This window comes from Enterococcus mundtii (assembly GCF_002947535.1).
Lineage (GTDB): Bacteria > Bacillota > Bacilli > Lactobacillales > Enterococcaceae > Enterococcus_B > Enterococcus_B mundtii_B.
The window spans coordinates 1-57,671 of record NZ_PUAP01000018.1 but is presented as its reverse complement, the minus strand read 5'-3'; the positions used below and the strand labels follow the sequence as shown (position 1 = coordinate 57,671).

The window sequence follows — 57,671 nt, the reverse complement described above, 5'->3', positions numbered from 1 at the left end:
AACACTTGCAGAGAAAATTGCAGCGAGCGCACAAGAGCTCGGAGCAGAAGCCTTAGATGCGCCTGTCTCAGGAGGCGATCTAGGTGCAAAAAACGGGACTTTAACGATCATGGTTGGTGGAAAAGAGCATGTTTACGAGCAAGTATTACCACTATTTCGTGAGTTTGGAACAACGTTTACCTTACATGGATCAGCTGGAAAAGGGCAACACACAAAAATGGCAAACCAGATCATGATTGCCGGTACAATGACTGGCATGACAGAGATGATCGTTTATGCACAGAAAGCTGATTTAGACTTGGAAAAAGTGATTGCGACGCTTTCAGGTGGCAGTGCGGCGAATTGGTCATTGAGTAACTATGCACCACGTATTTTACAAGAGAATTATACACCCGGTTTTTTTGTCAAACATTTCATCAAAGATTTAAAGATTGCTTTGGCAGAAGCAGACAAAGTAGGATTGAACTTACCAGCGACAAAAGAAGCACGAAAGCTATATGAACAGCTAGCAGAAAAGGGTTTTGAGAACGATGGAACGCAAGCATTGATCAAGCTTTGGTGGGAAGATGGCAGACAGCCGAAAAAAAAATCCTAAAAAACTAGTTTTTTTGGAGAAAATCAATGCAAGTCGACGATGCTTTTGATACAATATAACAGAACTAAGAAAAGGAGGACCTCCGATGGCACATTCACAATTAGTCGCAATCATTAAACGACTGGAGGCTATGGTCGAATCAGCAGACAATGAGCTGCAAGTTCGTCGCTTTGAAAAAGAGGGCGTAGAAAAATGTACCGTAACTTATGATAAAGCGACAGAAACATTTGAACTAACTGAAACAGACACACATCAACAATACGAATTCGACAATATCGATATCGTTGCGATGGAGATCTATGATTTGATTCAATAAGATTTCGAGCTAGCTAAAAGAGCCTGGGATTCAACCAATTGGTTGGATTCCAGACTCTTTTTTTGATTGTTGTTCGTCTTTTACCAGTTTACGTTGGTAGCTGATCAAGATTTGAACAGGATCGATTTCTTCCTGAGACAGTTGTCGCTTGAGTGACAACCTGTTGTCTTTTTCATAATAGAAATGAGGCGCTTGTCCAGGCTCTGTAATCGTTGTGTCAGCTACTTGACCGTAGGAAACCAAGAAATGTTTGATCTTGTTCTCATCGCTAGCTAACGGCATGCTCAATGTGATTCTCGGTGTTCGCAAAAATCTTTTTTGTTCTTGTATTCGATGAGTAAAATACGTTACCAATTCAATATCCCTTTGAAGAATAGCTGCCTTTTCAAAATTAAGCTGCTCAATAAAATGCAACTGACGTTTTTTTAAATAGCCTAATAATTTCTTATTTCTTCCCTGTAATAAGCCTTGGATCTCTTTTTTCTTTTGTTCAAAAGTCCAATCTTTTATTTCTGGAAGTTGGGCTTGTAATGCTAAATGACTGATTTCAGATAACCATGGCATTTGATAGTTTTCTTCAATAATGCGAAGAATACTTGGCATTTTTTTATAAAGACGAAAAGGTCCATAAGTTCTTGCAGTAGGGATATTCGTGAGAAAAAGACCATCGGATTGAATATGTAAATAGTTATAGTTGTCAAAATAGTTCATCCGACGATTGTAGATCGGGCGATAGTGTTGGATCAGTTGACACTCTAATAATAAAGCATCTAATTCTGTATCAACGACAACGACCTCAAAATCAGCAATCGAACGAACCAAGCGCAAGACTTTTTTCGAGTGTTGTTTATTTTGATAAAAATACGTACTTACGCGATTTTTTAGATTTTTAGCTTTACCTACATAAATGATTTTACCTTCGCTATTTTTCATCAAATAAACACCAGGTAACAAAGGTAGGTTTTTTACTTTCTCTTTTAAGTGCATATGCGCTCCCCTAATTGAAATTGAATTAAAAAGATTATAACAGATTTCCGAAAATGAACAATAAAAGCTATCATATTTTATAAATAAATTATGGAGATACTTTGATAATCAAAATATTTTTTTTATATCTATATTTTAATTTTCAGTAAATAAAACGTTGATATATAAGCATTTTTCTTAAAATGAAAAATTAAAAAAAATTAATAATGCAAAAAAATTTAGTTAAAAGGTTGCATTTTGAAAAAAGTTAAGATATAGTTTGAACATCAAAAGATTTGATAATCAAACTAATTTTAGTGGATGGTGGAACATGGAACCTGATTTTAATACAGTAAATGATTATCTCGTTAGTGTCTTCAATGATATTTTGACGATCGAAGAATCCGAATTAAAAAAGTCACAATTCAAAGATCTGTCGATTACAGAGATGCATACGATCGAGGCAATCGGTATGTACAAGAAAAAGACAACTTCAGAAGTAGCCAAAGAACTGTCGATTACTGTTGGGACCTTGACCACTGCTATCAACAAGTTAGTTAGGAAAGGCTACGTTGAGCGTATCCGTAGTGAAGACGACCGACGAGTGGTGAAGCTGGGGTTGACCAAAAAAGGTAAGTTACTTTACCGTGTGCATCAGCATTTCCATCGTGAAATGGTCAAAAACATCATGGACGGTATGGCTACCGACGAACAACAAGCTTTGCTGTCTGCATTGAAAAACTTGCATGATTTCTTGCGAGATTACAAGTGAGGAAGTTTAATGGAACAATTTGGAACGATCACAGCAACGGCAAGTATCTTACCGAAAAAAATCATCACAAACGATGATCTCTCAAAAATGATGGACACTTCGGATGAATGGATTTCATCCCGTACAGGAATCAAAGAGAGACATTGTGTAACCGACCAGGAAACTTCCGATTTGTGTTACCTCGTTGCCGAAAAATTACTAAAGAAAAGAGCACTTGATCCAAATGAACTCGATTTTATTCTCGTTGCTACGATGTCGCCTGATTATACATCGCCTTCTGTAGCAACTTTAGTTCAAGGAAGGATCGGTGCAACTAAAGCAATCGCATTTGATATCAGCGCAGCATGTTCAGGCTTTGTTTATGCTTTAAGTGTAGCAGAGAAACTGATTCGTTGTGGCTCAATGAAAGGCTTAGTAATTGGTGGCGAAACATTATCTAAACTGATCGATTGGACAGATCGTTCAACCGCTGTCTTGTTTGGTGATGGAGCTGGTGGCATCTTGTTAGAAGCTGGATCAGATCAAAAATTATTGAGAGAATCGCTAGCGGCAGATGGTTCGCGTGCGCAATCCCTTACTTCTGGTTATCTACAAAATCGCTCGCCTTTGTACACGAAAGATTCAGAAGGTTCTTACTATTTAAAAATGGTTGGACGGGATATTTTTGACTTTGCTGTTAGAGACGTCGCGATGAACATCAAGGAAATCATTCAAGACACACCTGTTGATTATCTGCTTTTGCATCAAGCAAACTTACGAATCATCGAAAAGATTGCTCGCAAGGTGAAAATCCCCCAGGAGCAGTTTCTGACGAACATGGATAAATATGGCAATACTTCCGCAGCAAGCATCCCGATTCTTTTAGATGAAGCGATAGAGAGCGGAAAAATAACTTTAGGTCAAAAACAAAAAGTGGTATTTACAGGTTATGGTGGAGGATTGACATGGGGAAGTATCCTCATGGAACTATAAACTGATAAAAAAAATATAAAAAAGAAACAATATCGGAGGAATTATCATATGGTATTCGAAAAAATTCAAGAAATCATTGCAGAAGAATTAGGGAAAGACGCAGAAGAAATCAAATTAACGACAAACATCCAAGAAGATCTTGAAGCAGATAGCTTGGATTTATTCCAAATCATCAACGAGATCGAAGATGAATTTGATGTGAAAATCGAAACAGAAGACGGCATCAAAACAGTTCAAGATTTAGTCACTTATGTTGAAAAACAAACTGCATAATCATCAAGATTAGGTTGGGGGCTGGGACATTTTCCGAAAAAGGAATGTCTTAGCCTTTTTTTAAATGAAACAAAAAAGCTAACTATCCTAAATATAAATTGGAGACTATGATGAAAACAGCATTTTTATTTAGCGGACAAGGCGCACAATACCAAGGAATGGGTCAAGACCTCTACCATGAACCCATCGTGAAACAGACCTTTGATGAAGCAAGTCAGATCTTAGGCTATGATATGGCGGAACTTTGTTTTTCAACAAATGATCGTTTAGATCAAACGATCTATACGCAACCAGCTATTTTGACTGTCAGCATTGCGTTCTATCGTTTGCTAAAAGAACGTGGGATCACTCCTCAAGCCGTTTTAGGCCTAAGTTTAGGTGAGTATTCTGCTTTAGTAGCCAGTGGTGCGCTCTCCTTTAGTGAAGCAGTCGCATTGGTCGAAAAAAGAGGCACGTTTATGACAGACGCTGCCCCTACCGGTAGTGGGAAAATGGTAGCTGTGATGAATGCACCGGTAGATGTCATCGAGAGCTGTTGTAAGCAGGCGGAAGAAGTGGGGATCGTTTCCCCCGCAAATTACAATACCCCTCAGCAAATCGTCATCGGAGGCGAAGAAAAAGCAGTGGATCAAGCGGTGGCACTATTACAAGAACAAGGGATCAAACGAATGATCCCACTAAATGTAAGTGGCCCTTTCCATACAGCAATCTTAGAGCCTGCTGCTAAACAGTTAGCAGAAGAACTTAGCAAGATAGAGTTTTCAGAACCTGAGATACCAGTGATCAGTAATACGACGACAGAGGTCATGACGAAAGAAAGAATCCCAGTTTTACTTGAACAACAAGTGATGAAACCTGTTCGTTTTTACGAAAGTATTGAAAAGCTTAAAGATTTAGGGGTCGAACGAGTGGTCGAAGTCGGGCCCGGTAAAGTACTAAGTGGCTTTATGAAAAAAATCGACAAGTCGCTCACTGTCGCACGTGTGGAAAATCAACAAACATTTGAAGAAACAATCAATCAATTGTCATAGGAGGCAAGTTATGGACGTAACTGGAAAAAATGTATTTATTACAGGCAGTACACGAGGAATTGGTGAAGCGATCGCTTTAGCATTTGCCAAAGCAGGGGCAAACATCTTCTTAAATGGTCGTGGAGAGATCCCAGCCGAAAAAATCAATGCAATCAAAGCGCATGGGGTTGAATGCGTAGGGATCTCAGGTGACATCTCCGATTATGATAAAGCAGGAGAGATGATCAAAGAAGCAGAACAGCAGTTGGGCTCTGTCGATATCTTGGTCAATAATGCAGGAGTTACGAATGATAAACTTGTCTTACGTATGGATGCAGATGATTTCAAAAAATGTTTGGATATCAATTTAACAGGAACTTTCAACATGACACAGCATGTGTTGAAAAAAATGATGAAAAAAAGAGAAGGCGCGATCATCAATCTTTCAAGTGTTTCAGGATTGATCGGTAACTTGGGTCAAGCCAATTATGCAGCAAGTAAAGCAGGAGTTGTCGGTTTTACTAAATCTGTGGCAAGAGAAGTTGCTACACGAGGAATCACATGTAATGTGATTGCTCCGGGATTTGTCACTACAGATATGACAGATGTTTTATCCGAAAAAGTAAGAGAACAAGCAGAAAAACAAATTCCAATGCAACGTTTTGGCCAAGTGGAAGATATTGCGGAAGCCGCATTGTTCTTAGCGAAAAGTTCGTATATCACAGGTCAAGTCATCAATGTTGACGGCGGATTGGTCATGCACGGATAGGGAGGAAAATTTATGAATCGAGTAGTAATTACAGGTTATGGAGTCACTTCACCGATCGGTAACGATGCAGATAGTTTTTTAGCTAGTTTAAAAGCTGGGACAAATGGCATTGCACCGATCACAAAATTTGATGCAACAGACACAGGGATCACTTTAGCAGGTGAAGTAAAAGACTTCCCTTTTGATAAATACTTTGTAAAAAAAGATAGTAAACGTATGGATATGTTTTCAATCTACGGCATTTATGCTGCAATGGAAGCATTGACGATGAGTGGGATCGAAAAAGAAGCGATCAACCAAGACCGTTTTGGCGTTATCGTTGGCTCGGGGATCGGTGGTTTACCAACCATCGAAAGTCAAGTCATCCGTATGCACGACAAAGGAGCAAATCGTGTATCACCAATGTTCGTTCCAATGTCGATCGCTAACATGGCAGCTGGTAATATTGCGTTGCGTGTAGGTGCAAAAGGCATTTGTACGTCGATCGTGACCGCTTGTGCTAGTGGAACGAATGCCATTGGGGAAGCATTCCGCAACATTAAACATGGTTATTCCGATATCATCCTTGCAGGTGGAACAGAAGCAACGATCTGTGAGATGGGGATCGCCGGATTTGCGGCACTGACTGCTTTATCAACATCAACAGACCCTGAACGTGGTTCGATGCCATTTGATGAAGGCCGTAATGGTTTTGTCATGGGAGAAGGGGCAGGAGTATTAGTCCTTGAATCACTGGAACATGCACAAGCTCGTGGCGCAAAAATTTATGGTGAAGTCGTGGGTTACGGCTCAAATTGTGATGCTTACCATATGACAGCTCCAACACCAGATGGTTCTGGTGCGTCAAAAGCAATGAAATTGGCGATGGAAGAAGCCGGGATCGATGCAAAAGAAGTGGGCTATATCAACGCACACGGAACAAGTACACCAGCAAACGACCAAGCAGAAGCTAAAGCGATCCAAATCGCTTTAGGAGACTCTTTCAAAGAAACCTATGTCAGCAGTACGAAATCAATGACTGGACACTTATTAGGTGCTGCAGGTGGGATTGAGGCGCTTGCCACTTTGATGGCGTTAGAGCATCAGTTTATCCCACCAAACATCAATGTTGAAAAACAAGATCCTGAAATCGATCTAAACGTTGTGATCAATGAAAGTAAACCAGCTGAACTGTCTTATGCCATGAGTAATTCACTAGGATTTGGTGGACATAATGCTGTACTATGTATGAAACGCTGGGAGGAATAATGTTGAAGATCAATGAAATCAAAGAATTAGTCAGTCAATTTGATCAGTCAACTTTAACAGAATTTGACTTGAAAGACGGACAATTTGAATTATATATGAATAAAAATGAAATGAGTCGGGGAATGGGACAAACAGTACCAACAACGAGTGCTTCTGAACCACAACCTCAACAAGTTGTACCGGCTTTACCAAAAGAAGAAAGCCATGCTGTTCAACCAGAAGCAGTTGCGCCGACAATTGATGGGACTGAAGTGAAATCACCAATCGTTGGAATCGTTTATCTACAACCGTCTCCTGACAAGCCAGCATTCAAAAAAGTAGGAGACAAAGTCGCTAAGGGTGAAGTGATCTGTATCATTGAAGCAATGAAATTGATGAACGAAGTAACTAGTGATGTCGATGGTGAGATCGTTGCGATCTTGATCGACAATGAAGAAGTCGTAGAATACGGACAACCACTCTTTATCATCCAACCAAATTAAGCCAAGGAGAACCAGACCTATGAATATACAAGAAATCAAAGAAATCATCCCTCATCGCTATCCGCTGTTGCTGATTGATCGAGTGGAAGAAATCGTCGAAGGCGAACGGATCGTTGCTAAAAAAAATGTGACGATCAATGAACCTTTTTTCCAAGGACATTTTCCAGAAGAACCTGTGATGCCGGGGGTATTGATCGTAGAAGCGATGGCCCAAGCAGGAGCAGTGGCCCTATTATCATTGGAACAGTTCAAAGGAAAAACGGCTTACTTTGGCGGATTAGATAAAGCGAAGTTTCGTAAAAAAGTGACTCCTGGAGATACGTTGATATTAGAAGTGGAAATCACTAAAATCAAGTCTTCTGCAGGAATAGGCAAAGGAATTGCAAAAGTGGACGGCAAAAAAGTTGCTGAAGCTGAATTAACCTTTATGATTGGATAGGTGAGTTATGTTTTCAAAAGTCTTGATAGCAAATCGCGGCGAAATAGCCGTACGGATCATTCGTGCCTGCCGTGAGCTTGGAATCCAAACCGTTGCGGTCTATTCTGAAGCGGATGCGGAGGCATTACACACACAATTAGCAGACGAAGCCGTCTGCATCGGTCCTGCAAGAGCAACAGATTCCTATTTGAATGTACAAGCAGTTCTAAGTGCAGCCATCGTTACAAAAGCAGAAGCAATCCATCCTGGATTTGGATTCTTATCTGAGAACAGTCGATTTGCTTCGATGTGTGAAGAATGTAATATCGTCTTTATTGGACCTAAAAGCAAAACGATTGATGATATGGGGAATAAAATCAACGCACGTCAGTTGATGCAACAAGCAGATGTTCCTGTGATCCCAGGTAGTGATGGTGTGCTATCGACTGTTGAAGAAGCACTGGAAGTGGCAGAGAAAATCGGCTATCCAGTGATGCTCAAAGCCGCTGCTGGTGGTGGTGGTAAAGGAATCCGCAAAGTTTTGTCAAAAGAAGAATTACCACAACATTTTTCATCCGCCCAACAAGAGGCAGCAGCTGCTTTTGGTAACGATGATATGTATTTGGAAAAAATCATTTATCCCGCAAGACATATTGAAGTGCAAATTTTAGGTGATCAATTTGGTCATGTTCTGCATCTAGGTGAACGTGATTGTTCTTTACAACGGAATAATCAAAAAGTCTTAGAAGAATCACCATCTGTTGTGATCTCTGAGGAAAAACGAAATCACTTAGGTGCAGCAGCTGTCAGAGCAGCAAAGGCAGTGAACTATGAAAATGCAGGAACGATCGAATTTTTAATGGATGAATCCGGTGATTTTTATTTTATGGAAATGAACACCCGCATCCAAGTCGAGCATCCAGTAACTGAAATGGTCACAAATATCGATTTAGTAAAAAAACAAATCGAGGTTGCGGCTGGACGACCATTAGAGATCCAACAAGAAGAGATCATTTTCCAAGGTCATGCGATCGAATGCCGGATCAATGCAGAAAATCCAGCATTTCATTTCGCTCCTTCGCCAGGTAAAATCAAGAATTTGTTGCTGCCAGCTGGTGGTATGGGATTAAGGGTCGACAGTGCGGTTTATTCAGGTTACACGATTCCGCCTTATTATGATTCAATGATTGCTAAGGTCATCGTACATGGCGATACACGTTTCGATGCGTTGATGAAAATGCAACGAGCATTGAGCGAGATCGTGACAGATGGCGTGATCACGAATGCTGAATTCCAAATGGATCTGATCAGTCACCCTGCAGTGATTGCTGGTGATTACAGTACCGCATTCTTACAAGAAGAGTTTTTACCAAATTGGATTCCCGAGACGGAGATAGGAGACGAATAAGATGGCTTTATTCAAAAAGAAAAAATACATTCGAATCAATCCTAATCGAGAAATCAAGCCAACGAATGCACCATCGGTCCCTGACAATATGTGGGCGAAATGCCCAAATTGTAAACATATCATCTACACAAAAGATATCGGGGAAGAAAAAGTATGTCCACACTGTAGTTATAACTTTAGGATCGGCGCATGGCAGCGATTAGCGTTGATCATTGATGAGAAAAGTTTAGAGGAATGGGATACGGATCTAGTTACAAAAGATCCCCTTGATTTTCCTGATTATCAAGAAAAGATCGGCAAGATGCAAGAAAAGACTGGCTTACATGAAGCAGTTCTAACTGGTCAAGCGACTATTAAAGGCATTCCTTTTGCTATCGGTGTCATGGACCCTAATTTTATCATGGGAAGTATGGGCACGATCGTAGGGGAAAAGATCACACGCTTGTTTGAACGTGCGGCGAGTAAAAAATTACCCGTCGTATTGTTCACTGCTTCAGGAGGAGCTCGGATGCAAGAAGGGATTTTTTCTCTCATGCAAATGGCTAAGATCTCCGCAGCGGTCAAACGTCATAGCAATAAACAGCTATTTTATTTGACGGTCTTAACAGATCCAACGACAGGTGGCGTTACCGCCAGCTTTGCGATGGAAGGGGATATCATCTTAGCTGAACCACAAAGTTTGATCGGCTTTGCTGGCCGCCGAGTGATCGAACAAACGATCAAACAAGAACTACCAGAAGATTTCCAAAAAGCAGAATTTTTACTGGAACATGGCTTTGTGGATCAAATCGTTCCAAGAAAAGAACTCAAGGACACGATCCATCAATTATTAGAATTGCATACGCAGAAAGGATGGATCAACCATGAATAAAACTGCTCATGATATCGTCCAACTGGCGCGGGCAAAAGATCGTTGGACAAGTCTTGATTTTTTTGAAACGATTTTTGAAGGCTTCCAAGAGTTTCATGGTGATCGCTTATTTGGTGATGATGAAGCGATTGTCGGAGGTGTGGCAAAACTAGCCGGAAAACCTGTGACCGTCATTGGCATCCAAAAAGGCCGCGACTTGCAAGAAAATATTCGCCGGAATTTTGGTTCACCTCATCCAGAAGGTTACCGTAAAGCACTGCGTTTAATGAAACAAGCAGAAAAATTCAATCGTCCGGTCATCACGTTGATCAACACTGCAGGTGCCTATTGTGGGATCGGTGCAGAAGAACGTGGCGAAGGGGAAGCGATTGCCCGTAATCTATTGGAAATGTCTGATTTGAAGGTACCGATCATCAGTATCATTATTGGTGAAGGCGGTAGTGGCGGGGCATTAGCCTTGGCATTAGCCGATGAAGTCTGGATGTTGGAACAAACGATCTATGCTGTTTTATCACCAGAAGGCTTTGCTTCGATTCTTTGGAAAGACGGCAGCCGAGCAGCCGAAGCCGCTGAATTGATGAAAGTTGCCGCTGGTGAATTATTAGAGTTAGACGTCATCGATCGAGTGATCCCCGAAACATTCAATGGAGAGCCTTTAGGCAAAGAAAAAGTTGCGCGTATGATGCAAAAAGCATTGATCGAAAAACTGACCGAACTCTGTCAGAAACCAACCGAAGAATTGATTGAACAACGCTACCAACGTTTTCGTAAATATTAAAAAGATTTTTGATTTAAACTGTAGAGAATTGCCTCTACAGTTTTTTCTGATTTATCCTATAAAGGGATAAATATTGGTTTATGATTTATATATTTAACGTGTTCATTTGGGTGGTTTACTAGTTAAAATGAAAAATAAATTAGGATAAAAGTATTTTTTTAGGTAAATAACTTGTTTTTATACTTAAATTACGAGTTAAATGGTAAAATAATTAGTTGTAAGGGAGGTTAGAGGATGTATTCTAATTTAGATGACTTTTTAGAAAATGATAAAAGTGTTGAAGAAAAAAAATATAAGGTTAATGAGATGATCAATAGTCTAGATTTTGATCAGTTATCACAAGCTATTGAGTTTTTAAGTGAACCTTTTTTTACTAATAAATTAAAAGATTATTTACTAGATTCTAGGTTACCAGATATAGAATCGAAGGAATTTTTATTCCTTATTCAAGCCAAAAAATATAATGGTAACATAGTGAGAAAAATAATGAATAGAGCAGATATTAGTAACTATTATTTAAATAAATTTATTCATAAGTATGATTTACAAGAAATATCCAGCGGGATTTATATTTTTCCTCATAAAAGCCTAGACGCACCGTTCTTATTTCAATCTCAATATTCTAAAGCGGTTATTTCACATGAATCGGCTTTGTATATGCTAGATTTGAGTGATGTGATTCCGAAAAAAACCATTATTAGTTTGCCAAAGGATTACAAACTCTCTCAATTAGAAAAAAATTCAAATCAATACATTAAGATTGATAAAGGAGTATACAATAATAATAAAGCTCTTGTTCTGAGTTATTATGAAAATGATCCCATATTCGTAACGAAAAATAATCCAATAGAAAGTACCCAGATCGTTTTAAAAAAAACAATGAAGAATAATCTTGTTAGAGTCACATCTGCAGAGAGAACTATAGCAGATATATTGACTCCTAAATCTAATATTGAAGAAGAGGTTAAAAATGAAGCTCTTAGAAGATATTATGATTTATATTCTCGAGATAGTAACAGATTAAGAAGAATAGCGTACAAACAAGGTGTATTGAAGGAGCTAGACAAGTATTTGTGGGAGTTGCAATTATAATAAGAAGGGTGTACTGACTGATGAATTCAAACAGACTAAAAGATATCATAAAGACTAAAAATTTAGGAATAAGTTTTGAAGAATACAGAATAAGATACGCAACTGAACGATTTTTATCTAGATTGCAAGAAAGTAAGTATAAGGATAACTTTATCATTAAGGGTGGCTTTTTATTGGGAGCTATTTTTAAAGTAGAGCAAAGAACAACAAGAGATTTGGATACGTTAATAAAAGAAATATCAGTAGATAAAATGAATATAACTAGAGTACTCGAAAATATTGTTAGTATTGATCTAGATGATGGAGTACAATTTAAGTTGATCAGTTTGATGGCTTCCCAGCAACAGCGTAAATATGAAGGTTTTCGAGCCAAATTCAAGATGAACTTTTTAGAAGAAAAATCAATCGTTCAGTTTGATCTAGACTTAGGTGTTGGTGACACTATAACTCCTAAAGCAGAAGTTATAGATATACCACTACTTTTCAATGAGAAAAAGGGAGAACGTAAATCAATTACTTTGCAGGCTTATCCAATTGAGACTATTCTTGCTGAAAAAACAGAAATAATATTGGATTTAGGAACAAAAAACTCCAGAATGAAAGATTTTTACGATATACATTTAATCTTAAATTATCAATATAAACCGAGTGTTACTAAATGTTATGAGGCTTTTGAGAATACATGGCTGTTTCGTCATAAGGAACTGCCTATTGATAAAGAACGGTTTGAGGATTGGCTTTTTATAGTTGACGAAATAATTGTAAATGAAAAAATGAATGATATTTATTGGAAGAATTACATTAAAGACAGAGAGTATGCTAAACACCTAAAATTTAAAACAATTCTCAGGCAATTCAAAGAGTATTTAGAAAAATTACATAAAGTGTACTTAAAATGATAGGGTATAGAATAAAAACAAAAGCTACTAGGTTATTACATAATCAAATATACCATTTAAAAGAAAGCTACTGTGGTTCTACGTGTTTTAATTTATCCTAACGTCAAATAGCTAATTAACAATACGTTAAAAAAAGTAATACCCAAAAAATAACTTTTTTGTATTACGCCTTCCCTTTTTTATTTTTTACAATCTCATTATAGTCAGTTCTGTATTAATAACCGAAATACAAAATATTTTATGTTATTTTTAATAAATATGATATCCTTGTTAAAAAGGAGTTGATCTTGTGTTTAATAAGTTGTTAAATGTTCTTTTTTATGGATTGTTGCTTTCGGTAATGCTATTTTTGGTTGGTTGCTCTAAAACGGCTGAATCTCAATTAAAAAACGCCGAGATCGTTCAAGTGACGAATGCTGGGACGCTACAAAACAGAGGAAGTTATACTCTTAAAGAGGGAAATTTAGAAATCATGAAAGAAATCCAACTGGCACAAAACCTTGATCAAGATCCCGCAGGTTTAAAACTATCAAGCAGTGAAGAACAAGAAATCAAAAGTTTGCTGACACCAGATTTTACATCCGCAGAACAAGACCTAAAAACGAATGAACTTTTTCAAACATTTGTTAAAGAAATCGAACATGTAACAGTCGAAGTCAATCAGGAGAAGAAAACGACAACATTAGTCGGAAAGGATTATCGAAAAGAATTTTCTTGGATAGATGAAACGGGGAATCGTTTAGCTGACATAGATAAGATTGAATATAGTTTTGTGTCAGGGGATGAGGAATAGTTGATTAAAGGAGTAGCCTAAAAAAATTCCTCTTCTTGCAAAATGATTTTTGAAGAAGAGGAATTTCAGAATAATTTGAACAGAAAGAAGGGGGCACCATCTTTTCCCTGTTCTTTTAATTGATTAAAAATATTTTTCTGTACCGAATCAGGATTCTTGATTTGAAATTTTAACGTAATTAGGCAGAAGTCGCCCTTCCTCTATAGGTGGGTGATGAATGCCGTTCGGTATGAGGATTGCCGTTGGCAACTCGAAAACCGACATGTAAGGCGCATTGTCCTTCTATTTTATTCTACGTTATAATCAATCTATATGAGGATATAACAATGGAATTAAACACTAATAATCATTCATTATTTCTTCTCTATTATCACCTTGTGTTGGTAACAAAATACCGTAGACAAGTGATTGATGATGAAATATCTGAATTTGCTAAAACAACTTTTGAACGAATATCAGCATCCTATCACAGCACTCTAGTTGAGTGGAATCATGAGAAAGACCATGTTCATATTATGTTCAAAGCGAAGAATTACCAAAAACAAAAACGGTTAGTCGCTCGATTACACGAAAAAGTGATGAATCAACGGAATGATTTTCTAAATCAATTGAGTATAGAAATGATCAAAAATCACGAGATTATCTGTATTGAAAACTTGAATACCAAAGATATGTTGCGTAACAATAAATTAGCAAAAAGCATTTCTGATGTGTCATGGTCTAGCTTTGTGACGAAACTACAGAATAAAGCTGACTGGTATGGTCGTGAAATTATCAAAATTGACAAATGGTTTCCTTCCAGCCAAATCTGTTCAGCATGTGGTCATAAAGATGGAAAGAAGGTCCTTGAAATCCGAGAATGGACGTGTCCGGTTTGTCATACGCATCACGATAGAGATATCAATGCGAGTATCAATATTCTGAACGAAGGACTGCAAATACAATCATTCGCGTAGGTTATAACTATACTCAATAACCGTAGGAACTACGGAGATAACTTGGTAAACAAGAGAAACCGCTGTGAGTAAAGAAATACGCTTACAAGTATGCTCTATTCCCAAGAAGCTCCCACATCAAGTGTTAAGAACCGTTAGGGTTTAGCTAAGTGGTGAGTAGTTCACAAGCTGTTGAAACCATAGGCATTTCTTTTTAGTGCTTGGATATTGGCACTTAACTATTCAAGCAGACCCTTTAAATAGTTATAGTGTAAGGCGTTCTTGGTGTGTGCATAAACATGTTAACGTATCTTATCGTCTTGGTATAGCTTTCAGGAAGTTATATTGTCCAGACATTCGTGAAACATTCATTACACACAGTAATCTCCCATTTCTTTTCCGCATAAAGAATGCCTTGTTACAATTACACTATTATGATAAGTTTAATGTAGTGTATTTGTAACGTAAGTGAGGGGATTAGATGCAAGCTAAGTTGAAAGAGTTGTTGCGTATTCGCGATGGAAATTTATCTATGAAGGAAGCTAGAAAATTAGGAATTTCAGCAACTACTGTACAAAGATTGGTGAATCAAGGAATGTTGATGAAAGTTGATCGTGGGTATTATGTAGAGACTGGTCATGGAATCGATGATTTATTTTGTCTTCAGCAACGATTTTCCAGAGGAATATTTTCTCATGAAACGACATTAGATATATATCAACTTTCTACAAACATGCCGAACTTCATTCATTTGACTTTTCCACATGGCTATAATGTGGATCGTTCAATTACAAAAGAGCAACAGTTACAATTTCATTTTGTGAAGAAGGAAGTATACGAGCTAGGGAAAGTAGAGGGAACTTCCTTTCAAGGAAATCCTATTACTATATACGATAAGGAACGTACCCTTTGTGATATTTGGAATCCGAGATATGAAATTGAATACGAAATGAAATTAGAAGCTTTAAAAGAGTACATGAGAGATCCTATGAGAGACCCAAGTAAATTAAGAGATTATATGACAAAACTACATGTAGAAAAAGAAATGAAATATCATATGCAGAGTTTGTATTGATGGAGAGAAAATATGACCCCTACACAATTTACAGCAAAAACAAGAAATCTTGCAAAAAGTATAGGATTAAATGCACAGTTAGTTCAAAGGCATTTTATGATGGATCGCTTAGTTGAACAAATCTCTGAATCGAAGTATAAAAATGACTTTATTTTAAAAGGTGGCTTTCTATTGGGTTCAAAATATGGAATCGATAGAAGAACAACAATTGATATTGATACGACATTTAGAAATAGCAAATTAACTAAAGAAAAATTGAAGAACATCTTTAATGAGCTAACTAGTAAACCTACGAAAGAGGGGATTGTTTTCTCTATTCAAGAGATTAAAGAAACAAGGGAAATTGATTTTATCCTGGGTTTCAAATTAAATTGATTGCTCATTTAGAAAAAATACGTGTCCCATTTAAATTGGATGTAACAACAGGAGATTCTATTTATCCTGAAGTAGATATACATTATCATCAATTGATGTTTGAAGATAAAAAAGTGGAGATTCCAGCTTATCCAACAGAACAGATTATTGCAGAAAAGCTGAGTGCTACATTTAGCTTTGGGACAGATAATTCGAGATTGAAAGATTACTACGACCTATTTGCCATCCCAAAACTAGAAAATATTGATATGAAAGAGCTATATAAAAGTGTCCGAAATACATTTACAAAACGTGGAGACAATAAACTGTTATCTTTTTATTATGAAAGGGAAATGGAAAAGATCAAAGAGAGCGATTATTTGGAAAAACTATGGGATAAATATCGCTCGGTAAATTCTTTTGTGAATTCTATTTCATTTGCAGATACAGTTAACGGAGTTGCTTATTTAATGCAAAATGTAATCAAAATTGAAAATCAAGAAAGAAAACAATAGTTTACAAGAATTGAACAAATCAAGATGGCAAACGATATTAATTGTGTGATTTAGCGTAAATCAGCGGAACCAATGAGCTTGGTACAGAGGTGTTTGGCCTTGAGAAACAAAGTAAAATAGACTGAAAATCAAATAAAAAAAGCTGAGACTTGGTTCTCGGCTTTTTTCATTTCTTTTCTTGAAATATTAAAATAAATATTCTTTATTCGTTTATATTATTCATTTTAAGAGCATAAAAATGAATTAAATTAAATAAATATACAAAAAATGGTTTATTTTTGAAATTCTCATGCTATAATGACAGAACAAAATGAATAAGGGGCGAGACAATGAAAAAGATTTCAGGAATTATTTTATTTTTAGTTACAACATTCGCATTAGGAGCTTGTGGCAATGGGGATGCAGCAGAATCAAATGATCAATTAGCAGCGATCAAGGAAAGTGGTGTATTGAAAGTAGCAACGTCTGCTGATTATGCGCCGTTTGAATTTCATACGATCGTCGATGGGAAAGATCAAATCGTCGGATCAGACATTGATTTAGCAAATGCCATTGCAGATGAACTTGGTGTGAAACTGGAGCTTTCAGATATGAGTTTCAATACAGTGCTAGCCTCTTTAAAAGAAGGGAAAGCCGATGTAGCGATTTCAGCTATTTCAGCGACGGAAGAACGGAAAGAACAATTTGACTTCACCGATAATTACTATAATCCGCCACAAGTTCTCGTGATCAATAAAAAAGATGAAGACACGTTAACAAGCATTGATCGCTTGGCAGGTAAAAGCTTAGGGGCGCAAAAAGGCTCGATTCAAGAAGCAGTGATCAATGAACAAATCAAAGAAGCGAAAGTAGTCACGATCGATAAAGTGCCAAATATGGTGATCGAGATCAATCAAGGTTCACTGGATGGCATGGTCGTTGAACAAACGATTGCCGAAGCTTATATCGCTCAAAATCCCAACTTGATGATTGCAGATATCCCTTTGGAACAATCAGATGATGAAGCTTTTGCTATTGCCTTACCAAAAGGTAGTACAGAATTACAAGAAGAGTTGAATAAAATCATCAAAAAATTAAGTGATGAGGGAAAAATCGATGAATTCATCAAAAAAAATCATGAACTAGCTGAACAAACAGCGACAGAATAGAGGGACGCAGTGTGAATTTTTCGTTTTTAGATAAGTACTTACCTTATTTTCTATCAGGCGCGGTCGTTACGATCGTTTTTTCGATCTTGACTGTCATCTTTGGTACAATGATCGGCTTAGCTATGGCATTGATGAAGCGCTCAAAAATCAAGCCTTTGAATTGGTTAGCTAATAGTTATATCGAATTACTAAGAGGCACACCGATGTTATTGCAGATCATGATCGGATTCATCTTATTGCAACGTTTCTTTCCAGCGGTGGATTGGTCCGTGGGGATTTTAACGATCGACTTAGGACGTTTGATCCCAGGAATCATCGTATTATCACTGAACTCTGGGGCGTATGTTGCTGAAATCATCCGTGGGGGAATCGCGGCTGTTGATATGGGACAAACAGAAGCTTCGTATTCACTAGGCTTACGTCCTGTACAGGCGATGCGTTATGTCATTTTCCCGCAAGCGTTGAGAAATATTCTGCCACCATTAGGAAATGAATTTGTAACGTTGATCAAAGATTCTTCCTTACTGACAGTGATCGGTATCAATGAATTGATGGGATCTGCTCAAATCGTTATCTCAAACTCCTATATCCCATTGGAACCTTATTTTATTGCCGCAGGATTATACTTCGTCATGACCTTTGTCACATCGCGGTTGTTGAGTAGTTGGGAGAAAAAACTCGGTAAAGGGTATCAACGTTAGGAGAGAATGTCGTATGGAAAAATCAATAGTAACGATCAAACAGCTAAGTAAATCATTTGCAGAAACAGAAGTATTGAAAGGAATTAGTACGACCATTTCCACCGGGGAGGTTGTGGTGATCATTGGTCCTTCAGGTTCAGGGAAAAGTACGTTTCTCCGTTGTTTGAATCTACTCGAATCTCCTACAGCCGGTACGGTGGAGTTTGAGGGAACGGATATCACGCATAAGCAACACGATATTTTTAAAACAAGAGAAAAAATGGGGATGGTTTTTCAACAGTTCAACCTGTTTCACAATATGACAGTATTAGAAAATATCACCTTATCACCGATCAAAGTGAAAAAAATGCCTAAGAAAGAAGCCGAAGCGATTGCTTTGGAACTATTGGCAAAAGTTGGCTTGTCGGATAAAGCCACTGCCTATCCATATTCTTTATCAGGTGGACAGCAGCAGCGGATCGCGATTGCCCGTGCTTTGGCAATGCAACCAGACGTCATGTTGTTCGATGAGCCTACTTCGGCACTTGATCCAGAAATGGTGGGCGAGGTGCTCTCCGTCATGTTGCAATTGGCACAAGAAGGGATGACGATGGTCATTGTCACTCATGAAATCGGTTTTGCGAAAGAAGTCGGTGATCGGATCATCTTTATGGATCAAGGACAAATCGTGGAAGAGGGGACACCTAGTGAGGTGCTGGAACGGACGAGCCATCCTCGGACGATTGAATTTTTAGCCAAAGTATTGTAGTTAGAATTAAGATATAAGGAATGGCGATCTTTTTTCAAAACTGCCTATGGATAGTGATTCCAGTCCTTTAGATTTGTCTAAAATTGTATGAATAGTGTTTCAAAAGTAATTCCTTCAGTAATAAGCAACTAACTCCCAAAACAGAGGAATCTATTTTCGGAGCTGGTTGCTTATTTTTGGAGTTGCCTCGTTCTGCTTGAACCTCTATTAAAAGGTTTAATGTATAGAGGTAGTTTTTTTTTAGATTTTGCAGTATAATATGGGGTTGAGGAGTACATATCGTGCTCCTTCATTTTTTGCAGATGAGGAGACAACATGTTTTCAAATTATAAACCTACATGGATGGTAGAAGCCGTCTATAAAATTACCCCTGCACAACTGAAAAAAATAGGGATCAAAGCCGTTTTGACGGATCTTGATAATACACTGATTGCTTGGAATAATCCGGATGGAACGGAAGAATTGTTCACTTGGATTTTAGAAATGAGAAATGCGGGCATACCAGTAGTCGTTGTTTCAAACAACAACTCAGAACGGGTAGCTCGTGCAGTAGAAAAATTTGAGCTACTTTATGTTGCAAGAGCATTGAAACCCTTGCCAGTGGGGATAAACAAAGCGAAGAAAATGTTGAATCTGGCAGACGAAGAGATCATCATGATCGGTGATCAGATCATGACCGATATTCGTGGCGCAAATAGTGCCGGTATCCGTAGTGTCTTAGTTAAACCAATCATCGAAACTGATAGTTGGAAGACAAAGTTCAATCGGTTCTGGGAACGTAAGATCATGAGTTATTTAGTAAAGAAACATCCAGATATGGATTGGCGAGGTGGCATTGAATGAACGAAGAATTGCAATGTATCGGTTGTGGCGTGATGATCCAAACAGAACATCCTGATAAATTAGGCTATACACCAAAAGCAGCACTCGAAAAAGGATTAGCAACAGGGGATGTTTATTGTCAGCGTTGTTTCCGTTTGAGACATTATAATGAGATCCAAGATGTATCATTGACCGATGATGATTTCTTGCGATTACTAAATGAATTAGGTCAAAAAGACGCATTGATCGTCAATGTGGTGGATATTTTCGATTTCAATGGCTCACTGATTCCTGGGTTACATCGTTTTGTCGGCAATAATCCAGTTCTTTTAGTTGGGAACAAGGTCGATATTTTACCTAAATCATTGAAAAAATCAAAAATGATCCAATGGATGAATGAGCGTGCCCATGAAGCGGGTCTAAGACCTGTCGAGGTATTATTGACAAGCGCAAAAAAAGCACCTGAAATGACAACACTTCTTGAGAAAATCGAAAAATATCGTGAGGGCCGAGATGTGTATATCGTTGGTGTGACGAATGTTGGAAAATCGACATTGATCAATCAGATCATCAAAAATACGGCAGGCGTCCAAGAAGTGATTACAACTTCGCAATTTCCAGGAACGACGTTAGATAAAATCGAGATCCCATTAGATGACGGCCAATTTTTGATCGATACACCAGGGATCATCCATCGTCACCAAATGGCGCACTATTTAGGCAAAAAAGATTTACGGATCATCGCACCGACGAAGGAAATCAAGCCTAAAGTTTATCAGCTGAATGAAGGTCAAACGCTTTTCCTTGGTGGGTTAGCTCGATTCGACTTCATCAGTGGCAAACGTGGTTCATTTATTGCTTATGTATCAAATGACGTTAATTTACATCGGACAAAATTAGAAAAAGCCGATGCTTTTTATGAAAAACATGTAGGTGGCTTATTACAACCACCACGTCCGAATGAAGTCAGTGAATTTCCTGAACTTGTTCGCTTTGAATTTTCTGTAAAAGAAAAGACAGATATCGTCTTTGCAGGACTAGGCTGGATCACGGTGACGGAACCAGCAGTCATCGCAGGCTGGGCGCCAAAAGGGGTACATGTGTTGAGACGAAAAGCACTGATTTAAGAAAGAAGGAAAAACATGAGTTTAAGAGGAAAGCAAAAACGATTTTTACGTAGTCAGGCACATCATTTACAACCGATTTTCCAAATCGGTAAAGGTGGAGTCAATGAAGCAATGATCGTCCAAATCGAAGAAGCACTTGAAAAAAGAGAACTGATCAAAGTATCATTGTTGCAAAATACAGATGAAATCGCAGAAGATGTGGCACAAGTATTAGAACAAGCCATCGCATGTGAAGTGGTTCAGATCATCGGACGCGTGCTTGTTTTATACAAAGCATCATCCAAAGAGAAATACCAACGGATATCTAAAGAAGTACATGCAATCTAAGGAGTGACGAAGATGAAATCGCAAGCGAAATCCTTTGTTCGACCTCAAGTATTTCCAAAAGAAATGCCCCATCTTTACGAGAAAAGAAAACAGGTGGGGATCTTGGGCGGAACTTTCAATCCTGTGCATCTAGCCCATCTAGTGATGGCAGAACAAGCAGGACAGAATTTAGGACTAGACCATGTCTGTTTAATGCCTTCCTATCAGCCACCTCATGTGGATGAAAAGCCAACTATACCGGCAGAACACCGCTTAAACATGCTGGAACTTGCGATCGAAGACAATCCTTTTCTAACGATTGAAACGATTGAAATCGAACGAGGCGGTAAAAGCTATACGTATGATACGATGAAAGCTTTGACTCAAAATAATCCTGATACGGACTATTATTTTATCATTGGCGGCGATATGGTCGAATATTTACCAAAGTGGTACAAAATCGACGAGTTATTGACAATGGTCCACTTTGTCGGTATCCATCGACGTGGATATCAAGTGGAAACCCCTTATCCTGTGATCTGGGTCGATGTTCCTGAGATCGATCTAAGTTCGACAAAGATTCGTCAAAAAATCCAACAAGGCTGTTCCGTCCGTTATTTGATCCCAGATAAAGTCTTGGATTACATTCAGAAAGAAGGATTGTATCAACATGAATTATAGTACAGACTATACAGCGTATACTCGAGAAATATTGATGCAAAAAGTCCAAATGAGAATGAGTGAACAACGCTTCAAACATGTCTTGGGAGTAGAACAAACAGCTGTTGCACTTGCTGAAAGGTATGATTGCTCGCCAGAAAAAGCGAGTATCGCCGCATTGACACATGATTATGCGAAAGAACGACCAGACGATGAGTTTATCTTATTCATCGAACGCGAGCAACTTGATCCGGAGTTATTAGCTTATGGAAATGCGATTTGGCACGGATTAGTCGGTGCATCATTTGTTGAACGAGAATTAGGCATCGCTGATGAGGAGATCTTGCAAGCAATCCGTCTCCATACGACAGGAGCTGCTGAGATGTCGTTACTCGATAAAATCATCTATGTGGCTGACTATATCGAACCAGGACGTTCCTTTCCCGGTGTCAAAGAAGCCCGTGAGATTGCTATGGTCGATCTAGATGAAGCAGTTGCATTCGAAACGAAACACACTTTAGCGCATTTGATTGCGCAAGAAAGCAAAATTTATCCAAAAACAATCGAAACATATAATCATTGGGTGGCAAAATAGCTGACCCATTAGGAGGAAATCATCATCGATAGTAAAGAACAATTAAAAATCGCTGTCCAAGCAGCAGATTCAAAACGTGCAGAAGATATTTTAGCTTTAGACGTCCGTAAAGTGTCACTATTGGCTGACTACTTTATGATCTGTTCAGCAAACAGTGAACGTCAGATCAATGCCATCGTGGAAGAAATCATTGAAAAAGAAGAAGAAAGCAAATATGAAGTAAAACGGGTGGAAGGAAAAGAAGGCGGTAAATGGATCCTGATCGATCTAGGTGATTTGATCATCCATGTATTCCATTCTCCAGAACGTGGTTTCTATAATTTAGAGAAATTATGGTCAGACGCACCACTTGTCGATTTGACTGAATGGTTGGATTAACATGGCCTACGAAACATTTGCTTTTATTTACGATGAAGTCATGGATGACGGACTGTATGAACAATGGCTCGCATTTTCTAAACGCCATTTGCCTGAAACAACTAAAAACATCCTTGAACTTGCTTGTGGAACAGGCGCATTAGCCGTCGCTTTTGCCAAAGATGGCTACAATGTAACTGGCTTGGATCTATCAGAAGAAATGCTGATGATTGCCAGTCAACGTGCCTATGAAGAAGAGGCCGCGGTACAATTTGTTGAAGGAAATATGTTAGACTTATCAGAAAGTGGGCAGTATCAAGCTATCACTTGTTTCTCAGATTCTTTGTGCTATATGCAAAATGATCAAGAAGTACAACAAGTATTTGATGAAGTCTATCAGGCATTGGAAGAAAACGGTCGTTTCTTGTTTGATGTCCATTCCGTTTATCAAATCGATCAAGTATTTCCAGAGTATAGTTACCATTACCAAGGAGACAATTTTGCTTTTCTTTGGGATAGCTATACGGGGAAAGAAAAACATAGCATTGAACATTATTTGACATTCTTTGTCGAATCACAAGAAAAAGAGGGTACGTTTACTCGTGAAGATGAATTACATCAAGAACGTACGTATCCACTAGAAAATTACTTGCGCATGTTAGAGAGTAGCGGATTTGCTAAAGTGGAAGTATTCGCTGATTTTACAGACGAAACACCTAATGAAGAATCCAGACGTTGGTTTTTTGTTGCCCACAAAGAAGAAGGCGAAATCGACGAACTGTAGCGAACAATAAAAAGGAGAGACGGCTGGATCAAAAAGCTTAGTCTCTTCTTTTTTACTAGACGAAAGGAGAAGAGCGAATGAAAGTATGTGGCATCATCGTTGAGTATAATCCCTTTCATAATGGTCATCTTTACCATGTCCAACAAGCACGTGAGCGAACTGGCGCGGATGTAGTGGTTGCAGTGATGAGCGGCAATTTTTTGCAGCGAGGCGAACCAGCGATCTTAGATAAATGGCAACGAGCAGAAGTAGCGTTACAACATGGAGTGGATCTCGTGGTTGAATTACCGATCGAATGGGCGGTACAATCTGCTGATTATTTTGCCAAAGGAGCCGTTCAATTGTTGCAAAAATTAGACTGTGACTATTTGTGTTTTGGAACAGAGGAGGAAACGACCTTCGATTATCAAGCATTTGGCCAGTTTGTCTTGCATCATCAGGCTGAAATCACCAAAGCTTTTCAAGAGTTGCCCGATCAGACAATGAGTTATCCGCAAAAGATGACACAGGTATTCAAGCACGTCTACCCAGAAATCTCACTTGATTTTTCCTCGCCTAATCATATTCTAGGGTTGAGCTATGCAAAAGAAAATGCGACCTATGAACATCCAATGGAATTAGTTCCGATCAATCGTAAAGGGGCCGGCTATCATGATGAAGAATTACCAAAAGAAACAATTGCCAGTGCCACAGCGATTCGTAAAGCATTAACTGAAAATCGGTCGATTTCTGCAACAGTTCCCTCAGAGACAGAGAGATTTTTAAAGACAGAAAGTTTGCAAACTTGGACATCTTATTGGCCTTTGTTAAAATATCGTCTTCTTTCTTCTACCGTCGACTCTTTGCAAAAAATCTACCAGATGACGGAAGGACTAGAGATCAGGATGTTGGAAGCGGCAAAGACAGCTAATACATTTTATGAGTTTGTCGAACAAGTCAAAACGAAACGCTATACGTGGACGAGGATCCAGCGCTTGTCTTGCTATGTGTTATTGAATATCCAAAAAGAAGAAATGAAAGAGCAACAATTGCAAGAATACATCCATGTGTTGGGCTTTACAGCAGCAGGTAGATCATGTCTCAAAAATAAAAAAGCCTTAGCCCTTTTTGCAAGAATCGGCAAAAAAGAAGCGCAAATAGCAAAACTACTCGTTCGCAGTGATCAAATCTATCGCTTAGGTGGCGAAGTAGCAGAACAAGTATTTGGGCGAAAACCAGTCTTTATTGAAACGAACGAAGATAAAAAAAGCTTCACATAAACCTGATTCACAAGTATAATGAAACAGGACGTTTTGTGTGTTCCCGCACGAATCAAAAAGAAACTATCTTATATCAAATCAGAAAGCGAAGTGAAACTATGGGACGTAAATGGGCCAATATCGTAGCTAAAAAAACAGCTAAAGATGCAAACAACAGCCGAGTTTATGCGAAGTTCGGAATTGAAATCTATGCAGCAGCAAAATCAGGTGACCCTGACCCACACGCTAACCAAAAACTACGTTTCGTCATTGAACGCGCTAAAACTTACAATGTACCTAAACATATCATCGACCGAGCAATCGAAAAAGCAAAAGGTTCAGGGGATGAAACATACTCTGAATTACGCTATGAAGGATTTGGACCAAATGGCTCAATGGTCATTGTTGACACATTGACTAACAACGTGAACCGAACAGCCGCTGATGTACGTGCAGCATTCGGTAAAAACGGTGGAAATATGGGTGTCTCTGGGGCAGTATCTTATATGTTCGACAACACCGCTATTTTTGGTTTTGCCGGTGAAGATGCAGATGAGATCTTAGAGTACTTGATGGAAAAGGATATTGATGTGCGTGATGTCATGGAAGAAGATGGCCAAATCATCGTTTACGGTGAAGTGCCAGATTTCCACAGTATCCAAGAAGCACTTAAAGAAAAAGGCATCACTGACTTTTCAATTGCGGAGATCCAAATGATCCCTCAAAATGAAGTGACATTGACTGGCGAAGACTTGGAACAATTCGAAAAAATGATCGATGTATTAGAAGATCTAGAAGATGTCCAACATGTCTTCCATAATGTTGCCTTAGAAGATTAATGGAATAAAGCGGATAGAAGAGGCCATGCCAGAAGTGTTTAGCCTCGAGAAATAAGGCGCCAGCCACGAAAATTGTTTTTCAAATTTTCGTGGCTGGCGCCTTATTTTTGAAGAGATACTTCTGTTCCCGCCGTTTGTTCAGTTTTAAGTGTTACGAGAGGGTGAATGTCCAGACACTTTTTTATTTTCCTAAAAAAAACAAACAGCTGTTATCCTGTTCGAAAAGCCAATGTCATGTTTTGCTTTTGATCTTTTATTTATCCAAGTTTTTCTGGTAAAGGAATTTTTTGGCGAGTCTAAAAATGAAGCATAGTCATACGATGTGAAAGAAAGAGAACAAGTATAGAGGAGTTAAATTAAAAATCCTGTGTTATTTGTTACAGTTTTTTTGTGATTTATTATCATTTCTATTTCAACCTGTGTTATTATTAAAGTATCGTGAGTAAACGAATAGTAATTTGATGTAGGCGGGGAAAGAATAATGGAAGCAAAAATTAATCTAGAGCCTTTCGAACGTATTCTAAGCGGTTACCAAAAAGTAGAAGAGTTGGCAGTCAATATCACCGATTGCTCAAAGCTTGCACAAAAATATGCACCTTATGGGGTAGAAGGCTATCGTTTAGGAAACTATATAGGCACAGGCTATTTGAATCGTTATCTAGAATGTATGGTTGATCGCGCACCCATGCTGATCTATAAAAAAAAATATTTGATTCCATTGCTTTTTCGACGTTCTGACTCAGCATTTCAGTTGTTTGAAGAAGATTATCGGATGGAAGCTTTCTTTTTATTATTGGACTGGAGTCTGAAGCATCAACCAGAAAAGATATTGATTGAAACAAGTCAAAAAGTAGATACGAGAAAAGAAAAAGTCATTGATACAGCTTATTTGGCTTTTCGTGTATCAGAAATATTGGACAGTGGCGGTTACCCGATCAGTAATTTCCAAACAGTCGAGCAATTCATGGATTGGAATCGTATTTATCGTCTGATCGATAATGGAGGGATTGGTCGCCATAGTAAAGTGTTTGACCCAGAATATCCTGAAAATATCGAAGAATTGCGAATGATCGTCTCGCTTGTTCGTTTGAAATACCCAAACACAGACTTGATGTTGTGACCGATAGATGAATAAAAAGAGGCAGGAATAGAAGTGTTTAGCCTCGAGAAATAAGGCGCCAGCCACGAAAATTGTTTTTTCAATTTTTGTGGCTGGCGCCTTATTTTTGAAGAGGTTACTTCTGTTCTCGCCGTATATTCAGTTGAAGGTGGTGCGAGAGGACCGATTCCCCTGATGCTTTTATTTTTAATAAACGAATCAATCTAAAGTGAGAGAATCATGATTTTCAGTAGCCAATGTTTGTAGAAAAGAAGCGTCTTTCGCTGATGTAAAGAGGATCAATTCATGCATGGCACGCGTACACATCGTATATAAGATTTGTTTGTCATGACCGGAATTGAAATGTGCATCATCGACATTCCATAAAAAGACTCGGTCAAATTCTAATCCTTTTGCTAGATAAGCAGGAAGAAGAATAATCGAACGTTTCATAAAATCAGACTCGTCCGCAATCAATTGGACTTGATCTTTTAGCGAACTAGGTAATTGTTCATAGAGTGCTTCACATTCAGCGATCGTTTTACCAATGATCGCAGTACGCCAATATTTTGCCTGTTCTTTAGTTTCAGTGATTGTTTGTTCCAACCAAGTGATTTTACTTGTAGATGAATCACTTTGGACGATCAACGGTAAGCGACCTTCACGAGCCGTTGTTTCTACAAGATTGTCGTGAGCTAAGAAATGATTGGCAAAATCAGTGATCTGTTTCGTGGAGCGATAGCTTGTCGTCAATTGGAACTGCGTCACTTCTTTCTCTGGGAAAAGCGACTCTAAGGAAGCCGTGATCGTCTCATTCCCAAAGACATTTTGGTTCAGATCCCCACAAAATGTTAGATTCGCAGTTGGATAGATCGATTGAAGCAATGCGACCTGGGAAGGAGCAAAATCTTGCATTTCATCAATGAAAATATACCTTGCCTTTTGTGCAACTGATACAGGATGGATTCGACGCATCAATAGGAAGTACAAGACGGCGTCTTCCTGTGGCAATTCTCTTTTCCGTAAGTTCATTTTGACTTCTTGAAGATGTTCGTTCCAAGCAGTTTCGCTGATTCCATGTGCGGTTAACATATTCTTAGGAATCGTTTGTAAAAAGTGAAGAAACTGTTTTGGTAAGTTGACGAATTGATAATGCAAAATTCCTCGATGGACTTTACGGAATCTTTTTTTCACGATTTGATTCGTGAGTTTTTTACGCAGTGATTTTTCTTTTTGTTCCGTGTATTCTAAGTTTGGATCGGTGGCATATAGTTCTTGCAGTTGTTCTTCAGCAAGTTCTTTGACCCACTTCTGACGGGTTTCATCCTTTTGCAGGCCGCCCAATTTTTTCAATAGCTTTGTCTGTAATAACGATAGACGTTGATGCAATGGAAGTAGTTCATTCGTTTCTTGGTACCATCTTCGGATCGCTTCTTTGGACAGGATCGTTCGACCATTGATTTTCATCTCACGGAACAATGGCCCAAAATCAGTGATGGTCTGGATATAAGTCTCAAGATGATCAACGAAAGTCAATCCGGATTTCAACGTTTTTATCGGGTCATCAGCACCAGAAAGGAAACCGACTTCTTGTTGTTCTTCTTCCGTCAACTCAAATTCAGGAACCAATTGCTGTAAATAATTTTTGAATGTTTGTGTCGGAACACCACTTTCACCAAGTGACGGTAAAACAGTGGAGATGTAATCAGAAAACAGATGGTTCGGTGAAAATAATAAGACGTTTTCAGCATCTAGCCATTTCCGATTGTGATAAAGGATGAATGCGATACGTTGGAGCAATGCTGAAGTCTTACCACTTCCAGCAATTCCCTCGATCAACATCACTTTACTATTGGTGTCACGGATGATGGCATTTTGTGCTTTTTGGATCGTTGAGACAATGTTTTTCATATGAGCACTTGATGCATCATCCAAGATTTCTAATAGAAAATCATCATTGATGACTTCAGATGTATCGACCATCGAGACGATTTTTCCTTCAACGATTTTGAACTGTCGTTTTAATAGAAGTTCGACGTCGATTTTTTCGACATCTGTTTCATAAAAAGCGGGGCCGATTTCTCCTTCGTAATACAAATTAGCGATCGGTGCACGCCAGTCGATCACGATGGTTTCTTCTTCTGTATCTCTCAATGAGGCGATTCCTAGATAGAGGGTTTCTTTTTCCGCTTCTTCTTTGAAATCGATGCGAGCAAAGTAAGGACTTTCTTTCATTACTTCTAATGTTTGTAGACGTTTTTGCTGAGATTCTAATGTATGGTATTTTAAAAGCAATTCTTGTTCATGTTGGCGGTATTCGACCACTGACTCATAAAAAGACTCGTTGGAGCCGCTACGTATTTTGTGATTGGCTGTTTCTTTTGTGGAGTCATTCATTTTTTCAGTCAAGTCGCTTAATTTGCGATTCAATAGGCGTTGTTCAAGTTGGATCATTTGTGTGGTTTCTTCCACATGCTGTTGTTCTAATTGTCTTTCATTCATTGCATCGTTTACTCCTTCCGCCGTAAATAACGAATTAAAAGTATAGCACAGTTTGACTAAAAAAGGTACACAAGTGAGTTAACTAAAAATAAACGTAAAACTACATGAGAGTGATAGTTGTTTTCATTTAGGGGTTTTTAGTTTAAATGGGTTTAGAGAACAGGTATTCTAAAAATGGAGAAAGGAGCTGAACGAAATGACACACTATAAAAAATTTGTGATAACACTACTGATCGGTGTAGTAGCTTTGATCAGTGAGTTTATGTTCGATCGTCCACGCCTTGCGTTTATGATCATTGCTGTCACGGGTGGTACACTTGCCTTCTTGATGTTTATCGAAATGATCAAAACGCTGCGTTCAGGAAAATATGGGGTCGATATCTTAGCGATTACGGCTATTGTTGCGACGTTGCTCGTCAATGAATATTGGGCGAGTTTAATGATTTTGATCATGTTGACAGGTGGCGAAAGTTTGGAAGACTATGCGCAAAAAAAAGCAGGTCAGGAATTGCAATCCCTATTAGATAATACGCCAAGAACTGCCCATAAATTGCAAGGAGATCAACAACTTGATGTTGCGGTAGACACACTTGAGATCGGCGATCATCTGGTGATCAAACCAGGAGAAATCGTTCCGGCTGACGGACGAGTGATCATGGGGGAATCCACATTTGACGAAGCATCATTGACTGGAGAAGCAAAACCGATGAGTAAGAAAGTCGGTGATGAATTGATGTCCGGTTCGGTCAATGGAGATTCGTCTGTCCACATGGTCGTTGAGAAACGGGCAGAAGACAGTCAATATCAACTAATTATCAAACTAGTAGAGGAATCGAAAGAAAAACCCGCACGTTTTGTTCGTCTGGCAGATCGTTACGCTGTTCCTTTTACGTTGATTGCCTATGTGATCGGTGGGATTGCTTGGTGGGTCAGTGGTGATCCAGTACGCTTTGCACAAGTTCTAGTTGTAGCTTCTCCATGTCCATTGATTTTGGCTGCACCTGTGGCATTAGTTGCAGGGATGAGTCGCTCAAGTAAAAGTGGGATCGTTGTCAAGACTGGTACTGCTGTAGAAAAATTAGCAGAGACTAGAACGATTGCCTTTGATAAGACAGGAACGATCACCAAAGGGATGCTTGAAGTGACAGGCGTTGCTCCAGTTCAAGAGTTTTCAGAAGCGGAATTATTACGTGTAGCGGCGAGTGCGGAACAAGGCTCAGCCCATATCTTAGCCCGTTCCTTAGTTCAAGCAGTTCCCCAATTGTTGCCAGTCACTGATTTGAAAGAAATCTCAGGCCAAGGGATTACAGCTACGGTTGATGGCAGGCAGGTTAAAGTAGGGAATGCACGCTTTATTGATGTTCCAGAAGCTAAAACAGATACGACTGCGATCTATGTGGCGATTGATGGAAAATACGCCGGAACGATCTACTTTTCAGATACGATCCGCCCAGAAGCAAGTAAAACGATTGCTCGCTTGAAAGCCCAAGGCATCACCGATTTACTGATGGTCACTGGGGACGGACGTACTGTGGCAGAAGCAATTGCCGAGGAAGTTGGCTTGACCGAAGTTCATGCACGTTGTTTACCACAAGATAAATTAACGATTTTAACTAGTATCCCAAAAGAAAAGCGACCTGTCACGATGGTAGGAGATGGTGTCAATGATGCTCCTGCCTTGACTGTCGCGGATGTAGGTATCGCCATGGGCGCACATGGCTCAACAGCTGCAAGTGAAAGCGCAGATGTCGTCATTTTAAAGGATGATTTAGAACGAGTGGCAGAAGCAGTGATGATTTCTCGAGAAACAATGAAAGTAGCGAAACAATCTGTTTTGATCGGTATCTTTGTTTGTGTCTTTTTGATGATTGTTGCCAGTACAGGAGTTATTCCAGCATTGTTTGGCGCGATGCTTCAAGAAGTGGTTGATACAGTTTCCATTTTAAGTGCGTTGCGTGCAAAAAAATCAGCGAAGCAACAGCAGCATCGCATGATCACGCAAAATGGAAGGTAAAATGGCAAGAGAGACTTTCCATTGAAATCTTTTTGCGGTATGATGCAAAGAGAGAAGCAATAGTTGATCAATAAAAGAATGAATCATGAAAGGAAGTTGAGAATATGCCATTCGTACACGTAGAATTAGTCGAAGGACGTAGCCCAGAACAATTAGAGAACATGATGAAAGATATCACCGAGGCTGTCCATAAAAATACGCAAGCACCAAAAGAACACATTCATGTGATTATCAACGAAATGAAAAAAGGCACGTATGGTGTCAATGGTGAATGGAAAAAATAAGTGGATTCGAGGCTTGATTTTTTGAAATAATAGTGGTTAAATAAACACATAGATGATTGATGAGAAAGACAACTGAATTTGAGAGTCTTCGATAAGAGAGGAAAAGCTAGGCTGAAACTTTTCCAGGAGAAAACCAAAGGATGACCACTTTCGAAACCTTTGTTGAAACAGAGGCGGTCGTACCGTTATCACGCTTGAGGAGTACGCATGGCGTATTCAAAATTAGGTGGAACCACGAATTTTTCGTCCTAGTATCTGTACAGATACTAGGACTTTTTTTATTGGTGGCGAAGCTAAAAACGGAAATTTAAAGGAGGAACCCCTATGATAAAAATGACATTTCCTGATGGTGCAGTCAAAGAGTTTGCACCAGGGATCACTACTGCAGAAATTGCAGAAAGTATTTCTAAAAGTTTAGCAAAAAAAGCCTTGGCTGGAAAAGTGAATGGCGAACTGATCGACTTGAACCGCGGGATCGAAGAGGATGGCTCGATCGAGATCGTGACACCTGATCATGAAGACGCACTTGGTTTGGTTCGTCACTCAAGTGCTCACTTGATGGCTCAAGCCATGCGCCGTTTATATCCAAATATCCACTTTGGTGTAGGACCAGCAATCGATTCAGGATTTTACTACGATACAGACAATGGTGAAAGCCAAGTCAGTGCCGAAGATCTACCAGCGATCGAAGCGGAAATGATGGCGATCGTCAAAGAAAACTTGCCGATTGAACGTCGTGTGTTATCAAAACAAGAAGCATTAGAAATCTTTGCAAGTGATCCTTACAAAGTGGAACTGATCAGCGAATTACCAGAAGACGAAGTAATCACTGCCTACCAACAAGGAGAGTTCATCGACTTATGCCGTGGCCCACATGTCCCTTCAACTGGTCGAATCCAAGTCTTCAAATTATTATCTGTGGCAGGAGCTTACTGGCGTGGAAATTCAAATAACCAAATGATGCAACGTGTTTATGGAACAGCATTTTTTGATAAAAAGGCGTTAAAAGAGTTTATCCAAATGCGCGAAGAAGCTAAAGAAAGAGACCATCGCAAATTAGGAAAAGAATTAGAATTATTCATGGTAGCACCTGAAGTTGGTTCTGGTTTACCTTTCTGGTTACCAAAAGGTGCCACAATCCGTCGTACGATCGAACGTTACATCGTAGACAAAGAAATCAGTTTAGGCTATCAACATGTGTATACACCGATCATGGGTGACGTGGAGTTATACAAAACTTCAGGACACTGGGATCATTACCAAGAAGACATGTTCCCGCCAATGGATATGGGAGATGGCGAGATGCTCGTATTACGCCCAATGAACTGCCCACATCACATGATGGTCTACAAAAATACGATCCATTCATACCGTGAGCTACCGATCCGTATCGCAGAACTAGGTATGATGCACCGTTATGAAAAATCAGGTGCGTTGTCTGGTTTACAACGTGTACGTGAAATGACATTGAATGATGGACACACATTTGTTCGTCCCGATCAAATCAAAGATGAATTCAAGCGTACGTTGGAGTTGATGGTCGCAGTTTACGCTGATTTCAATATCACAGACTATCGTTTCCGTCTAAGCTACCGTGATCCAAACAACACAGACAAATATTTTGACGATGATGCCATGTGGGAAAAAGCACAGATCATGTTAAAAGCTGCGATGGATGAAATGGAACTTGACTATTTCGAAGCGGAAGGAGAAGCGGCCTTCTACGGACCAAAATTAGATGTCCAAGTTAAAACAGCATTGGGAACAGAAGAAACATTATCAACGATTCAATTAGACTTCTTATTACCAGAACGTTTTGATTTGACTTATGTAGGAGAAGATGGCGAAAATAATCATCGTCCAGTTGTTATCCACCGAGGCATCGTTTCAACAATGGAACGCTTTGTGGCATACTTGACAGAAGTTTACAAAGGGGCATTCCCAACTTGGTTGGCACCGATTCAAGCAACCATCATCCCAGTTTCTGTGGACGCTCATTCAGATTACGCTTATGAAATCAAAGAACGTCTACAAATGAAAGGCTTGCGTGTAGAAGTCGACGATCGCAATGAAAAAATGGGTTATAAGATCCGTGCCTCACAAACGCAAAAAATCCCATACCAAATCGTGGTTGGGGATAAAGAAGTGGCAGATGCAACAGTCAATATCCGTCGATATGGTAGCAAAGAAACTGCTGTAGAGGATTTGAATATCTTTGTCGATGCGATGGCAGAAGAGGTTCATAATTACAGCCGTTAAGACGAGTTCGTAAGAGAACCAACGCCTAATTTAATAAAAACAGGAAGGACAACAAAGAATTGTTCCTTCCTGTTTTTTTATGAGGCACTCATTACATACGTCAAAACGCTTGATCATGCTAAAATAAATGTATTAGATAAATAAGGGGGAACGTAGAGAATGTATCAACCGATCCAACCTCATCATCTGTTTCATCAATCATATGAAGAAAAAATACATTATAAAGAAACGGTTCTCCCAGACTTAGCAGATGTCTTGGTGTGTATGTGGGAGTCTATTTCATTTGACTTTAGCGGTACGGTCAAGGATGTGATCATCGCCGATGGTTGCATTGATTTAATTGTCAATGTCTTGGATCAATCTATTTTTTATACCGGTTCAAGTAAAACGGACTTCAACTTTATCACAAGGTTTCCCGAACACTATATTGGTTTTCGTTTGAAGCCAGGCGCTTTTTTTGCATTGACTGGTCGAGAGGCAACTGAAGCGATGGACCAAGTACTATTCATTGAAGAAGTGGCTACTGATTTTGATACAACACATTTCTTTACTCTCACGATTGAGGAAATGAAAGAAACGCTGATCGGTTATTTGACTGACTTAGCCAAACTTAACTCTTCGACTGAATACATTCAGCTATTTGAGAAATTATATATAAAAAAATTGCCTTCCCCACAAGCACTATACGAATATATGAGGCTTAGTCCACGGCATGTTCAACGGTTATTCAAAAAGCATTACGGTCTCACACCGCAATTGGCTCTATCGACCATAAAATTTCATCATAGTTTGACTACCTTGCTAAAACAACCTTCGGATCGAAGAGAGCTTGTTGGAAATTATTATGATCAGTCTCACTTTATCAATGAGTTCAAAAAAAATATTGGCCTCACACCCAGTGAATTTGTTGAGTTGAGTGAGCAGCGAAAGATGTCGCTTCTATCCAATACGTTACTTAACTAAGTTGCTACAATGAAAGTAACTTAAAAAAGGAGTGATCGATAGATGAACTTTAATCAGGCAAAAATCGGGTTGTTGATTCAAAAGGATTATGGGGAATGCTATGATTTTTACACAAAAAAATTAGGATTAGTTCCTACATGGGGCGATCGAAAAGGTCCATATACGTCATTTGCTATGGCTAAAGGAGAACCTACCTGTTTTGATATGACGTTAGCAAAAGAAATGTCCTTGGTCAACGGGTATACGCAATCCGTTGAATCGGGAGTGTCTGATACAGTGGTGATCACATTACCTACGAAGGATATCCAAAAGGATTACGAGAAGTTAATCGCAAATGGTGTCACTTTTTTAGGTAAGCCACAGAAAATAGAGGCTTGGGGAGGATTTACGAGCGCCTATTTTAGAGATCCAGAAGGGAATTTATTTGAGCTGAATGATGGCTATTAATTTGTGTTGTATGCTACTTCTTTTATTTTTGTCTTTAAGATGGGAAAATTTGGCTGATCCTGTGAAATTTCATAAATGATAAGTAAAAAAAAACCAAGATAGGGGTGTTAGATGTTGTCACTTATATCTTGGCTTCTTTTTTTCTAGCGATTGATTCTTAGGAATAACAGTCATCGGGTGAGTAGTTAGAAAGCAAAGGATATTCTCTATTTTCTTGTTTAGTATGAGAATTGTTTGCCTTTGAGTATGATATAATGACATAGACATTTAGAAAAAGGGATGTGTATGAGATGAGCGTAGTGAGTCGCATTGAAAGTATGATGAATGACTATTCTTCTGCCGAAAGAAAACTAGCAGATTATATCGTAACACATGTAGAAAAAATACCAACGATGACAGCCAATGAGTTAGCAGAAGCGGCGGGCCTGAGCGCTCCCACAGTTGTTCGTTTCTCCAAAAAACTTGGATTTCAAAGCTTAACGGATTTTAAAATCACTATTTCTACCGAACTACAAGCAGGTATCGTGGAAGGCTTCAGTGATATTGAACCAAATGAATCGTTTTATTCGATCAAGCATAAATTAGGAAACAATGCGCAAGTGGCGATCAAAGAAACCGTGGATATTTTAGAAGAAGAGATGATCCAACGTGTCGTTGAGCGTCTGGAAGAAGCACAAACGGTTTATCTATATGGTGTGGGAGCTTCTTCTTTAGTCGTTGAGGATATCCTCCAAAAATGGTCTCGTGTAGGAAAACCGATCATCTTTGAAAAAGACATCCACGTCTTATTGCCACAATTAGTGAGTAATGAAACAAAAAAAGTCCTATGGCTTGTCTCTAACTCAGGAAACAGCAAAGAAGTGGTGATGATCGGACAGCTAGCCAAAGAAATGGGGATCGACGTTATCGCATTGACTCAATTTGGAAATAATCCATTGAGTAAATTGGCAGATGTCGTTGTCCAGACATCAAGACCAAAAGAAATCACGAACCGAAGTGCGGCAACTAACTCATTACTTGCCCAATTTGCAACGATCGATATCATTTTTTATTTTTATATGGCAAAGAATGAAAAATTAACCGAGAAAGTCACTCAAACCAAAGAAGTAATCAAAAATTATGTCAAACAAAAATGAAATAACAGGTGGTAGTTTTCCACAATGTCATATTTGTTTCCATTGTTTCACAGCAAAAGAAAACTTTATTTTCAAAAATAACCATATTTTTTAAAGTTTTTTAGATTCCTTTTTTGTGGGACATTGCTTGTTTGTGAAACAAACCAGTCTTTTTTGGGTCGAGAATTAAAGAATTTCTTGCGGATCAGGATTTTACTTTTTAATTTTGTTTTTTTTAGGTACAATGGAGCCTATAAGTAGGCGAAAAAGAAGGAATGATGAAAAGTTTTATGAAAAAAAATACAAATAATTCTTGGTTAGATCGAATAAAAAAAGGAACACAAGAACCAAAAAATAAAACGTTTCGACGGTCACATGTTCCCTTTCGTTTAAATTTCCTTTTTTTCATTATATTTACGTTGTTCGTGTCATTGATTGCTCGATTAGGGTATTTGCAGATCGTGAACAGTGAAGAACTAGAAGCAAAAGTCAAATCATCTTCGTCTCTAACGGTGCAAGTAAGTTCACCCCGAGGCATGATCTATGATGCCACTGGTAAAGCTTTAGTGACAAATCAAGCCAACCAAGCAATCACCTTCACGAGAGGCAGAAATATGACTGCGGAGGATTTGCTTAAAACAGCAAACACATTGACACAGTTGATCGATATGCCAGTAGATGAAAATTTGACTACACGTGATAAGAAGGATTTTTGGTTAGCAGATCCTGATCATTTGAAAGCTGCGACTGAACGCCTATCGGCAAAAGAAAAAAGCTTGAGCACGAGTGAACAATACCAAGCAACTGTAGATAAAGTGACAGATGAGGAAATCAATTTCAACGAGGAACAATTGAAAGCAGCAACGATTTTTAAACGAATGAATAATGCTTATGAATTGAATACAGTTTTCATCAAAAATTCTGGTGTTACGGATCAAGAATTGGCGATCGTGGCAGAACATGCATCAGACCTGCCAGGTGTTTCAACAGGAACTGACTGGGTACGTCAGTACAATGCGGCGGATTCGATAAAGAGTATTTTAGGAAGCGTGACATCAGAAAAACAAGGCTTACCTGCTGATCAAGTGGAAGAATTCTTGGCAAAAGGCTATTCACGTAATGACCGAGTGGGCCAAAGCTATTTAGAAAAGCAATATGAAGATGTCTTGCAAGGAACAAAGACACAATATGAAATCACTTTGGATAACAATGGAAATGTCATCCAACAAAAAGAATTGTATGCAGGAGAAAAGGGATCGAATTTGATGTTATCGATCAATGCAGAGTTCCAAGCGAAGGTCGAAGAGATTCTTAGAAACAATTATCAAAAATTAGTCGATAATGGAAAAGCCCAATACTCACCAGGAGCGTATGTAGTCGCGATGAATCCTCAAACGGGTGAAGTATTAGCGATGACTGGTTTCAGTCATGAGCAAGGCTCAAAAGAGTTGACTGAAAATGCCTTAGGTACAATCACAAATGCCTTTGTTCCAGGATCTGTTGTAAAAGCAGGTACGTTAGCCGCCGGTTGGCAAAGTGGCGTGATCAGTGGTAATCAAGTATTAGTAGATGAACCGATTCGATTACAAGGTTCTTCAGAAAAAAGTTCCGTCTTCAACCGTACTGGGGTTGTACCATTGAATGTTGTCCAAGCATTGGAGCTTTCATCAAATACCTATATGATCAAAGTAGCGTTGAAGATGCTAGGGTTAGAGTATGTACCAAACATGGGCTTGCCTAGTCTGAGTGAAGAGGCGCAAGCGTATGAACAATTGCGTGACGGTTTCAAACAATTCGGACTTGGAACGGTCACAGGGATCGATCTACCAAATGAGTCTGCTGGTATCTCACATTCCGTCGAATACATGAAGAAATTCAATGCAGACAACGGACAGGACTGGTTCACACCAGGAAACTTTACCGACTTAGCATTTGGACAGTTTGATACGTATACTCCGATCCAGTTAGCACAATATGCCGCAACGGTCGCAAATGGTGGAAAAAGAATCCAACCACGTATTGTCAAAGGCATTTATGGTAACGACGAGAATGGTAACTTAGGTGAAGTGAAAAAAGAGATGGAACCAGTTGTCGAAAATACGGTCGACGTGTCTCCTGAAGAAATGGCTCTTTTACGTGAAGGATTCCATCAAGTAGTCCATGGAACAAATGCCTACACGACTGCTCGATCATTAGCAGATGCGAAAATGGATCTTTCCGCTAAAACAGGGACAGCCGAAACAGTCGCTGAAGGTCATCCGGATATCGTAACGGTCAATAGTAATATCGTTGCCTACGGACCAACAGAAAATCCTGAGATTGCGGTAAGTGTTGTCTTACCAAACCTTCTAGATGAAAAAGATCGTATGAATTCGATCATAGCAAAAGAGATCATGAATGCTTATTACGATATGTTCATGGCAAATAGATAAAAAAATAGTTCAGAAGATATGTAACGTATCTTCTGAACTATTTTTTATAATGAAAGTAATTTTTCAAGGTAATTCGCCAAGCCGTCTTCTTCATTCGTTTGTTCAGTGATATCGTTGGCTACTCCTTTTAGTTGATCGGTCCCGTTAGCCATTGCAACACCCCAGCCTGCATATTCAAGAAGTTCTAAGTCGTTATGTTCATCACCAAAAGCAATCACATCTTTTTGTTCAATCGCTAGATGATTCGCTACTTGATGGATTCCTTTCGCTTTCTCGATGCCTTTTGAAACAATCTCTAGTATCGCCATTGGGCCACCCCAAGTCCTTACATCGACATGTTTCCCAAATTGACGTGTCAGTTCGGCAGCTACTTGTTCAGCATATTGCTTTTCTGTACGTACCAGTAAGGACGTAGGATTTGTTGTTAGATTCCGTGGAGATAGTAGGTTCTCTGGTTTTGGATTTGGTGAAGCGAAGAATTTTGCGTCAAAAAAATCAAAAGTATCGATAAAGAAAGTGTCGCGATTCTCCGCAGCGATAAAGTCTAGATTCAATTGATTTTTTTGCGCTAAGATCTCAAAAACGATCTCTTTGTTGATCAATGTTTCTTGCTCCCCAGCCCATTGTTGGTTTGGGATATGAACAAGCGCGCCGTTAAAGTTGACCATCGGTGTTGTCAATTCTAACTGTTGATAATACTGATAGCTCATTCGATACGGACGCCCTGTTGCAATACTGACATGATGGCCAGCATCAATAGCTTTTCTTAATGTTTGTTGGGTTTTAGAAGTAATGATCGAATCAGGATTCAACGTTGTTCCATCCAAGTCGATCGCAATCAATTTTTTGTTCAATGCTGTCATTCCTTTCAAACAACGGTTTGTTTCAGTCTAGCATATTTCAATGAATAAACAAGGCGCAAATCATTCTGAAAACTAAATAGTTGGAAAGAAAAGCAGAAATTAAGCAAATAATAACAGTAAAACACGAACGTTTATCGAAAAAATGTTTTTTTTATAAAGTTTTTTGTTGAAAAACGAATGAAATCTCTATATAATTTATAAATGTTCGACGGGGAATTATCTTTGGATTTATTTTTACATATATTATGTAGTCCGTTAGAAAAAATCAGGGAGTGGAAATTTTTATGGAAAAGTTTTTCCAACTAAAGAAAAATAATACAAATGTACCAACAGAAATAATGGCGGGTGTTACGACATTTTTTGCCATGAGTTATATATTATTTGTTAATCCGACGATCTTGTCAGCTGCTGGCATGCCATTTCAGGCAGTCTTTTTAGCGACGATCATTGCTTCGATCATCGGTACTTTAGTTATGGGGTTATTTGCTAATGTGCCTTATGCGCAAGCGCCTGGAATGGGTCTAAATGCTTTCTTCACGTTCACAGTTGTTTTTGGGTTAGGGTATTCTTGGCAAGAAGCATTAGCTATGGTCTTCATTTGTGGATTGATCAATGTATTTATTACAGTCACAAATATTCGAAAAATGATCATCCATGCCATTCCTGAAAGTTTACAACATGCAATCGGCGGTGGTATTGGGATTTTTGTTGCATACGTTGGGATCAAAAATGCTGGATTTTTGTCTTTTTCTGCAGATCAATCAGCGATTTCTAGCTCTGTGGTTGATAATGGTCAAGTGACGAATGTGACGATCAACGGTGGCATTGTTCCAGAACTTGCAAACTTCAATAATGCGCCAATCTTATTAGCAGTCATCGGGCTAGTATTGACAGCGATTTTAGTGGTTAAAAATATCCGTGGCGCGATCTTGATCGGGATCGTTGTAACGACGATCATCGGGATTTTGATGGGGGTCGTTGATCTAGGAGCGATCGACTGGGAACAAAATTCTTTAGGGAATTCGATCAACGAACTAGGAACAACCTTTGGTGCGGCATTCGGTGCGGAAGGGATGCAATCATTATTTAGTGATAGCTCTAAGATCCCACAAGTACTGATGACGATCATCGCGTTTAGTTTATCTGATACATTTGATACGATTGGAACATTCATCGGTACTGGTAGACGTACAGGAATCTTCTCTAAAGAAGATGAAGAAGCTCTAGAAGACGGGCGAGGATTTAGAACAAAAATGGATAAAGCGTTGTTTGCTGATGCAATCGCCACATCGATCGGTGCGATTTTCGGAACATCGAATACCACGACTTATGTTGAATCGGCAGCTGGAATCGGTGCTGGTGGACGTACAGGTTTGACTTCAGTCGTCGTAGCTGCATTATTTGCTTTGAGTAGTTTATTCTCTCCACTGATTGCTATTGTACCGGCACAAGCAACTGCACCAGCGTTGATCTTAGTTGGTGTGATGATGATGGCTTCGTTTGCTGATATCAATTGGTTAGATATGGAAGAAGCATTACCTGCATTTTTTGCTTCGATCTTTATGGGATTAGCTTACAGCATCTCTTACGGAATCGCTGCTGGATTTATCTTCTATACGATCATGAAAGTAGTCAAAGGCAAAACTAGTGAGATTTCATTTGCTTTATGGGTTGTTGATATTTTATTCATCCTCAACTTCGTTATTTTAGCGATTATTTAAATGACAAAAAATAGTGGTAAAGAGTAAGCTAACTCTTTGCTTCTATTTTTTTTTGCCTAGTTCCTCTTTTGCAAAAACGAACGATACCGGCACATACGTTGCACACACGTACAAAAATAGGTATGATAATAGAGACGAAAGAAGGGTGATAAATGAAGGTTCAATGGAAGAAAAATTTATTCGTAGCTTGGATAGGCTGCTTTTTTACTGGTTCAAGTATCAGTTTGGTCATGCCATTCATTCCAGTATACGTCGAACAACTAGGTACGCCTAAGGATCAAATCGAATTATTTTCAGGATTAGCGATTTCAGTGACAGCCTTTGCTGCGGCGATCGTTGCGCCTATTTGGGGAAATCTAGCCGACCGGAAAGGACGGAAAATGATGATGATCCGGGCAGCAGCCGGTATGACGATCACTATGGGATCACTTGCTTTTGTGCCAAATGCTTATTGGCTTTTAGTCATGCGTTTCTTTAATGGGATATTATCTGGATACATACCTAATGCGACAGCGATGATCGCTTCACAAGCACCAAAAGAGAAAAGTGGATGGGCGTTAGGAACACTTTCTACTGGGGCAGTTGCAGGGACGCTGATTGGTCCGTCAATGGGAGGCGCTTTGGCGCAATGGTTCGGAATGGAAAATGTCTTTTTGATTACTGGAGGGTTATTACTGATCACCACGATCTTGACGATTTTCATGGTAAAAGAAGATTTCCAACCGGTAGAGAAAAAAGATATGATCAGTACCAAAGAAGTATTTGCAAAAATGGATCACTTTTCTGTTTTAGTAGGTTTATTTGTTACTACCTTGATTTTACAGTTAGGGATCACGACAATCAGTCCGATTTTGACATTGTATATTCGGGAACTAAGCGGAGATACCTCAAATATCTTATTTGTTAGTGGGTTGATTGTTTCAGTATCAGGTGTTTCAGCAGTATTTTCTTCTCCAAGACTGGGAAAACTAGGGGATAAGATCGGAAATCAGAAGGTGCTGTTAGCAGGTTTAGTACTCTCGTTTTGTTGTTACTTACCAATGGCATTTGTGACTACCCCCTTACAATTAGGGATCTTACGTTTCATACTAGGTTTTTCAACAGGTGCGTTGATGCCATCGATCAATACATTGATCAGCAAGATCACACCGGAAGAAGGTGTCAGTCGAGTATATAGCTATAACCAGATGTTTACGAACTTTGGTCAAGTATTAGGACCAATGTTAGGCTCGACGGTTGCCCATGCGTACAATTATAGTACAGTGTTTATTGTGACTAGTCTCTTTGTTCTAACGAATATTCTTTTATCACTATTCAATTTTAGAAAAGTACTTCATCAAAAACTATGATCAAGCAAAAAAAACAGATTGGAGTATTTCTCCAATCTGTTCGGCTTTTATGAATGTGAAGCGGATGAAGTTTCTTTTTTAGGTGTTGCAACAGCGCTGATCAAAATGACGATCAATCCTGCAACCAAGGAAATAATAGTCGTCATGGTAAAATCATATGGGCTACTAGACAATGCACCACCGATATAGCCAACCACTTGACCTAAAATGACTGCCCAAAATAATGTGACGATATATCGCATATCAAACACCTCTTTTCTAAGTTCAGTTTACCAGATTTTTTTTGAATGTAAAGGGAGAAACAAGCATTAAAAGGCAGTGGATAGTATAAAAAAGTATGGATCATCCATCTAATAGGAAAAGCATAAAGAAAGACGAATACATGGTAACAAGTGATACACGATAAATAGTTGATGTTATGAATATTCCCCTAAAAAGAAAGTGAATGGAAAAGGTGGTAGGTAAAATGTTTCTTCCACAACTTTATACGATCACCTCGTATTCTTTGTTGCAAAGTACGATTCGCATAAACGAATACGTTCGAGAAGCAAAGAAACTAGGCTATCAGACATTAGCAATCACAGATAAAAACGTGCTGTCTGGCGCAGCAGAATTTTATCGCGTTTGTATGAATGAAAAAATCCAACCGATCATTGGGCTGAACCTGACGTATCTGTTTGGCGAACGTCACTATGAGTTGTTACTCTACGCAAAAGATAGCATCGGCTACCAACAATTGATCAAGCTCTCGAGTAAAAAAATGATCCAAGAAAAAGTTGAGCTTGATGAAATCAACGAGCTCGATCACTTGCTGGTCGTTTTACCAACCAAAAACTCGATTGCTGATGACTATGGTGTGTCAGAATCATTTGATAGCCATTGGCAAAGTTTGCAAGAAAAAGTAACGCCTTCTTATTTTTATGTAGGTGTCACAGAAGAAACGCCCCTAGAAGCTCCAGAATGGCTGGCTTATTTACGAGCAAACCAATTTCAACTATGTGCGTTACATCCGATTGCTAGTTTGCATCAAGAAGAACTTTTTTCATTAGAGATAATGAAACATCTTCGTGAAGGAACACAACTCTCTTTTGATGAAGTGCGCCAAACGACTCGTGATACAGCAACAGGTTTTTTACTTCCCGAAGCAGAATTACGACAAAGATTCATAAACGCAGGATTGGAAGAGGCGTTGAACAATGCGCAGCAATTAGCTAAATCAGTTACCTTTGAATTTCAGTTCCATCAGAAATTATTACCACATTATCCGGTACCAGAAAATCGAAGTGCAGGAGAGTACTTGCAGGAACTTTGTCAGAAGCAATTAGGTAAGCGAGTGAAAAAAATCAGCGAAGCTTATCAAGAGCGCTTAGATTATGAACTGTCAGTGATCCACCAGATGGGGTTTGATGATTACTTTTTGATTGTCTGGGATGTTATGGCTTTTGCCCATGAGAACAATATCGTTACTGGTGCTGGTCGTGGTTCTGCGGCAGGGTCATTGGTCGCCTATGTGTTGGAGATCACAGATGTAGATCCGTTGGAATATGATTTACTATTTGAACGATTTTTGAATCCAGAGCGATACACGATGCCAGATATCGATTTAGATATTCCAGATAACCGCAGAGAAGAAGTGCTGATTTATGTTCGTGAGAAATATGGTCAATATCATATGGCACAAATCGCAACATTTGGAACTATGGCAGCTAAAATGGTACTAAGAGATGTGGCCCGTGTCTTCGGCTTGTCACAAAGCGAGGCCAATCGTTGGTCCAAAGCGATTCCCAATCAACTAAAAATGACGTTGAATGAGGCCTATCGAACATCTAATAAGCTGGTAGAGTTAGTACAAGCGAGTGAAAAAAATCAATTGTTGTTCCATACAGCAAAAATACTTGAAGGTTTACCAAGACACGTTTCCACTCATGCAGCTGGTGTCGTTTTAAGTGATAAAAATCTACTAGAGTTAGTTCCTTTACAAAAAGGATCAGATGAAGCATATTTGACTCAGTATACAATGAATGATGTCGAAGCTATTGGGTTGTTAAAAATGGATTTTCTTGGATTAAGAAATCTGTCTATTATCGATTACACAGTGAAAGCAATCAAACGTGTCGAAAACAAAGATATCGAGCTCAAAGAAATTCCACTAGATGATCCTAAGGCTTTACAGCTTTTTCAACAAGGAGAAACAACCGGAGTCTTTCAATTCGAATCTGCGGGAATTCGGAATGTCCTACGGAGATTAGGACCAGAAAACATTGAAGATATTGCCGCTGTCAATGCCTTGTATCGTCCTGGACCAATGCAAAATATCGATGCATTTATCGCTCGTAAGAAAGGGAAGGAAAGAATCCATTATCCCGATGATTCACTGCAACCGATTTTGAAGAATACGTATGGTGTCATCGTGTATCAGGAACAGATCATGCAGATTGCTTCAACGATGGCTGGATTCTCTCTCGGTCAAGCGGATATTTTGAGACGAGCAATCAGTAAAAAGAAAAAAGACGTTATTGATCAAGAAAGGGAGCATTTTGTTCAAGGTGCCAACCAACAAGGATACAGTAACGAAAAAGCCAATGAAGTATACGAATATATCGAACGCTTTGCCAACTATGGTTTCAACCGCTCTCATGCGTTTGCTTACTCCTTCGTTGGTTTTCAAATGGCCTATCTAAAAGTTCATCATCCTGGTGCATTTTTTATGAGTTTGATGAATTCCGTACGTCACAACACGGCAAAGTTGAAAGAGTATATTGCTGAGGCAAAAAAGTATAAAATAAAACTGACCCCTCCATCCATCAATCAAAGTTTTTATGGATTCGAGTTGACGGATAAAGAAACCATTCGTTTCGGGTTGACAGCAATCAAAGGTGTTCGCCGAGATTTCGTTGAGGAAATCATCCGCGAACGAAAAGAAGATGGACCGTTTCGTTCTGTTGATCAGTTTCTGATTCGTATCAATAAACGCTGGCTCAAATTGGAGTTGTTACAAACATTAGTAGCCTCAGGTGTTTTTGATGAATTAGTAGGAAACCGCAGACAGTTGATGTTGGATCTGGAAGGTAAGATCCAAAACATCTTATATAGTGGCGGTAGTTTAGACCTGCTAGATATCATGGCTTTAAAAGAGGAAGAAGTTGCTGATTATAGCCTGGAAGAGAAGCTTCAATTAGAAGAAGAGCATTTAGGTGTCTATTTATCTGGTCATCCGACAGAAGGGTATGAGCGTCTTAAATTAGCAAAAAAAGTCCATTTAGTCACCGAAATCGTACCTAAGCAAACAACGAATGTCTTAGTAATGGTCAAAGAAGTAAGAGAGATCCGTACGAAAAAAGGAGCGTTGATGGCTTTTGTCAGTGGGACAGATAGTAGTGGGGAAATAGCTATCACCGTTTTTCCAGAGCTGTATCGCCAAGCACGCTCATTATTCAAAGAAAATCAAGTAATCTATGTGCAAGGACGTTCAGAAATCAGCAAATACAATCAAGAATTACAGCTGATCGCAGAAGTAGTCGCTGATCCTGAAGAATTGGAACAGCAGTATCCAGAGCAAACATGTTATTTGAGGATCAGGGAAGAGGCAGACCAACCAGATACGATGAAGCAACTGCAAGAACTGTTCAAAAAATTCCCAGGGTATATTCCTGTTGTCATGTATCATGAAAAAGACCAACGAAAAGTCGTCTTATCTGAAGCCTTCTGGCTCGATGGTTCAGACAGTCTCAAGAAGCAATTAGCTTACCTTTTAAAAGAAGAAAATGTTGTTTTCAAATAACTTACGGTAAAAGATACTATTTGCTTTCATTTTTTTTCATTTTTTTATCAGGAAATCAAGACAAGTGAGCAAAATAATGTTAGAATGTTAGTCGTGGTTAATACAAAGAAGGTTATAAACCTAAGTCTTGCTTAGGATAAAGTAATTTAATGAGGTGAAGATGAATATGAAACGCATCGGAATTTTGACTAGTGGTGGAGATGCTCCTGGGATGAATGCAGCAGTTCGTGCAGTCGTTCGTAAAGGTATATATGAAGGATTGGAAGTTTACGGGATCAATTATGGTTTTGCTGGATTAGTTGCCGGAGATATCCGTCGATTAGATGTTGCAGATGTCGGTGATAAGATCCAACGCGGAGGTACATTCTTGTACTCTGCACGTTATCCTGAATTCGCGACAGAAGAAGGACAATTAAAAGGAATCGAACAATTGAAAAAATTCGGTATCGAAGGTCTTGTTGTGATCGGTGGCGATGGTTCTTACCATGGCGCGATGGCTTTGACTAAACGTGGGTTCCCAGCAGTGGGTGTACCAGGTACGATCGATAACGATATTCCTGGAACTGATTTTACGATCGGTTTTGATACAGCAATCAACACAGTATTAGAATCAATCGACCGCATCCGTGATACAGCGACTTCACACGTTCGTACGTTCGTGATCGAAGTAATGGGACGTAATGCTGGAGATATCGCTTTATGGTCAGGTGTTGCTGGTGGAGCAGATGAAATCATCATCCCTGAACATGATTTTGATATGTCAGTTGTTGCTAAAAAAATCCAAGATGGCCGCGATCGTGGCAAAAAACATTGCTTGATCATTTTGGCAGAAGGCGTAATGGGCGGAAACGAATTCGCAGAAAAATTGTCAGAATATGGCGATTACCATACACGTGTATCGATTTTAGGACACGTTGTACGTGGTGGTTCACCAACCGCACGCGACCGTGTATTAGCAAGTAAATTTGGCGCACATGCTGTTGAATTATTGCAACAAGGAAAAGGTGGATTGTGCATCGGTATTCGTGACAACGACATCGTTGAAGCTGATATCATCGACACATTAGAAAATAACAAACACCAACCAGATTTATCATTGTATGACTTGAACAACTCACTTTCTTTCTAATCAAAGAAAAGCAGTCGGATAAATCAATAGATATATATATGGGAGTGGGAAGCAAGTCTTCCCAATATCTAACAGATATTTAAGCTTTGAATGGCTTTAAATAAACAATTTGAATGGGAGAGTTTTGTAAAATGAAAAAAACGAAAATCGTTAGTACATTAGGACCAGCCAGTAATTCAGTAGAAACTATTTCTAAATTGATTGAATCTGGAGCAAATGTCTTCCGCTTCAACTTTTCACATGGTGACCATGAAGAACAATTATCACGTATGGTAATGGTTCGCGAAGCAGTGAAGAAAACTGGTAAAGATGTCGGCATCCTTTTAGATACAAAAGGTGCAGAAATCCGTACAACAGTTCAAGGCACAACTGAAGAAGATTTTGGCCGTGCAGGCTACATCAAATTTGAAGTTGGCGACAAAACACGCATCTCAATGGACCCTGAACATGTAGGTTCAAAAGAAAAAATCGCAGTGACTTATCCAGGTCTTTTTGAAGACGTTCATGTAGGTGGACATATCTTATTCGATGATGGTTTGATCGACATGGAAATCATTGAAAAAGATGAAGCAACGCGTGAATTAGTAGTAGAAGTAAAAAATGCAGGTATGCTAGGATCACGTAAAGGTGTTAACGCACCAGGCGTTTCAATCAGCTTACCAGGTATCACACCAAAAGATGCAGACGATATCCGCTTCGGACTTGATAACGACATCGACTTCATCGCTGCAAGTTTTGTTCGTAAAGCACAAGACGTATTAGATATTCGTGAAATTTTAGAAGAAAAAGACATGACACATGTTCAAATCTTCCCTAAAATCGAATCTCAAGAAGGTATCGACAACATTGATGAAATCATCAAAGTTTCTGATGGTATCATGATCGCTCGTGGTGACATGGGTGTTGAGATCCCTGCTGAATTAGTACCAATGGTTCAAAAACGTATCATCAAAAAATGTAACGCTGCGGGTATCCCAGTAATCACTGCAACACAAATGTTAGAATCAATGCAAGAAAACCCACGTCCAACACGTGCGGAAGCATCTGACGTTGCCAATGCGGTATTTGATGGAACAGATGCAACAATGTTATCAGGCGAATCAGCAAATGGTGACTATCCTGTTGAAGCTGTTGCAACAATGGCTCGTATCGACCAACAAGCAGAATTAGCATTAGCAGAATTAGGTTCATTCCAATTAAATGAATTTGACAAAACTGATGTAACAGAAACAATCGGTTTATCAGTTGCACGTGCTGCGAAAAACTTAGGCGTAAAAACAATCGTTGCTGCAACTGAATCTGGTTATACAGCAAAAATGATCTCTAAATACCGTCCAGATGCTGATATCTTAGCTGTTACATTTGACGAACGCACAAAACGTGGTTTGATGCTTAACTGGGGTGTATATCCAACAGTTGCTGAAAAACCAACAACAACAGACGAAATGTTTGAATTAGCTGCTAAAAAAGCAGTCGAATTAGGTTTCGCTTCAGAAGGTGACTTGATCTTGATCACTGCTGGTGTACCAGTAGGTGAACGTGGAACAACAAACGTAATGAAGATTCAAATGATTGGTTCAAAATTGCTTGAAGCACAAGGAATCGGTCAACAATCTGTTGTAGCGAACGCTGTAGTGGCTTCATCAGCAGCAGAAGCAATCAAAAAAGCAAAAGATGGTATGGTATTAGTTGTTCCTTCAACTGATAAAGAATTCATGCCTGCAATCGAAAAAGCAGCAGCAGTAGTTGTTGAAGAAGGCGGTTTGACTTCACACGCAGCAGTTGTGGGAATTGCACAAGATATTCCTGTAATCGTTGGTGCGAAAGATGCAACTTCAACGATCAAAGATGGTGAATTGATCACTGTTGACGCTCGTCGTGGTATCGTTTATCGCGGAGAAACAACAGCTATCTAATTGAAATCAAAATCAAAAAGAGTGTTGAGAGAAATCTCAGCACTCTTTTTTTGTTTTTTATTGTGTGTGAGTTGAGCAAGTCATTTTTGGGTTTTCATAAATTCATGGATGACTTCGATCACGTTTTCATGTAAAACCGTTGGTAACTGTTGTGCGCGAGTGGCTAATGAAATCAAAAACCGCGGTTGAGCAGTATCTGCTAAAGGAATAGCTACAAGATTATCTTCAGGATGGATCGCGATCTCGGTTAAAAAGCCAATCCCGATATTTTCTCGGATCATGCTTTTCAAAATAGTTAGATCATTACTTTGGTAAACGATCTTAGGTACGATATGCGTTTGCTTAGAAAGCTTCGTAAACGCAGCAGGGTGGACGTAGTGTTCATTTAACAAAACAAACTGATCGTTGACTAGTTCCTTAAAAGAAACGCTTGTACGATCTGCTAGAGGGTGTGAAGGGGAAACAACGATCATAAAGCATTTATCTAACAATGGTTCGACTTCCAGCTTTTGATCGACGATCGGTTGTGTTGATCCAAGAATCGCAATGTCGATCCGTCCTTGATGGATCATGCCATACAGATCACGGGAACCTCCGTCGACGATATCGATTTGCCCCATCAATTGGTGCTTGATAAAGTAGCTCGATAATTTTGGAAAATATTCATTACCAATGATAGGCGGCATCCCAAAGCGCAATTTTTTCTTTTGTAACTGAGCAATCTCTGCCTTAGCAAGTGTGATTTCTTGCAAGACTGACTGTGCGTGGATCAATAGTTGCTTACCGGCAGGAGTGATGATCAATTCATGATGGGAACGATCTCTTGTAATAAGGGTAGCACCAATTTCTTTTTCCAAGCGTTGTAAGGCGTAAGTGATCGTTGGTTGACTGACTTCAAAAAACTTAGCTACCTTAGTAAAATTTTTCTGTTTGACGATTTGAACATAATATTCAAGATCTCTCGTATTCATGAATCGATTCGCTCCCTTGACATATAAATAATGTTTATTGTAATCGATAATTTTGACTATAACAAACCTAAAAGACTACACTTAATAAGAAATAAGTAATCTGCAAGGCAAGTGTCAAACGATTCGTCTTTTAGTTTAAAACAAAAAAGAAAAAAAGCAACCTGAATATCTTTTTGTCTAAATGAAGATGATTGAGTAGTGTTGGCAAATGTCTATAAACAAATTGCTTTACCAAAAGGTTACTAAGGAGATGGAAGAAATGGTATTTTTTCAATCAATCGAAAGTGTAATCAGTATCATCTTGATGATTGGTTTAGGGTATGTACTAAAAAGTTTGGGGTGGTTCGATGAACATTTTGGGGAAAGTATCTCTTCCTTGATCACTAAAGTAGCATTACCTGCCTCAATTTTTGTTTCAGTCATGAAGAATTTAACCAAAAGTAATTTGATCGAATTATCTGGAAGTCTGATTTATCCGATCGGCGCAGTGATCATTTCCTATCTGATTGCTTATGTACTCACTAAATTACTGAAGATCCAACCAGGTAGACGGGGGATTTTTATGAATGCAGTAGTGAATGCCAATACGATATTTATTGGCTTACCACTTAATATTGCACTGTTTGGGGAAGCCTCTTTACCTTACTTCTTAGTTTATTATGTCACGAATACTGTTTCCACGTGGGCGTTTGGCGTATTTTTGATTGCTAATGACGATCCGACAAAAGATCGAACAGAAAAGAAAACAAAGCTGAATTGGAAAAAGCTTCTACCAGCACCTTTATTAGGTTTTATCGTTGCACTTCTCTTCTTGTTATTAGAGATACCTGTACCTGATTTTGTCAATTCTACACTAAACTATGTAGGAGGGATCGTGACACCATTGTCATTGATCTATATCGGGATCGTTTTATATGATGCTGGTTTGAAAAGTATTCGATTTGATCGGGATACGATCGTAGCCTTGATCGGTCGATTCATCTTAGCACCAGCTGTATTGATTGGATTGATCGGGATAGGAAAACAAGCCTTTGGTGCAGAATTAGCACCGCTCTTGAAACAAACATTGATCGTGCAGTCAGCCACACCTATGCTAGCTGTCTTGCCAATACTAGCAAATGAAGCCCACGGTGATGTGAAGTATGCAACGAATCTTGTTACAACGAGTACGCTCCTATTTGTGGTCGTCGTGCCTATTTTAATGCAATTGATCCAATACATTTGATATCTGAATAAACAGTGATAGCTAGCCAGAAAGTAAACACAGAGCGAATAAATCTCACGTAGATGAGAAAAACGTTCTGTGTTTTTTTATGAAGTGTAAGGTGTCAAGAAAATTTCATTGACAACCGACTTTTTGCCCTGTATAATAGCTTTTGTTGCTTAGGAGTGATGAAACTATGAAATGGTCTTTATTGGAATTGAGAAAATACCAAGAGACACCGTTAACTTTTCATGAGACCCTTGACGTAAAAAAGGCTCTTATGAAGCGAGACGATTCAATTTTAGATGTTGCGCCTGTGGAAGTCGAAGGTCTAGTCTCAGTAGATAACAAAGGCTATCTCGTTCATTACACTGCGCAGACGACACTGACTGTTCCGTCCACTCGTTCATTGACACCAGTTGAATTACCAATCAAACTGTCTGTAGATGAATTGTTTATGACGATGGAGCAATACCAACGTAGAGATGTACAGTTACCTTCAGAAGAGATCCTCTTGATTGAAGGAACCCATCTAGATGTGACAGAGTCGATCGAAGACAACATTTTATTGGCGATTCCGATGCGTGTACTCACAGAAGAAGAAGAGCATTCCACTGAATTACCGAAAGGGAATGACTGGGAAGTGCTATCCGAAGAAGAGTATGAAAAACGCAAAACGGAAGAAGCTGAGACAAAAGTAGATCCTCGTCTTGCAAAACTATCAGAATTTTTTGATTCAGCATCAGAAGAAGATGATAACGCGTAAGATTGGAATATATTGTATCAAATATTGATACGAGACTTTACAAGGAGGTGTAGCAAAATGGCAGTACCAGCTAGAAGAACATCGAAAGCTAAAAAAGCAAAACGTCGTACTCATTACAAATTGACAATCAAAGGATTGAACGAATGTCCAAACTGTGGTGAAATGAAAAAAAGCCATCACGTATGTGCAAGTTGTGGTTACTACGATGGTAAGGACGTAATGTCTAAAGAAGCTTAATACATTTTATTTAGAAAATGTAAAACCTCAAGGCTAACCATGGAGCCTTGAGGTTTATTTTTTTGATTCTGAAATAACGATTGTATTCGGAATGATAAGAAGCAAGAAACATCATCGATTCGTACTTATTTGGTTTGCAAGTAAGCTATGTTAAGCTATAATGAGAGAGATTAGGGAGAACATCCCATATGTAGGAGGAGTTTATATGTCAAAACAACAAATCGGCGTTGTCGGAATGGCCGTCATGGGTAAAAATCTAGCCCTTAACATTGAAAGCCGCGGCTACTCTGTTGCACTATTCAACCGTACAGGAGCAAAAACAACAGATGTGGTAGAAGAACATCCAGACAAAAACTTCAAAGCAACATACACGATCGAAGAATTTGTTGATTCAATCGAAAAACCACGTCGCATCCTTTTGATGGTCAAAGCAGGACCAGCGACAGATGCAACGATCCAAGAATTATTACCACATTTAGACAAAGGTGATATCTTGATCGATGGCGGGAACACCTTCTTCCAAGATACGATTCGTCGAAACGAAGAATTAGCTAATTCTGGTATCAACTTTATCGGGACTGGTGTTTCAGGAGGAGAAGAAGGGGCATTGAAAGGACCTTCGATCATGCCTGGTGGACAAAAAGAAGCATATGAACTAGTTGCGCCGATCTTGGAACAAATTTCTGCAAAAGCAGAAGACGGCACACCGTGTGTAACTTACATTGGTCCAAATGGTGCAGGTCATTATGTCAAAATGGTTCACAATGGGATCGAGTATGGCGATATGCAACTGATTGCTGAATCTTACGACTTGATGAAAAATATTTTAGGCCTATCTGTTGATGAGATGGCTGATATCTTCAAAGAATGGAACGAAGGTGAATTAGATAGCTACTTGATCGAAATCACTGCGGACATTTTGACACGCAAAGACGATGAAGGCACAGGTCAACCGATCGTAGATGTGATCCTTGATGCTGCGGGAAATAAAGGAACAGGTAAATGGACAAGTCAAAGTGCTTTAGACCTAGGTGTACCACTACCGTTGATCACTGAGTCTGTCTTTGCCCGTTATATCTCTGCATATAAAGACGAACGTGTACAAGCAAGTAAAATATTGACACACACGAATGATTTTGAATTCAATGGCGACAAAAAAGAATTTATCGAAAAAATTCGTGAAGCATTATACTTCAGTAAAATCATGAGCTATGCACAAGGGTTTGCACAGCTACGTGTTGCATCAAAAGACTATGGCTGGGATCTGCCATTCGGTGAAATCGCAAAAATCTGGCGTGCCGGCTGCATCATCCGTGCACGTTTCTTACAAAAAATCACAGATGCCTACGATAACAATCCTGACATTGAAAATCTATTATTGGATGACTACTTTGTTGAGATCACTAAGAAATACCAACAAGCCGTTCGAGAAGTTGTTGCATTAGCTGTTCAAGCAGGCGTACCAGTTCCGACATTCTCTTCAGCGATTGCTTACTTTGATTCATACAGAGCCGAACGTTTGCCTGCAAACATCATCCAAGCACAACGTGATTACTTTGGTGCACATACGTATGAGCGTGTTGATAAAGAAGGAATCTTCCATTACTCATGGTATAACGAAGATTAATCAGCCTCTTTATTCTACATGCTAAACAAATAAGTAATAAATGAAAGAGCTGAGGTCAAATTATAGAGGTCGACTTCAGCTCTTTTTAAAAATAGTATTCCATGATAAAATGATTATAGATTTTAAAATTAACTATCGGTATAATAATGGAGTTTAGAAGCCTAGGAGAGAAAGGATAAAATTGAATGAGTAATATTCTAATCATTGAAGATGAGAAAAACTTAGCCCGATTTGTCGAATTAGAATTAAAACATGAAGGGTATAATGCTGAAGTACATTACAATGGACGAACAGGTCTGGATGCTGCTTTGAATAATGAGTGGGATGCAATTTTATTAGACTTGATGTTACCTGAATTGAACGGACTTGAAGTTTGTCGTCGTGTACGCCAAGCGAAAAATACACCAATCATCATGATGACTGCGAGAGATTCTGTCATTGATAGAGTTTCGGGTTTAGATCACGGAGCAGATGATTACATCGTCAAACCATTTGCAATCGAAGAATTGTTAGCGCGTCTACGTGCTTTATTGCGCCGCATCGACATCGAAGGAGACAAAAATGTCGCAAAACAAACGACGATCACTTATCGCGATTTAACGATCGAAAAAGAAAATAGAGTCGTACGTCGTGGTAATGAAGTCATTGAATTAACGAAGCGTGAATATGAACTATTACTTACTTTAATGGAAAATGTCAACGTGGTACTTGCACGTGATGTTTTATTGAACAAAGTTTGGGGTTACGAAACCGAAGTGGAAACAAACGTAGTGGATGTGTATATTCGTTATCTACGTAATAAAATCGACGTTCCTGGTGAGGAAAGTTATATCCAAACAGTACGTGGGACTGGTTACGTGATGCGCTCGTGAGCAACTACAATAAAACAGAAAAAAGAGAACTTAAAGGTCCATCCTTGACGATCAAGTGGGCCTTTGCAAGTTCTTTCTTCATATTTGTCGTCTTTACGATTTTTGCAGTGATCACCTATAAATCATCGATCAATCTGATCGTAGCTAAAGAAAGAGCGAATGTGGAACATACGATTTCTGAAGCGGCTTCTCGTTTGTCAAATTCAGATGAAGAGTTGACATTGATCAATGCCTATCGAAACTTAACGAACGCTGACCAAACCGGTGGTACTGGAGATGATACAGCTGTCATTGAAGGGAATTTGATGAAGATCGACTCCTTTATTTCTGAACTCGGTCAAGCATCAATGGATCTATATGTTTACGATCTAGATGAAAAACTGATTTTCAAAACACACGAAAAAAGTCGTTCATTGATCCAAACGACCAGGAAGATCCCAACCATCGTTACTTTAGATGGGAAAACCGGTTTTTTGTCGATCCAACCTATTTATTCTAAACAAACAAGAGAAAAAATCGGTTATACTCAAACATTTTATGAACTTTCATCTTTCTATGATATAAGAAATAATCTTTTATTGACTTTGATCGTGTTAGAGATCGTCTCTTTGATACTAAGTAGTATCTTAGGTTTCTTCCTATCTTCCTACTTCTTAAAACCGTTAAAAGTATTAAGAGACACGATGGATACGATCCGTAAAGATCCGCAATCAGATATCCATATGCCAGAGATCGACACAGATGATGAGTTAGCAGACCTTGCTGAGATCTTCAATGAAATGCTGGATCGTATGCGCCTATATATTGAGCAACAAGAACAATTTGTGGAAGATGTATCACATGAATTAAGAACACCTGTAGCAATTATTGAAGGGCATCTCAGCTTATTGAATCGCTGGGGGAAAGATGATCCTGAAATTTTAGAAGAATCCCTAACTGCAAGTATGCAAGAAATCAGTCGGATGAAAAGCTTAGTACAAGAAATGCTAGATCTGTCACGTGCAGAGCAAGTAGATGTTTATTATGCAAACGAAACGACGAATGCAAAAGAAGTGACTTATCAAGTATTCAATAATTTCAAATTACTATATCCTGATTACGTCATTACACTTGATGATGACCTAGCTAAAGAAGTAACACTACAAATTTTTAGAAATCATTTTGAGCAATTGATCATCATCATTTTGGATAATGCGGTAAAGTATTCAACGACAAGAAAAGAAGTCCATATCTCGATTTCATCCACGCTTAGCGAATTTGAGATCGCGATACAGGATTTTGGCGAAGGGATACCTCAAGAAGACTTGAAGAAAATATTCAATCGTTTTTATCGTGTAGATAAAGCGCGTGCACGAACAAAAGGTGGAAATGGCTTGGGATTGTCGATTGCCAAACAGCTTGTAGAAAGCTACAAAGGTAGAATATTAGCAGAGAGTGTTGTTGGGCAAGGAACGATTTTTAGGATTTTTGTACCGATCGTACGAACAGAAGACAAGTAAAGTATTTACTTTACTTGTCTTTTTTTATGGATTTGTCTGCAAGTGTAGCCAGTATAATGATCTATAAGGAGAGCTTATATGTAGTAAGTCTAAAAAGAGAGACGAACTTTAAATATGAAATCCCAGAATAATGCAATTAAATAACATTAAAAAACTGTTGATTTTTAAACATTGCAGACGAATATTCGGCTTTGAAAATATTCGTTCAAAAAAGCATTTTTTCTATTGCATTTTTTTTAAGTCCTTGATATATTATTATTTGTTCTGACAAAGCAGAAAGAAACGTCACGATAAATTGTTGAATTTAAGTGTTGACGAGGTTTGGAAGTTATGTTATAATAACGAAGTCGTTAAAAAACGAAGCGGTAAAAACCTTTATATATCAACGAAAAAAGTTGTTGACAGATAACAACTGAAATGATATATTAATTGAGTCGCTGAGAAACAACGGCAAAGAACTTTTTGAATTAAGAAAGAAAAACTTGTTGACAACATCTTAAAGAAATGTTAAGATATAAAAGTTGTTAAATAAGAAAGAATAGACCTTTGAAAACTGAACAAAGTAAGACAAACCAAATGTGTAGGGCGTCTTGATTCAATTCAAGACAACAAACATTTTTAACAAGCAAGCAATATGCTAGCAAACAATTGAGCTTAACAAATGAACTATTATGATGTTCGAAAGTAAATTTCGAACTACAGTTCCACATCAGCTTTCGCTATGAGGAACTAGCATATTATGAGAGTTTGATCCT

The 57,671-nt window shown here is 38.9% G+C and carries 54 protein-coding genes and 1 pseudogene (1 of these 55 running past the window's edge); 50 read left to right on the top strand and 5 right to left on the bottom strand.

From position 1 onward, the window contains the following. Nucleotides 1-595 carry the 3' portion of an NAD(P)-dependent oxidoreductase gene (locus CUS89_RS05645; RefSeq protein ID WP_104871382.1) on the top strand. 293 nt of this gene lie to the left of the window's left edge, so only the last 595 of its 888 coding nucleotides appear in the window; its start codon lies off the left edge, out of view; its stop codon occupies nt 593-595. Between the two features lie 85 nt (nt 596-680). Then, nucleotides 681-911: a YkuJ family protein gene (locus CUS89_RS05640; protein WP_010735881.1), complete on the top strand. Its 231-nt coding sequence runs from the start codon at nt 681-683 to the stop codon at nt 909-911. Nucleotides 912-941: 30 nt separating this feature from the next. Here the strand turns inward: CUS89_RS05640 and CUS89_RS05635 are convergent, their stop codons facing one another. Beyond that, the gene (locus CUS89_RS05635) at nt 942-1,898 is read right to left on the bottom strand and encodes a GIY-YIG nuclease family protein (RefSeq protein ID WP_104871381.1); all 957 of its coding nucleotides are present in this window, start codon (nt 1,896-1,898) and stop codon (nt 942-944) included. A gap of 310 nt (nt 1,899-2,208) precedes the next feature. On the opposite strand from CUS89_RS05635, the gene fabT reads away from it, so the two are divergent. The 30 genes and pseudogenes from fabT (at nt 2,209) to CUS89_RS05485 (ending at nt 26,986) form a co-directional block, all read left to right on the top strand. Beyond that, complete coding sequence (gene fabT, locus CUS89_RS05630) at nt 2,209-2,649, top strand: fatty acid biosynthesis transcriptional regulator FabT (RefSeq protein WP_010735879.1); 441 nt, start codon at nt 2,209-2,211, stop codon at nt 2,647-2,649. A gap of 9 nt (nt 2,650-2,658) precedes the next feature. Beyond that, on the top strand, nt 2,659-3,621 hold the full coding sequence (locus CUS89_RS05625) for a beta-ketoacyl-ACP synthase III (protein WP_104871380.1): 963 nt from the start codon (nt 2,659-2,661) through the stop codon (nt 3,619-3,621). Nucleotides 3,622-3,669: 48 nt separating this feature from the next. After that, nucleotides 3,670-3,894: an acyl carrier protein gene (locus CUS89_RS05620; protein ID WP_034688440.1), complete on the top strand. Its 225-nt coding sequence runs from the start codon at nt 3,670-3,672 to the stop codon at nt 3,892-3,894. A 110-nt stretch (nt 3,895-4,004) separates the two neighbouring features. After that, complete coding sequence (gene fabD / locus CUS89_RS05615; RefSeq protein WP_104871379.1) at nt 4,005-4,925, top strand: ACP S-malonyltransferase; 921 nt, start codon at nt 4,005-4,007, stop codon at nt 4,923-4,925. Between the two features lie 10 nt (nt 4,926-4,935). After that, nucleotides 4,936-5,673, top strand: a complete 738-nt coding sequence (gene fabG / locus CUS89_RS05610; RefSeq protein WP_010735875.1) for a 3-oxoacyl-[acyl-carrier-protein] reductase — start codon at nt 4,936-4,938, stop codon at nt 5,671-5,673. Between the two features lie 12 nt (nt 5,674-5,685). Continuing rightward, nucleotides 5,686-6,921 carry a beta-ketoacyl-ACP synthase II gene (gene fabF, locus CUS89_RS05605; RefSeq protein ID WP_104871378.1) on the top strand — a complete coding sequence of 412 codons (1,236 nt, stop codon included), beginning with the start codon at nt 5,686-5,688 and terminating at the stop codon, nt 6,919-6,921. Between the two features lie 2 nt (nt 6,922-6,923). Continuing rightward, nucleotides 6,924-7,403: an acetyl-CoA carboxylase biotin carboxyl carrier protein gene (accB, locus tag CUS89_RS05600; RefSeq protein ID WP_308726886.1), complete on the top strand. Its 480-nt coding sequence runs from the start codon at nt 6,924-6,926 to the stop codon at nt 7,401-7,403. A 19-nt stretch (nt 7,404-7,422) separates the two neighbouring features. Next, a complete protein-coding gene (gene fabZ / locus CUS89_RS05595) occupies nt 7,423-7,842 on the top strand; it encodes a 3-hydroxyacyl-ACP dehydratase FabZ (protein WP_010735872.1) in 420 nt (139 codons plus the stop codon). Nucleotides 7,843-7,849: 7 nt separating this feature from the next. Next, complete coding sequence (locus tag CUS89_RS05590; RefSeq protein WP_066025694.1) at nt 7,850-9,229, top strand: acetyl-CoA carboxylase biotin carboxylase subunit; 1,380 nt, start codon at nt 7,850-7,852, stop codon at nt 9,227-9,229. Nucleotide 9,230: 1 nt separating this feature from the next. Further along, entirely contained in the window at nt 9,231-10,100 is an 870-nt protein-coding gene (gene accD, locus CUS89_RS05585) for an acetyl-CoA carboxylase, carboxyltransferase subunit beta (protein ID WP_062805459.1), read from the top strand. Next, nucleotides 10,093-10,878, top strand: a complete 786-nt coding sequence (locus CUS89_RS05580; RefSeq protein WP_010735869.1) for an acetyl-CoA carboxylase carboxyl transferase subunit alpha — start codon at nt 10,093-10,095, stop codon at nt 10,876-10,878. The genes accD and CUS89_RS05580 overlap by 8 nt, the downstream gene beginning before the upstream one ends. A 234-nt stretch (nt 10,879-11,112) precedes the next feature. Next, a complete protein-coding gene (locus CUS89_RS05575; protein ID WP_019723305.1) occupies nt 11,113-11,970 on the top strand; it encodes a type IV toxin-antitoxin system AbiEi family antitoxin domain-containing protein in 858 nt (285 codons plus the stop codon). Nucleotides 11,971-11,990: 20 nt separating this feature from the next. Continuing rightward, nucleotides 11,991-12,869, top strand: a complete 879-nt coding sequence (locus CUS89_RS05570; RefSeq protein ID WP_104871376.1) for a nucleotidyl transferase AbiEii/AbiGii toxin family protein — start codon at nt 11,991-11,993, stop codon at nt 12,867-12,869. 289 nt (nt 12,870-13,158) lie between these two features. Further along, nucleotides 13,159-13,662, top strand: a complete 504-nt coding sequence (locus CUS89_RS05565) for a hypothetical protein (RefSeq protein WP_104871375.1) — start codon at nt 13,159-13,161, stop codon at nt 13,660-13,662. Between the two features lie 326 nt (nt 13,663-13,988). Next, complete coding sequence (tnpA, locus tag CUS89_RS05560) at nt 13,989-14,618, top strand: IS200/IS605 family transposase (RefSeq protein ID WP_104871374.1); 630 nt, start codon at nt 13,989-13,991, stop codon at nt 14,616-14,618. A 460-nt stretch (nt 14,619-15,078) separates the two neighbouring features. After that, entirely contained in the window at nt 15,079-15,672 is a 594-nt protein-coding gene (locus CUS89_RS05555; protein WP_066025696.1) for a type IV toxin-antitoxin system AbiEi family antitoxin domain-containing protein, read from the top strand. Between the two features lie 12 nt (nt 15,673-15,684). Next, nucleotides 15,685-16,541, top strand: a pseudogene (locus tag CUS89_RS05550) (nucleotidyl transferase AbiEii/AbiGii toxin family protein). Nucleotides 16,542-16,870: 329 nt separating this feature from the next. Continuing rightward, complete coding sequence (locus CUS89_RS05545) at nt 16,871-17,689, top strand: transporter substrate-binding domain-containing protein (RefSeq protein ID WP_104871373.1); 819 nt, start codon at nt 16,871-16,873, stop codon at nt 17,687-17,689. A gap of 11 nt (nt 17,690-17,700) precedes the next feature. Then, the gene (locus tag CUS89_RS05540) at nt 17,701-18,390 is read left to right on the top strand and encodes an amino acid ABC transporter permease (RefSeq protein WP_104871372.1); all 690 of its coding nucleotides are present in this window, start codon (nt 17,701-17,703) and stop codon (nt 18,388-18,390) included. A 13-nt stretch (nt 18,391-18,403) separates the two neighbouring features. After that, the gene (locus CUS89_RS05535; protein WP_104871371.1) at nt 18,404-19,138 is read left to right on the top strand and encodes an amino acid ABC transporter ATP-binding protein; all 735 of its coding nucleotides are present in this window, start codon (nt 18,404-18,406) and stop codon (nt 19,136-19,138) included. Between the two features lie 315 nt (nt 19,139-19,453). Continuing rightward, nucleotides 19,454-19,981, top strand: coding sequence for a YqeG family HAD IIIA-type phosphatase (locus CUS89_RS05530; protein ID WP_104871370.1), 528 nt, complete (start codon nt 19,454-19,456; stop codon nt 19,979-19,981). Beyond that, a complete protein-coding gene (gene yqeH, locus CUS89_RS05525; protein ID WP_104871369.1) occupies nt 19,978-21,087 on the top strand; it encodes a ribosome biogenesis GTPase YqeH in 1,110 nt (369 codons plus the stop codon). Before CUS89_RS05530 ends, yqeH begins: the two co-directional genes overlap by 4 nt. A gap of 15 nt (nt 21,088-21,102) precedes the next feature. Continuing rightward, a complete protein-coding gene (gene yhbY, locus CUS89_RS05520; protein WP_104871368.1) occupies nt 21,103-21,414 on the top strand; it encodes a ribosome assembly RNA-binding protein YhbY in 312 nt (103 codons plus the stop codon). A gap of 12 nt (nt 21,415-21,426) precedes the next feature. Further along, nucleotides 21,427-22,074: a nicotinate-nucleotide adenylyltransferase gene (locus tag CUS89_RS05515; RefSeq protein WP_010735862.1), complete on the top strand. Its 648-nt coding sequence runs from the start codon at nt 21,427-21,429 to the stop codon at nt 22,072-22,074. After that, nucleotides 22,064-22,648 carry a bis(5'-nucleosyl)-tetraphosphatase (symmetrical) YqeK gene (yqeK, locus tag CUS89_RS05510; RefSeq protein ID WP_104871367.1) on the top strand — a complete coding sequence of 195 codons (585 nt, stop codon included), beginning with the start codon at nt 22,064-22,066 and terminating at the stop codon, nt 22,646-22,648. The genes CUS89_RS05515 and yqeK overlap by 11 nt, the downstream gene beginning before the upstream one ends. A 24-nt stretch (nt 22,649-22,672) precedes the next feature. Next, the gene (gene rsfS, locus CUS89_RS05505; RefSeq protein WP_308726887.1) at nt 22,673-23,026 is read left to right on the top strand and encodes a ribosome silencing factor; all 354 of its coding nucleotides are present in this window, start codon (nt 22,673-22,675) and stop codon (nt 23,024-23,026) included. Nucleotide 23,027: 1 nt separating this feature from the next. Then, nucleotides 23,028-23,789, top strand: a complete 762-nt coding sequence (locus tag CUS89_RS05500; protein WP_104871365.1) for a class I SAM-dependent DNA methyltransferase — start codon at nt 23,028-23,030, stop codon at nt 23,787-23,789. A 77-nt stretch (nt 23,790-23,866) separates the two neighbouring features. After that, nucleotides 23,867-25,048, top strand: a complete 1,182-nt coding sequence (locus tag CUS89_RS05495; RefSeq protein WP_104871364.1) for a nucleotidyltransferase — start codon at nt 23,867-23,869, stop codon at nt 25,046-25,048. A gap of 98 nt (nt 25,049-25,146) precedes the next feature. After that, entirely contained in the window at nt 25,147-25,866 is a 720-nt protein-coding gene (locus CUS89_RS05490; RefSeq protein WP_029594248.1) for a YebC/PmpR family DNA-binding transcriptional regulator, read from the top strand. A gap of 481 nt (nt 25,867-26,347) precedes the next feature. After that, nucleotides 26,348-26,986 carry a hypothetical protein gene (locus CUS89_RS05485; protein ID WP_104871363.1) on the top strand — a complete coding sequence of 213 codons (639 nt, stop codon included), beginning with the start codon at nt 26,348-26,350 and terminating at the stop codon, nt 26,984-26,986. Nucleotides 26,987-27,184: 198 nt separating this feature from the next. Here CUS89_RS05485 and helD read toward each other — a convergent pair whose 3' ends face one another. Continuing rightward, the gene (gene helD / locus CUS89_RS05480) at nt 27,185-29,467 is read right to left on the bottom strand and encodes an RNA polymerase recycling motor HelD (RefSeq protein ID WP_104871362.1); all 2,283 of its coding nucleotides are present in this window, start codon (nt 29,465-29,467) and stop codon (nt 27,185-27,187) included. A 196-nt stretch (nt 29,468-29,663) separates the two neighbouring features. Between helD and CUS89_RS05475 the strand changes: the two genes are divergently transcribed. The 7 genes from CUS89_RS05475 to CUS89_RS05445 all read left to right on the top strand — a co-directional run bounded on the left by CUS89_RS05475 (nt 29,664) and on the right by CUS89_RS05445 (nt 38,981). Further along, nucleotides 29,664-31,481 carry a heavy metal translocating P-type ATPase gene (locus CUS89_RS05475; RefSeq protein WP_104871361.1) on the top strand — a complete coding sequence of 606 codons (1,818 nt, stop codon included), beginning with the start codon at nt 29,664-29,666 and terminating at the stop codon, nt 31,479-31,481. A gap of 104 nt (nt 31,482-31,585) precedes the next feature. Then, nucleotides 31,586-31,765, top strand: a complete 180-nt coding sequence (locus tag CUS89_RS05470; protein WP_002287649.1) for a 2-hydroxymuconate tautomerase — start codon at nt 31,586-31,588, stop codon at nt 31,763-31,765. Nucleotides 31,766-32,089: 324 nt separating this feature from the next. Continuing rightward, nucleotides 32,090-34,024, top strand: a complete 1,935-nt coding sequence (thrS, locus tag CUS89_RS05465) for a threonine--tRNA ligase (RefSeq protein WP_074799751.1) — start codon at nt 32,090-32,092, stop codon at nt 34,022-34,024. Nucleotides 34,025-34,183: 159 nt separating this feature from the next. Next, the gene (locus CUS89_RS05460; RefSeq protein ID WP_104871360.1) at nt 34,184-34,987 is read left to right on the top strand and encodes an AraC family transcriptional regulator; all 804 of its coding nucleotides are present in this window, start codon (nt 34,184-34,186) and stop codon (nt 34,985-34,987) included. A 42-nt stretch (nt 34,988-35,029) separates the two neighbouring features. Beyond that, nucleotides 35,030-35,434: a VOC family protein gene (locus CUS89_RS05455; protein ID WP_104871359.1), complete on the top strand. Its 405-nt coding sequence runs from the start codon at nt 35,030-35,032 to the stop codon at nt 35,432-35,434. 290 nt (nt 35,435-35,724) lie between these two features. Next, a complete protein-coding gene (locus CUS89_RS05450; protein WP_104871358.1) occupies nt 35,725-36,570 on the top strand; it encodes a MurR/RpiR family transcriptional regulator in 846 nt (281 codons plus the stop codon). A 254-nt stretch (nt 36,571-36,824) separates the two neighbouring features. After that, on the top strand, nt 36,825-38,981 hold the full coding sequence (locus CUS89_RS05445; RefSeq protein WP_104871357.1) for a peptidoglycan D,D-transpeptidase FtsI family protein: 2,157 nt from the start codon (nt 36,825-36,827) through the stop codon (nt 38,979-38,981). Nucleotides 38,982-39,025: 44 nt separating this feature from the next. Here CUS89_RS05445 and CUS89_RS05440 read toward each other — a convergent pair whose 3' ends face one another. Next, nucleotides 39,026-39,835 (bottom strand): Cof-type HAD-IIB family hydrolase, encoded by an 810-nt coding sequence (locus tag CUS89_RS05440; RefSeq protein ID WP_181055317.1) that lies wholly within the window; start codon nt 39,833-39,835, stop codon nt 39,026-39,028. Between the two features lie 293 nt (nt 39,836-40,128). Between CUS89_RS05440 and CUS89_RS05435 the strand changes: the two genes are divergently transcribed. Together CUS89_RS05435 and CUS89_RS05430 are read left to right on the top strand one after the other, a co-directional pair. Then, the gene (locus CUS89_RS05435) at nt 40,129-41,565 is read left to right on the top strand and encodes an NCS2 family permease (RefSeq protein ID WP_071866067.1); all 1,437 of its coding nucleotides are present in this window, start codon (nt 40,129-40,131) and stop codon (nt 41,563-41,565) included. A 152-nt stretch (nt 41,566-41,717) separates the two neighbouring features. Then, a complete protein-coding gene (locus CUS89_RS05430) occupies nt 41,718-42,914 on the top strand; it encodes a multidrug efflux MFS transporter (protein WP_104871355.1) in 1,197 nt (398 codons plus the stop codon). Between the two features lie 47 nt (nt 42,915-42,961). Here CUS89_RS05430 and CUS89_RS05425 read toward each other — a convergent pair whose 3' ends face one another. Continuing rightward, nucleotides 42,962-43,156 (bottom strand): YjzD family protein, encoded by a 195-nt coding sequence (locus CUS89_RS05425; protein ID WP_010735843.1) that lies wholly within the window; start codon nt 43,154-43,156, stop codon nt 42,962-42,964. 224 nt (nt 43,157-43,380) lie between these two features. Between CUS89_RS05425 and dnaE the strand changes: the two genes are divergently transcribed. From dnaE to pyk, 3 genes are all read left to right on the top strand, one after another. Then, the gene (dnaE, locus tag CUS89_RS05420; protein ID WP_104871354.1) at nt 43,381-46,695 is read left to right on the top strand and encodes a DNA polymerase III subunit alpha; all 3,315 of its coding nucleotides are present in this window, start codon (nt 43,381-43,383) and stop codon (nt 46,693-46,695) included. A 166-nt stretch (nt 46,696-46,861) separates the two neighbouring features. Further along, on the top strand, nt 46,862-47,824 hold the full coding sequence (gene pfkA / locus CUS89_RS05415; RefSeq protein ID WP_019723061.1) for a 6-phosphofructokinase: 963 nt from the start codon (nt 46,862-46,864) through the stop codon (nt 47,822-47,824). A gap of 131 nt (nt 47,825-47,955) precedes the next feature. Continuing rightward, nucleotides 47,956-49,740: a pyruvate kinase gene (gene pyk, locus CUS89_RS05410; protein WP_010735840.1), complete on the top strand. Its 1,785-nt coding sequence runs from the start codon at nt 47,956-47,958 to the stop codon at nt 49,738-49,740. A gap of 80 nt (nt 49,741-49,820) precedes the next feature. Here the strand turns inward: pyk and CUS89_RS05405 are convergent, their stop codons facing one another. After that, nucleotides 49,821-50,711: a LysR substrate-binding domain-containing protein gene (locus CUS89_RS05405; RefSeq protein ID WP_104871353.1), complete on the bottom strand. Its 891-nt coding sequence runs from the start codon at nt 50,709-50,711 to the stop codon at nt 49,821-49,823. A 259-nt stretch (nt 50,712-50,970) separates the two neighbouring features. Between CUS89_RS05405 and CUS89_RS05400 the strand changes: the two genes are divergently transcribed. The 6 genes from CUS89_RS05400 (at nt 50,971) to CUS89_RS05375 (ending at nt 56,916) form a co-directional block, all read left to right on the top strand. Continuing rightward, nucleotides 50,971-51,936, top strand: a complete 966-nt coding sequence (locus CUS89_RS05400; RefSeq protein WP_104871352.1) for an AEC family transporter — start codon at nt 50,971-50,973, stop codon at nt 51,934-51,936. A 175-nt stretch (nt 51,937-52,111) separates the two neighbouring features. Continuing rightward, entirely contained in the window at nt 52,112-52,681 is a 570-nt protein-coding gene (locus CUS89_RS05395; protein ID WP_010735837.1) for a YceD family protein, read from the top strand. A 57-nt stretch (nt 52,682-52,738) separates the two neighbouring features. Further along, on the top strand, nt 52,739-52,918 hold the full coding sequence (gene rpmF / locus CUS89_RS05390; RefSeq protein ID WP_010735836.1) for a 50S ribosomal protein L32: 180 nt from the start codon (nt 52,739-52,741) through the stop codon (nt 52,916-52,918). A 205-nt stretch (nt 52,919-53,123) separates the two neighbouring features. Continuing rightward, complete coding sequence (gene gndA / locus CUS89_RS05385; protein WP_104871351.1) at nt 53,124-54,545, top strand: NADP-dependent phosphogluconate dehydrogenase; 1,422 nt, start codon at nt 53,124-53,126, stop codon at nt 54,543-54,545. Between the two features lie 185 nt (nt 54,546-54,730). Beyond that, nucleotides 54,731-55,417, top strand: coding sequence for a response regulator transcription factor (locus CUS89_RS05380; RefSeq protein WP_010735834.1), 687 nt, complete (start codon nt 54,731-54,733; stop codon nt 55,415-55,417). Continuing rightward, nucleotides 55,414-56,916 carry a HAMP domain-containing sensor histidine kinase gene (locus CUS89_RS05375; RefSeq protein ID WP_104871350.1) on the top strand — a complete coding sequence of 501 codons (1,503 nt, stop codon included), beginning with the start codon at nt 55,414-55,416 and terminating at the stop codon, nt 56,914-56,916. Before CUS89_RS05380 ends, CUS89_RS05375 begins: the two co-directional genes overlap by 4 nt. The last annotated feature ends 755 nt before the right edge of the window (nt 56,917-57,671 follow it).

Coding starts and splice junctions, on each gene's coding strand:
- CUS89_RS05640 (WP_010735881.1), top strand. CDS start 681: ATGGCACATTCACAATTAGTCGCAATCATTAAACGACTGGAGGCTATG.
- CUS89_RS05635 (WP_104871381.1), bottom strand. CDS start 1,898: ATGCACTTAAAAGAGAAAGTAAAAAACCTACCTTTGTTACCTGGTGTT.
- fabT (WP_010735879.1), top strand. CDS start 2,209: ATGGAACCTGATTTTAATACAGTAAATGATTATCTCGTTAGTGTCTTC.
- CUS89_RS05625 (WP_104871380.1), top strand. CDS start 2,659: ATGGAACAATTTGGAACGATCACAGCAACGGCAAGTATCTTACCGAAA.
- CUS89_RS05620 (WP_034688440.1), top strand. CDS start 3,670: ATGGTATTCGAAAAAATTCAAGAAATCATTGCAGAAGAATTAGGGAAA.
- fabD (WP_104871379.1), top strand. CDS start 4,005: ATGAAAACAGCATTTTTATTTAGCGGACAAGGCGCACAATACCAAGGA.
- fabG (WP_010735875.1), top strand. CDS start 4,936: ATGGACGTAACTGGAAAAAATGTATTTATTACAGGCAGTACACGAGGA.
- fabF (WP_104871378.1), top strand. CDS start 5,686: ATGAATCGAGTAGTAATTACAGGTTATGGAGTCACTTCACCGATCGGT.
- fabZ (WP_010735872.1), top strand. CDS start 7,423: ATGAATATACAAGAAATCAAAGAAATCATCCCTCATCGCTATCCGCTG.
- CUS89_RS05590 (WP_066025694.1), top strand. CDS start 7,850: ATGTTTTCAAAAGTCTTGATAGCAAATCGCGGCGAAATAGCCGTACGG.
- accD (WP_062805459.1), top strand. CDS start 9,231: ATGGCTTTATTCAAAAAGAAAAAATACATTCGAATCAATCCTAATCGA.
- CUS89_RS05580 (WP_010735869.1), top strand. CDS start 10,093: ATGAATAAAACTGCTCATGATATCGTCCAACTGGCGCGGGCAAAAGAT.
- CUS89_RS05575 (WP_019723305.1), top strand. CDS start 11,113: ATGTATTCTAATTTAGATGACTTTTTAGAAAATGATAAAAGTGTTGAA.
- CUS89_RS05570 (WP_104871376.1), top strand. CDS start 11,991: ATGAATTCAAACAGACTAAAAGATATCATAAAGACTAAAAATTTAGGA.
- tnpA (WP_104871374.1), top strand. CDS start 13,989: ATGGAATTAAACACTAATAATCATTCATTATTTCTTCTCTATTATCAC.
- CUS89_RS05555 (WP_066025696.1), top strand. CDS start 15,079: ATGCAAGCTAAGTTGAAAGAGTTGTTGCGTATTCGCGATGGAAATTTA.
- CUS89_RS05545 (WP_104871373.1), top strand. CDS start 16,871: ATGAAAAAGATTTCAGGAATTATTTTATTTTTAGTTACAACATTCGCA.
- CUS89_RS05535 (WP_104871371.1), top strand. CDS start 18,404: ATGGAAAAATCAATAGTAACGATCAAACAGCTAAGTAAATCATTTGCA.
- CUS89_RS05530 (WP_104871370.1), top strand. CDS start 19,454: ATGTTTTCAAATTATAAACCTACATGGATGGTAGAAGCCGTCTATAAA.
- yqeH (WP_104871369.1), top strand. CDS start 19,978: ATGAACGAAGAATTGCAATGTATCGGTTGTGGCGTGATGATCCAAACA.
- yhbY (WP_104871368.1), top strand. CDS start 21,103: ATGAGTTTAAGAGGAAAGCAAAAACGATTTTTACGTAGTCAGGCACAT.
- CUS89_RS05515 (WP_010735862.1), top strand. CDS start 21,427: ATGAAATCGCAAGCGAAATCCTTTGTTCGACCTCAAGTATTTCCAAAA.
- yqeK (WP_104871367.1), top strand. CDS start 22,064: ATGAATTATAGTACAGACTATACAGCGTATACTCGAGAAATATTGATG.
- CUS89_RS05500 (WP_104871365.1), top strand. CDS start 23,028: ATGGCCTACGAAACATTTGCTTTTATTTACGATGAAGTCATGGATGAC.
- CUS89_RS05495 (WP_104871364.1), top strand. CDS start 23,867: ATGAAAGTATGTGGCATCATCGTTGAGTATAATCCCTTTCATAATGGT.
- CUS89_RS05490 (WP_029594248.1), top strand. CDS start 25,147: ATGGGACGTAAATGGGCCAATATCGTAGCTAAAAAAACAGCTAAAGAT.
- CUS89_RS05485 (WP_104871363.1), top strand. CDS start 26,348: ATGGAAGCAAAAATTAATCTAGAGCCTTTCGAACGTATTCTAAGCGGT.
- helD (WP_104871362.1), bottom strand. CDS start 29,467: ATGAATGAAAGACAATTAGAACAACAGCATGTGGAAGAAACCACACAA.
- CUS89_RS05475 (WP_104871361.1), top strand. CDS start 29,664: ATGACACACTATAAAAAATTTGTGATAACACTACTGATCGGTGTAGTA.
- CUS89_RS05470 (WP_002287649.1), top strand. CDS start 31,586: ATGCCATTCGTACACGTAGAATTAGTCGAAGGACGTAGCCCAGAACAA.
- thrS (WP_074799751.1), top strand. CDS start 32,090: ATGATAAAAATGACATTTCCTGATGGTGCAGTCAAAGAGTTTGCACCA.
- CUS89_RS05460 (WP_104871360.1), top strand. CDS start 34,184: ATGTATCAACCGATCCAACCTCATCATCTGTTTCATCAATCATATGAA.
- CUS89_RS05455 (WP_104871359.1), top strand. CDS start 35,030: ATGAACTTTAATCAGGCAAAAATCGGGTTGTTGATTCAAAAGGATTAT.
- CUS89_RS05450 (WP_104871358.1), top strand. CDS start 35,725: ATGAGCGTAGTGAGTCGCATTGAAAGTATGATGAATGACTATTCTTCT.
- CUS89_RS05445 (WP_104871357.1), top strand. CDS start 36,825: ATGATGAAAAGTTTTATGAAAAAAAATACAAATAATTCTTGGTTAGAT.
- CUS89_RS05435 (WP_071866067.1), top strand. CDS start 40,129: ATGGAAAAGTTTTTCCAACTAAAGAAAAATAATACAAATGTACCAACA.
- CUS89_RS05430 (WP_104871355.1), top strand. CDS start 41,718: ATGAAGGTTCAATGGAAGAAAAATTTATTCGTAGCTTGGATAGGCTGC.
- CUS89_RS05425 (WP_010735843.1), bottom strand. CDS start 43,156: ATGCGATATATCGTCACATTATTTTGGGCAGTCATTTTAGGTCAAGTG.
- dnaE (WP_104871354.1), top strand. CDS start 43,381: ATGTTTCTTCCACAACTTTATACGATCACCTCGTATTCTTTGTTGCAA.
- pfkA (WP_019723061.1), top strand. CDS start 46,862: ATGAAACGCATCGGAATTTTGACTAGTGGTGGAGATGCTCCTGGGATG.
- pyk (WP_010735840.1), top strand. CDS start 47,956: ATGAAAAAAACGAAAATCGTTAGTACATTAGGACCAGCCAGTAATTCA.
- CUS89_RS05405 (WP_104871353.1), bottom strand. CDS start 50,711: ATGAATACGAGAGATCTTGAATATTATGTTCAAATCGTCAAACAGAAA.
- CUS89_RS05400 (WP_104871352.1), top strand. CDS start 50,971: ATGGTATTTTTTCAATCAATCGAAAGTGTAATCAGTATCATCTTGATG.
- CUS89_RS05395 (WP_010735837.1), top strand. CDS start 52,112: ATGAAATGGTCTTTATTGGAATTGAGAAAATACCAAGAGACACCGTTA.
- rpmF (WP_010735836.1), top strand. CDS start 52,739: ATGGCAGTACCAGCTAGAAGAACATCGAAAGCTAAAAAAGCAAAACGT.
- gndA (WP_104871351.1), top strand. CDS start 53,124: ATGTCAAAACAACAAATCGGCGTTGTCGGAATGGCCGTCATGGGTAAA.
- CUS89_RS05380 (WP_010735834.1), top strand. CDS start 54,731: ATGAGTAATATTCTAATCATTGAAGATGAGAAAAACTTAGCCCGATTT.